General features: G+C 62.1%; 54 protein-coding genes and 1 other RNA gene (2 of these 55 running past the window's edge). 16 read left to right on the forward strand and 39 right to left on the reverse strand.

The window, feature by feature from the left end; genetic code table 11:
- Nucleotides 1–244, forward strand: partial view of a translocation/assembly module TamB domain-containing protein gene (locus tag VNS12_RS11855; protein WP_325488051.1) — the final stretch only. The gene continues 4,103 nt to the left of window position 1, outside the view; 244 of the gene's 4,347 nt are visible here — the last part of the coding sequence; the start codon falls outside the window, past its left edge; it ends in the stop codon at nt 242–244.
- Nucleotides 245–816: 572 nt separating this feature from the next.
- Nucleotides 817–1,695, forward strand: a complete 879-nt coding sequence (locus VNS12_RS11860) for a hypothetical protein (protein ID WP_325488052.1) — start codon at nt 817–819, stop codon at nt 1,693–1,695.
- 83 nt (nt 1,696–1,778) lie between these two features.
- Here VNS12_RS11860 and infC read toward each other — a convergent pair whose 3' ends face one another.
- Nucleotides 1,779–2,303, reverse strand: coding sequence for a translation initiation factor IF-3 (infC, locus tag VNS12_RS11865; protein WP_325488053.1), 525 nt, complete (start codon nt 2,301–2,303; stop codon nt 1,779–1,781).
- Between the two features lie 228 nt (nt 2,304–2,531).
- On the opposite strand from infC, the gene VNS12_RS11870 reads away from it, so the two are divergent.
- The gene (locus VNS12_RS11870) at nt 2,532–3,308 is read left to right on the forward strand and encodes an alpha/beta hydrolase (RefSeq protein ID WP_325488054.1); all 777 of its coding nucleotides are present in this window, start codon (nt 2,532–2,534) and stop codon (nt 3,306–3,308) included.
- Nucleotides 3,309–3,409: 101 nt separating this feature from the next.
- Here VNS12_RS11870 and trhO read toward each other — a convergent pair whose 3' ends face one another.
- The 7 genes from trhO to rpmI form a co-directional block, all read right to left on the reverse strand.
- Nucleotides 3,410–4,414 carry an oxygen-dependent tRNA uridine(34) hydroxylase TrhO gene (gene trhO, locus VNS12_RS11875; RefSeq protein WP_325488055.1) on the reverse strand — a complete coding sequence of 335 codons (1,005 nt, stop codon included), beginning with the start codon at nt 4,412–4,414 and terminating at the stop codon, nt 3,410–3,412.
- A gap of 55 nt (nt 4,415–4,469) precedes the next feature.
- On the reverse strand, nt 4,470–6,878 hold the full coding sequence (gene pheT / locus VNS12_RS11880; protein ID WP_325488056.1) for a phenylalanine--tRNA ligase subunit beta: 2,409 nt from the start codon (nt 6,876–6,878) through the stop codon (nt 4,470–4,472).
- Between the two features lie 21 nt (nt 6,879–6,899).
- Nucleotides 6,900–7,163, reverse strand: coding sequence for a DUF2442 domain-containing protein (locus VNS12_RS11885; protein WP_325488057.1), 264 nt, complete (start codon nt 7,161–7,163; stop codon nt 6,900–6,902).
- Nucleotides 7,144–7,380: a DUF4160 domain-containing protein gene (locus VNS12_RS11890; RefSeq protein ID WP_325488058.1), complete on the reverse strand. Its 237-nt coding sequence runs from the start codon at nt 7,378–7,380 to the stop codon at nt 7,144–7,146. Before VNS12_RS11890 ends, VNS12_RS11885 begins: the two co-directional genes overlap by 20 nt.
- Before the next feature lie 3 nt (nt 7,381–7,383).
- A complete protein-coding gene (gene pheS / locus VNS12_RS11895; protein ID WP_325488059.1) occupies nt 7,384–8,508 on the reverse strand; it encodes a phenylalanine--tRNA ligase subunit alpha in 1,125 nt (374 codons plus the stop codon).
- Between the two features lie 132 nt (nt 8,509–8,640).
- Nucleotides 8,641–9,042, reverse strand: a complete 402-nt coding sequence (gene rplT / locus VNS12_RS11900; protein ID WP_325488060.1) for a 50S ribosomal protein L20 — start codon at nt 9,040–9,042, stop codon at nt 8,641–8,643.
- 14 nt (nt 9,043–9,056) lie between these two features.
- On the reverse strand, nt 9,057–9,257 hold the full coding sequence (gene rpmI / locus VNS12_RS11905) for a 50S ribosomal protein L35 (protein WP_116652245.1): 201 nt from the start codon (nt 9,255–9,257) through the stop codon (nt 9,057–9,059).
- Between the two features lie 205 nt (nt 9,258–9,462).
- Between rpmI and VNS12_RS11910 the strand changes: the two genes are divergently transcribed.
- Nucleotides 9,463–9,999 (forward strand): CAP domain-containing protein, encoded by a 537-nt coding sequence (locus tag VNS12_RS11910; RefSeq protein ID WP_325488061.1) that lies wholly within the window; start codon nt 9,463–9,465, stop codon nt 9,997–9,999.
- Between the two features lie 146 nt (nt 10,000–10,145).
- Entirely contained in the window at nt 10,146–13,037 is a 2,892-nt protein-coding gene (gene polA / locus VNS12_RS11915; RefSeq protein WP_325488062.1) for a DNA polymerase I, read from the forward strand.
- A gap of 432 nt (nt 13,038–13,469) precedes the next feature.
- Here polA and recR read toward each other — a convergent pair whose 3' ends face one another.
- The 5 genes from recR to VNS12_RS11940 all read right to left on the reverse strand — a co-directional run bounded on the left by recR (nt 13,470) and on the right by VNS12_RS11940 (nt 17,268).
- Complete coding sequence (gene recR / locus VNS12_RS11920; RefSeq protein WP_325488063.1) at nt 13,470–14,072, reverse strand: recombination mediator RecR; 603 nt, start codon at nt 14,070–14,072, stop codon at nt 13,470–13,472.
- Nucleotides 14,073–14,162: 90 nt separating this feature from the next.
- Nucleotides 14,163–14,486 (reverse strand): YbaB/EbfC family nucleoid-associated protein, encoded by a 324-nt coding sequence (locus VNS12_RS11925; protein WP_325488064.1) that lies wholly within the window; start codon nt 14,484–14,486, stop codon nt 14,163–14,165.
- Nucleotides 14,483–16,228: a DNA polymerase III subunit gamma/tau gene (locus VNS12_RS11930; RefSeq protein ID WP_325488065.1), complete on the reverse strand. Its 1,746-nt coding sequence runs from the start codon at nt 16,226–16,228 to the stop codon at nt 14,483–14,485. Before VNS12_RS11930 ends, VNS12_RS11925 begins: the two co-directional genes overlap by 4 nt.
- A 57-nt stretch (nt 16,229–16,285) precedes the next feature.
- Nucleotides 16,286–16,380, reverse strand: an RNA gene (gene ffs, locus VNS12_RS11935) — signal recognition particle sRNA small type.
- Nucleotides 16,381–16,434: 54 nt separating this feature from the next.
- Complete coding sequence (locus VNS12_RS11940; RefSeq protein WP_325488066.1) at nt 16,435–17,268, reverse strand: prephenate dehydratase; 834 nt, start codon at nt 17,266–17,268, stop codon at nt 16,435–16,437.
- A gap of 419 nt (nt 17,269–17,687) precedes the next feature.
- On the opposite strand from VNS12_RS11940, the gene VNS12_RS11945 reads away from it, so the two are divergent.
- Both VNS12_RS11945 and VNS12_RS11950 read left to right on the forward strand, forming a co-directional pair.
- A complete protein-coding gene (locus VNS12_RS11945) occupies nt 17,688–19,133 on the forward strand; it encodes a c-type cytochrome (RefSeq protein WP_325488067.1) in 1,446 nt (481 codons plus the stop codon).
- Nucleotides 19,134–19,221: 88 nt separating this feature from the next.
- Complete coding sequence (locus tag VNS12_RS11950) at nt 19,222–20,163, forward strand: 2-hydroxyacid dehydrogenase (protein ID WP_325488068.1); 942 nt, start codon at nt 19,222–19,224, stop codon at nt 20,161–20,163.
- 282 nt (nt 20,164–20,445) lie between these two features.
- On the opposite strand, the gene VNS12_RS11955 is transcribed toward VNS12_RS11950, so the two are convergent.
- A complete protein-coding gene (locus tag VNS12_RS11955; RefSeq protein WP_325488069.1) occupies nt 20,446–21,798 on the reverse strand; it encodes a leucyl aminopeptidase family protein in 1,353 nt (450 codons plus the stop codon).
- A 193-nt stretch (nt 21,799–21,991) separates the two neighbouring features.
- On the opposite strand from VNS12_RS11955, the gene VNS12_RS11960 reads away from it, so the two are divergent.
- Nucleotides 21,992–22,753 carry a tetratricopeptide repeat protein gene (locus tag VNS12_RS11960; RefSeq protein WP_325488070.1) on the forward strand — a complete coding sequence of 254 codons (762 nt, stop codon included), beginning with the start codon at nt 21,992–21,994 and terminating at the stop codon, nt 22,751–22,753.
- Nucleotides 22,754–22,757: 4 nt separating this feature from the next.
- On the opposite strand, the gene VNS12_RS11965 is transcribed toward VNS12_RS11960, so the two are convergent.
- The 8 genes from VNS12_RS11965 to VNS12_RS12000 all read right to left on the reverse strand — a co-directional run bounded on the left by VNS12_RS11965 (nt 22,758) and on the right by VNS12_RS12000 (nt 31,475).
- Nucleotides 22,758–23,744, reverse strand: coding sequence for a type II secretion system F family protein (locus tag VNS12_RS11965; RefSeq protein ID WP_325488071.1), 987 nt, complete (start codon nt 23,742–23,744; stop codon nt 22,758–22,760).
- Between the two features lie 9 nt (nt 23,745–23,753).
- A complete protein-coding gene (locus VNS12_RS11970) occupies nt 23,754–24,731 on the reverse strand; it encodes a type II secretion system F family protein (protein ID WP_325488072.1) in 978 nt (325 codons plus the stop codon).
- A 2-nt stretch (nt 24,732–24,733) separates the two neighbouring features.
- Nucleotides 24,734–26,197, reverse strand: a complete 1,464-nt coding sequence (locus tag VNS12_RS11975) for a TadA family conjugal transfer-associated ATPase (RefSeq protein ID WP_325488073.1) — start codon at nt 26,195–26,197, stop codon at nt 24,734–24,736.
- 69 nt (nt 26,198–26,266) lie between these two features.
- Complete coding sequence (locus VNS12_RS11980) at nt 26,267–27,544, reverse strand: CpaE/TadZ family protein (protein ID WP_325488074.1); 1,278 nt, start codon at nt 27,542–27,544, stop codon at nt 26,267–26,269.
- Nucleotides 27,545–27,601: 57 nt separating this feature from the next.
- Nucleotides 27,602–28,990, reverse strand: a complete 1,389-nt coding sequence (locus tag VNS12_RS11985) for a type II and III secretion system protein family protein (protein ID WP_325488075.1) — start codon at nt 28,988–28,990, stop codon at nt 27,602–27,604.
- On the reverse strand, nt 28,991–29,896 hold the full coding sequence (gene cpaB / locus VNS12_RS11990; protein ID WP_325488076.1) for a Flp pilus assembly protein CpaB: 906 nt from the start codon (nt 29,894–29,896) through the stop codon (nt 28,991–28,993).
- Between the two features lie 700 nt (nt 29,897–30,596).
- Entirely contained in the window at nt 30,597–31,142 is a 546-nt protein-coding gene (locus VNS12_RS11995) for an A24 family peptidase (protein WP_325488077.1), read from the reverse strand.
- A 132-nt stretch (nt 31,143–31,274) separates the two neighbouring features.
- The gene (locus VNS12_RS12000; protein WP_325488078.1) at nt 31,275–31,475 is read right to left on the reverse strand and encodes a Flp family type IVb pilin; all 201 of its coding nucleotides are present in this window, start codon (nt 31,473–31,475) and stop codon (nt 31,275–31,277) included.
- 303 nt (nt 31,476–31,778) lie between these two features.
- On the opposite strand from VNS12_RS12000, the gene VNS12_RS12005 reads away from it, so the two are divergent.
- The 4 genes from VNS12_RS12005 to VNS12_RS12020 all read left to right on the forward strand — a co-directional run bounded on the left by VNS12_RS12005 (nt 31,779) and on the right by VNS12_RS12020 (nt 34,217).
- Nucleotides 31,779–32,243 (forward strand): pilus assembly protein N-terminal domain-containing protein, encoded by a 465-nt coding sequence (locus VNS12_RS12005; RefSeq protein ID WP_325488079.1) that lies wholly within the window; start codon nt 31,779–31,781, stop codon nt 32,241–32,243.
- Between the two features lie 149 nt (nt 32,244–32,392).
- Complete coding sequence (locus VNS12_RS12010; protein ID WP_325488080.1) at nt 32,393–32,971, forward strand: TadE/TadG family type IV pilus assembly protein; 579 nt, start codon at nt 32,393–32,395, stop codon at nt 32,969–32,971.
- A gap of 62 nt (nt 32,972–33,033) precedes the next feature.
- Nucleotides 33,034–33,513, forward strand: a complete 480-nt coding sequence (locus VNS12_RS12015; RefSeq protein WP_325488081.1) for a TadE/TadG family type IV pilus assembly protein — start codon at nt 33,034–33,036, stop codon at nt 33,511–33,513.
- A gap of 86 nt (nt 33,514–33,599) precedes the next feature.
- A complete protein-coding gene (locus tag VNS12_RS12020) occupies nt 33,600–34,217 on the forward strand; it encodes an HAD family hydrolase (protein ID WP_325488082.1) in 618 nt (205 codons plus the stop codon).
- 293 nt (nt 34,218–34,510) lie between these two features.
- Here VNS12_RS12020 and upp read toward each other — a convergent pair whose 3' ends face one another.
- The 13 genes from upp to VNS12_RS12085 form a co-directional block, all read right to left on the reverse strand.
- Complete coding sequence (upp, locus tag VNS12_RS12025; protein ID WP_325488083.1) at nt 34,511–35,140, reverse strand: uracil phosphoribosyltransferase; 630 nt, start codon at nt 35,138–35,140, stop codon at nt 34,511–34,513.
- A 21-nt stretch (nt 35,141–35,161) separates the two neighbouring features.
- A complete protein-coding gene (locus VNS12_RS12030; protein WP_325488084.1) occupies nt 35,162–36,379 on the reverse strand; it encodes a phosphopentomutase in 1,218 nt (405 codons plus the stop codon).
- Nucleotides 36,379–37,698: a thymidine phosphorylase gene (deoA, locus tag VNS12_RS12035; RefSeq protein WP_325488085.1), complete on the reverse strand. Its 1,320-nt coding sequence runs from the start codon at nt 37,696–37,698 to the stop codon at nt 36,379–36,381. The genes VNS12_RS12030 and deoA overlap by 1 nt, the downstream gene beginning before the upstream one ends.
- 13 nt (nt 37,699–37,711) lie before the next feature.
- Nucleotides 37,712–38,002: a DUF6958 family protein gene (locus VNS12_RS12040; protein WP_325488086.1), complete on the reverse strand. Its 291-nt coding sequence runs from the start codon at nt 38,000–38,002 to the stop codon at nt 37,712–37,714.
- 3 nt (nt 38,003–38,005) lie between these two features.
- Nucleotides 38,006–40,375, reverse strand: coding sequence for an aldehyde dehydrogenase family protein (locus tag VNS12_RS12045; RefSeq protein WP_325488087.1), 2,370 nt, complete (start codon nt 40,373–40,375; stop codon nt 38,006–38,008).
- 13 nt (nt 40,376–40,388) lie between these two features.
- Nucleotides 40,389–41,378: a deoxyribose-phosphate aldolase gene (deoC, locus tag VNS12_RS12050; RefSeq protein WP_325488088.1), complete on the reverse strand. Its 990-nt coding sequence runs from the start codon at nt 41,376–41,378 to the stop codon at nt 40,389–40,391.
- The gene (locus VNS12_RS12055; RefSeq protein WP_325488089.1) at nt 41,375–42,169 is read right to left on the reverse strand and encodes a purine-nucleoside phosphorylase; all 795 of its coding nucleotides are present in this window, start codon (nt 42,167–42,169) and stop codon (nt 41,375–41,377) included. Before VNS12_RS12055 ends, deoC begins: the two co-directional genes overlap by 4 nt.
- Nucleotides 42,170–42,203: 34 nt before the next feature.
- The gene (locus VNS12_RS12060) at nt 42,204–42,614 is read right to left on the reverse strand and encodes a cytidine deaminase (RefSeq protein ID WP_325488090.1); all 411 of its coding nucleotides are present in this window, start codon (nt 42,612–42,614) and stop codon (nt 42,204–42,206) included.
- 2 nt (nt 42,615–42,616) lie between these two features.
- Nucleotides 42,617–43,585, reverse strand: coding sequence for an ABC transporter permease (locus tag VNS12_RS12065; RefSeq protein WP_325488091.1), 969 nt, complete (start codon nt 43,583–43,585; stop codon nt 42,617–42,619).
- A 1-nt stretch (nt 43,586) separates the two neighbouring features.
- Entirely contained in the window at nt 43,587–44,717 is a 1,131-nt protein-coding gene (locus VNS12_RS12070) for an ABC transporter permease (RefSeq protein ID WP_325488092.1), read from the reverse strand.
- Entirely contained in the window at nt 44,714–46,306 is a 1,593-nt protein-coding gene (locus tag VNS12_RS12075) for an ABC transporter ATP-binding protein (RefSeq protein ID WP_325488093.1), read from the reverse strand. Before VNS12_RS12075 ends, VNS12_RS12070 begins: the two co-directional genes overlap by 4 nt.
- A 19-nt stretch (nt 46,307–46,325) precedes the next feature.
- Nucleotides 46,326–47,327: a BMP family lipoprotein gene (locus tag VNS12_RS12080; RefSeq protein WP_325488094.1), complete on the reverse strand. Its 1,002-nt coding sequence runs from the start codon at nt 47,325–47,327 to the stop codon at nt 46,326–46,328.
- 173 nt (nt 47,328–47,500) lie between these two features.
- On the reverse strand, nt 47,501–47,944 hold the full coding sequence (locus VNS12_RS12085; RefSeq protein WP_325488095.1) for an SRPBCC family protein: 444 nt from the start codon (nt 47,942–47,944) through the stop codon (nt 47,501–47,503).
- 173 nt (nt 47,945–48,117) lie between these two features.
- Between VNS12_RS12085 and VNS12_RS12090 the strand changes: the two genes are divergently transcribed.
- From VNS12_RS12090 to VNS12_RS12100, 3 genes are read left to right on the forward strand one after another with little or no spacing between them, the layout of a single operon-like run.
- Complete coding sequence (locus tag VNS12_RS12090; protein WP_325488096.1) at nt 48,118–49,323, forward strand: cell surface protein; 1,206 nt, start codon at nt 48,118–48,120, stop codon at nt 49,321–49,323.
- Between the two features lie 13 nt (nt 49,324–49,336).
- On the forward strand, nt 49,337–50,287 hold the full coding sequence (locus VNS12_RS12095; RefSeq protein WP_325488097.1) for a DUF6384 family protein: 951 nt from the start codon (nt 49,337–49,339) through the stop codon (nt 50,285–50,287).
- A gap of 7 nt (nt 50,288–50,294) precedes the next feature.
- Complete coding sequence (locus tag VNS12_RS12100) at nt 50,295–51,797, forward strand: coiled-coil domain-containing protein (RefSeq protein ID WP_325488098.1); 1,503 nt, start codon at nt 50,295–50,297, stop codon at nt 51,795–51,797.
- A gap of 165 nt (nt 51,798–51,962) precedes the next feature.
- Here VNS12_RS12100 and VNS12_RS12105 read toward each other — a convergent pair whose 3' ends face one another.
- A complete protein-coding gene (locus VNS12_RS12105) occupies nt 51,963–53,063 on the reverse strand; it encodes a saccharopine dehydrogenase family protein (protein ID WP_325488099.1) in 1,101 nt (366 codons plus the stop codon).
- 134 nt (nt 53,064–53,197) lie between these two features.
- On the opposite strand from VNS12_RS12105, the gene VNS12_RS12110 reads away from it, so the two are divergent.
- Nucleotides 53,198–53,629, forward strand: coding sequence for an Lrp/AsnC family transcriptional regulator (locus VNS12_RS12110; protein ID WP_325488100.1), 432 nt, complete (start codon nt 53,198–53,200; stop codon nt 53,627–53,629).
- A gap of 21 nt (nt 53,630–53,650) precedes the next feature.
- On the opposite strand, the gene VNS12_RS12115 is transcribed toward VNS12_RS12110, so the two are convergent.
- The 3 genes in view from VNS12_RS12115 to ugpE are tightly spaced (at most 58 nt apart) and all read right to left on the reverse strand, a layout consistent with a single transcriptional unit that may run on beyond the window.
- Complete coding sequence (locus VNS12_RS12115) at nt 53,651–54,268, reverse strand: DUF4893 domain-containing protein (protein WP_325488101.1); 618 nt, start codon at nt 54,266–54,268, stop codon at nt 53,651–53,653.
- Between the two features lie 58 nt (nt 54,269–54,326).
- Entirely contained in the window at nt 54,327–55,388 is a 1,062-nt protein-coding gene (locus VNS12_RS12120; RefSeq protein ID WP_325488102.1) for a sn-glycerol-3-phosphate import ATP-binding protein UgpC, read from the reverse strand.
- Between the two features lie 6 nt (nt 55,389–55,394).
- On the reverse strand, nt 55,395–56,121 hold the 3' portion of the coding sequence (gene ugpE / locus VNS12_RS12125) for a sn-glycerol-3-phosphate ABC transporter permease UgpE (RefSeq protein ID WP_325488103.1). It continues 122 nt past the right edge of the window; the window shows 727 of its 849 coding nt (coding positions 123–849); its start codon lies off the right edge, out of view; its stop codon occupies nt 55,395–55,397.

Here is a 56,121-nt window from a genome sequence, read left to right on the forward strand (position 1 = left end):
GATGGGATCGCTGCGTGAAGCAGCGGGGCTCGACGACCTCGATATCATCACCGATGCCGAAGGCAACGCCGCCGTCCGCGCCGGGGCCTATCTCGACGACAATATCTATCTGGGCGTCGAAGCGGGGGCTGGCGAAAGCCGGGTCACCATCGATCTCGACATCACCAACTCCCTGCGCGCCCGTGGCTCCACCGGCACCGACGGCAATTCCTCGGTCGGCGTCTTCTACGAGCAGGATTACTAGAGCAATTCCTGATCTGATTGAATCAGATCAGGTGCCCTAAGTCCTTGTTTTGGCGCGCTTGCGAACCGAACAGGTGGTATCCACCTGTTCTGGAAACGCTCTAACCGGCTCGCTCAAGGCGCGCTTCCCAAACGCGCGATCCATCCCCTTCGAAAAGGCCGGGCCATAAATGCCCGGCCTTTGCCGTTCAGTCCGTCTTGTCCCGGCCATCGGGAACTTTTGGACCGCGCCCGGACTTATCCCACCACTTCAGCAAACAACCGCGACTGCGGTGAAAGGTGGATCGATGTTCAGGGGCCTGTTGCTCTGGATGATTGGCATTCCCATTCCGATCATCATCCTGCTGCTCATCTTCGTTCGGTGACCGTAGTACCAGCACAAGAGCGCGCTTTCGCAGCGTAGCAGACATTTCTCCCAAACATGACGGCAACGCCCTTCGCCGTCGAAGGCCGGGGCAGATACGGAGAGTATCAATGAATGCGATTATCTATCTCGTCGGACTTGTCGTGGTCATCATGGCCATATTGTCGTTCATCGGCCTGAACTAGGCCGTAACACAGGGAGCCTGGACCATGAATGTGGAACCGGCCGTCCGCGCCAGTGCGGATACTTCTTCCTATGTCGATTGGCCGGCCATCCTGGCCGGTGCCGTGGCGGCAGCCGCAGTATCTCTGGTCATGCTGACCTTCGGCTCCGCCGTGGGTCTCTCCATGACCAACCCGTTCGGGCGCGAAGGCGTCTCGCTGATGTGGATCGGCATCATCCTCGCGCTGTGGGTGATCTGGGTGCAGGTCTCGGCGCTGATGCTGGGCGGTTACATCACCGGGCGGATGCGCCGTCGCCATCTCGATTCCACCGAGCATGAATCCGATGTCCGGGACGGGTTTCACGGGCTTTTGGTCTGGGCCACGGCTGTGGTCTTCAGCGGCCTGCTTGCCCTTGGCGGGCTGAGCGGACTGGCGCAAGGCGCGGCCTCGGCGGTGGGAACAGCGGCGGGCGCAGCAGGCCCGGCATTGGCGCAAGCCCTCCCCGATGATCCGTTTGCCTCCAGCATCGACATGCTGATGCGCGGCGGCGACCCGACGGCGAACGACCCGGACGCCACACGCGGCGAAGTCAGCCGCATCATCGTCTCCGGGGTGACCGGCGATGGCGTTACCGATGCGGATCGTGACTATCTCGCAGAATTGGTCGCGGCGCGCACCAATCTGAGCGCTGAAGAGGCGCGCAGCCGGGTCGATCAGGTGATCGCCACCGCCGAGGACGTTCAGCAAAACGTCGCCGACGCCGCCAAGCAGGCGTCCCGAGTGGGCGTTCTGGGTGCGTTCATCACGGCGGCGGCGCTGGCTGTGGGTGCGGCGGCGGCCTGGTTCTGCGCCATCGCGGGCGGCAATCACCGCGACACGCAGACGGTCATTCCGTTCCTGTCGTACCGGCGGCCAGTCCGCTAGCTAGAATCCGGCACGCACCGGCACAAAAATAAAAGCCCCGCTCCGGCGGGGCTTTTTCGTAACTTCAATGCTGCTGATGCAGGTCAGCGCGGGGCGAGCACCATGACCATCTGGCGGCCTTCGGCGCGCGGATTGGACTCGACCTTGGCCACGTCGTCAAACCGGTCCTTGACCTTGTTGAGCAGTTCCAGCCCGATGTCCTGGTGCGCCATTTCACGGCCGCGGAACCGCATGGTGACCTTCACCTTGTCGCCTTCCCCGATGAATTTTTCCACCGAGCGCATCTTCACGTCATAGTCGTGATCATCGATGTTGGGGCGGAGCTTGATCTCCTTGACCTCGATGACCTTCTGCTTCTTGCGCGCTTCAGCGGCTTTCTTCTGGGCGGAATACTTGTACTTGCCCAGATCAAGGATCTTGCACACGGGTGGCGTGGAGTTGGGAGCAATCTCGACAAGGTCCATGCCGGCGTCCATCGCCATGGCGATGGCCTCGCTGGTGCGCACCACGCCAATATTGTTGCCATCGGCGGTGATCAGCTGGACTTCGGGAACATTGATCTCGTTATTGGAGCGCGGCCCATCCTTTTGGGGCTGCACGGGTCTCATCGGACGACGAATGGTGTATTTCCTTTCACTTGTTTCACAAGGCTGCAAGCATCGGCGTTGGCAAAGCGATCCTGCGCTCGCCTAAAATCTTGGCAAACGGGCGTAAAGTCAACAGGCAAACCGGCAGAAACCGGGCCTTTTCGATCCATGGGGCCCTGGTCACCGCCTTGCAGTGCGCCAGTGCAGCCGTTACACCCATCCATATTGGTCTGCCGGATGGAAATTGCAATGAGTCAAACACCCCGTACCCTTACTGTCGGCACCGGGTCCGCTGCCCGCGAGATCGCCATTCTGCGCCGTTCCGGTGCAAATCCTGGCCTGTTCTGGCTCGGCGGCTTCCGCTCGGACATGGCCGGTTCGAAGGCCGAAGCCCTTGATGCGTTCGGGGCTGACAAAGGGCTCGCCGTCACACGGTTCGACTATTCCGGGCATGGGGTATCGGGCGGAGACTTTCTCGATGGCACCATTTCGCGCTGGCTCGAAGAGGCGCTGGCGGTGTTCGACACCACCGAAGGCGAACAGATCGTCATCGGCTCATCGATGGGCGGGTGGCTGGCCCTGCTGCTCAACCAGGCGCTGCGCCAGCGCGGCATCGATCGCGTTCGGGCTCTGGTGCTGATCGCTCCGGCCACCGACATGACACGCGACCTGATGGCCGACACCTTCACCGAGGCCGAACGGGCAGCGCTGCGCGAAACGGGCCGCGTCGAGCAGCCCTCCGACTATTCCCCCGAACCCTATGTGCTCACCCGCGCGCTCATCGAGGATGGAGAAAACCATCTGCTGTTTGGGGCGCCGATCCGCACCCATTGCCCGGCGGCGATCCTGCAAGGGGGCCAGGACACCGATGTGCCGCCGTCCCATGCCCTGAAACTGGTCAGCCATCTGTTGGCCGATCCGGTGACCTTCACGCTTATCCCCGATGGCGATCACCGGCTGTCGCGCGAGCCCGATCTGGACCTGATGCGCCAGACCATCCTCAAGCAGCTCCAGGGCAGTTCCTGATCTGATTGAATCAGATCAGGTGCCCTAAGTCCTTGTTTTATCGCGCTTCCGAACCGAACAGGTGGTGTCCACCTGTTCTGGAAACGCTCTAAGCCCTTGTTCTAACCTGCCGCCCGCTTGCGGTCGGCGTCGCGGCGGGCTTTTGCCGCCTTGCGCCGCTGCTCGGCGATGGAGCTGACCCCATCGCCCAGATGCACCTCGCCGCGCGCTGCCGCCAGGTCCATCTGGCGCTGGCGCTCCGCCGCCGCCTCCCGCCGCGCCGCGTTCTCGTCGCCTGCGCAATGGTGGCACTGGATGCCATCCACGAACTCCGCGCGCTGTCGGTCTTCCGCCGTCAGCGGCTGGCGGCAGGCCCGGCACAATTGCGCTTCGCCGATCTTGAGCCCGTGCCCGACCGCGACCCGCTCGTCGAAGACGAAGCACTCCCCCTGCCACAGGCTCTCGTCTTGCGGCACGTGTTCGAGATAGTTGAGAATCCCGCCCTTGAGGTGGAACACCTCTTCAAACCCCTGCGCCAGCATATAGGACGACGCCTTTTCGCAACGGATGCCGCCGGTGCAAAACATCGCCACCCGCTTGTTGCGCGCCGGGTCGAGGTTTTCGGCCACATAGTCCTTGAACTGGGTAAAAGTCTGCGTTTTGGGATCATCTGCCCCCGCAAACGTGCCCAGTGCCACCTCGTAATCATTGCGGGTGTCGATAACGACAACGTCATCCGCCGCGATCAGGCTGTTCCAGTCCTGCGGCTCCACATAGGTGCCCACCGCCACCCCCGGATTTGCCTCCGGCGCGCGCAGAGTGACGATCTCGGCCTTGAGCCGCACCTTCATGCGGTGGAACGGCTGGGTCTCGGCGTGGGAATATTTGATCTCGGCATTGCGGAACCGCCCGCCGAACAGATTGCCATCTTCCAGCCAGCCAATCAGCGCCCGGATATCCTCGGCGCTCCCGGCCACCGTCCCGTTGATCCCCTCCGCCGCCAGCAGCAGCGTCCCCTTGATCCCCCGCTCCCGACAAAACGCCTCGATCGGCGCGCGCAGGCTTTCGTAATCGGGCTGATCGACGAATTTATACAGTGCGGCAACGGTAAAGCGCGGATCGGTCATGGCAGTCTCCAGCGAAAGGCGGCGCAGCACGCAGGTCGTCCGCGCCGCCCTTTCATCATGTCCTCAGATGCCCGCCAGCGGATTTTTCCACCGCCGCGACGATTTTTTGCGATACCGCGTCGATCTCCTCGTCGGTGAGGGTCTTGTCGCGTGGCTGCAGCGTCACCTCGATGGCGACCGACTTCTTGCCCTCGCCCACATGGGCACCAGAGAACACGTCGAACACCGTCACATCGGTGATCAGCGCCTTGTCAGCGCCGCGTGCCGCCCGCAGCAGCACCGCCGCCTCGACCGACTGGTCGAGCACGAAGGCGAAGTCGCGCTTGACCGCCTGCAGCGAAGACAGCACCAGCGCCGGCTTGGCGCGGGTCGCCTTGCGGCGCGGTTCGGGCAGGGCATCGAGGTCGAGCTCGAACGCCGCCACCGGGCCATCGAGGTCGAACTCTTCGAGCAGTTTTGGGTGCAGTTCGCCAAACCAGCCCAGGATCACCTTGGGCCCCAGCTGGATGCGTCCGCCGCGTCCCGGATGGCTCCACGCCGCAGGCTCGGCCACCACCTGCACCTTGTCGACATCAACCCCCAGCGCGTCGAGCGCAGCGGACAGATCGGCCTTGGCGTCATAAACGCCAACCGGAGCCGCCTTGCCCTGCCAGTGCCGCCCGCCACCGCCAATCCCGGCGGTCGCCGTGCGAATCCCGGCGGCGTGGGTGTGCTGGCCCTCGGGCGCGTCGGAGAGGAAAATCTGTCCCACCTCGAACAGCGCCACATCGTCCAGCCCGCGATTGGCGTTGCGCGCCGCACCGGCCAGAAGTCCCGGCAGCAGCGAGGGCCGCATGTCGGTCATATCCGATGCGATGGCATTGGCGAGGCGCAGTTCCGGCGCACCGCCGCCAAACAGCGTCGCCAACGGGGTGGAGATGAACGACCAGGTGACCGCCTCATCCATGCCACGCGCCGCCAGCGCCCGCCGCGCGATGCGGCGGCGGTTCTGGATCGGGGTCAGCATGCGCGGCGCAACACCCGACAGCCGCTCCAGCGGCTCGACCGGCACCTTGTCCACGCCCACAATGCGCATCACCTCTTCGACCAGATCGGCCTTCAGCGTCACATCGGGCCGCCAGGACGGCACGGTCACCGAAAGGCGCTCGCCGCTGCCTTCAACAGCAAAGCCCAACCGCCCCAGAATTGCCGCCACCTCGTCCGGCGCGACGTCGAGCCCGGTCAGTCTGCGGATTTCCGAGAGCGGGAAATCGATCACCGTGCCCGGCGCTTCCACATGCCCGGCCACGACGGCCTCTGCCGGCTCGCCGCCGCACAGGTCCAGCACCAGCCGGGTGGCCAGTTCGAGACCATCGAGGACCCCCTCGGGATCGACGGTGCGCTCGAACCGGTAGCGGGCGTCCGACGTGATCCCCATCTTGCGGCCGGTCGACGCAATTGCGGTCGGCTCGAACCAGGCGCATTCGATGAACACGTTGACCGTCTCGTCCGAACTGCCGGTGTTCTCGCCACCGATGATCCCGGCAAGCCCGAGCACCTGCGCGTCATCGGCGATCACGCACATGGTTTCATCGACGCCATAAGTCTTGCCATCGAGCGCGAGGAAGCTTTCGCCCGCCCGGCCCATCCGTGCTGCAACCGTGCCGGAAAGCTTGTCAGCGTCATAGACGTGCAGCGGACGCGCGCGATCGAGCGAGACGTAATTGGTGATATCGACAAGCGCGTTTATCGGGCGCAGGCCCACGGCGCGCAACCGGTCCGCCAGCCATTGCGGCGAGGGACCGTTCCTCACGCCCTTGACCAGCCGCCCGGCAAACATCTTGCACACAGTGCCATCGACCGTCACCGCAATCGGCGAGGGTCCGGCGGTTGCTTCCACCTTTTCGATGGCGGGAGTTTTCAGCGTCCCCAGCCCCGCAGCAGCCAGATCGCGGGCAATGCCAAAAACCCCGGCGCAATCGCCGCGGTTGGGCGTCAGCCCGATCTCGATCACCACTTCGTCGAGCCCGGCATAATCGGGATAGGACACCCCGATCGGCGCGTCTTCGGGCAACTCGATGATGCCGTCGTGATCGTCCGACAGCCCCAGTTCGGCCCCCGAGCACAGCATGCCGTTCGAGACCTGCCCGCGGATATTGCCCTTGCCGATGGTCATGTCCTTGCCCGGGATATAGGTCCCCGGAGCGGCAAATACCGATTTCATGCCGGTGCGCGCATTGGGCGCCCCACACACGACATCGATGATTTCGCCGGTGCCCGCATCGACCTTGCACACCCGCAGCTTGTCGGCATTGGGGTGCTGGGTGGCCGACACCACATGGGCGGTGACAAACCCCTTGAGCGCCGCGCCGGTATCGGTGACGTCCTCGACCTCAAGCCCGATCATCGTCAGCTTCTCGATGATCTCGTCAGCCGAGGCCGTGGTTTCCAGATGCTCCTTGAGCCAGGACAGCGTGAATTTCATTTCAGGTCTTTCTCGTAGGCGTCAGGCCGGGATCGCGCCGGGCGCTTTTTCACCCCGGATCATCGAGGCGATTGAAATATCTTCATCAAGTTCGGGCCAGTGCAGACCCATCGGCATCAGCTCGATTGCGTTGCGCTGCACCGATGATGCGGCGAGCAATCGCGGATACCACCACAACGGCGTTGAAATCTCCCGCCCATCGGCCAAAGTGACATGCAGTTGCGCATCGTCACATCTGGCGGCAACGGGGCGGGCTTCATTTATCTCAAGCACCAAAGTAGTCATTCCAAGCCTCCACAAAGGCGGGTTTATGCTCACGGGTCACACGGACAAGTTCAGCAAGTTCGCGGGCATTATATCCCAGATTGATGGCAACGCTCAGATCGTGCAGCCAGATCTTGGTTTCCTTGCCATCCTTGACGATGTGCACGTGAGGCGGCTCCCAGCCGTCCGCCGAGTAGAAAAAGAAGCGGTATCCTTTCCATCTCAGCAGCGTCGGCATGGCTCAGCTCGACAGCCCCCCAAACAAGGTCGGCAGGTCCAGCGGGCGGAAGCCGTAGTGGTCGAGCCAGCGCTGGTCCGCGTCAAAGAAGGCCCGCAGGTCGGGCATGCCGTATTTGAGCATGGCCAGCCGGTCGATCCCCATGCCCCAGGCAAAGCCCTGATAGACATCGGGATCAAGCCCGGCATGGGCGATCACGTTGGGGTGCACCATGCCGCAACCGAGGATTTCCAGCCAGTCATTGCCCTCGCCGATCCTGACCTCATTGCCCGAGCGGTCGCACTGCACGTCCACTTCCATGGACGGCTCGGTGAAGGGGAAAAAGCTCGGACGGAACCGCGTGGTCACTGTCTCGACCTCAAAAAACGCCTTCAAGAATTCCTCAAGCACCCAGCGCAACTGCCCGATATGGGAACTCTTGTCGATCACCAGCCCCTCGACCTGATGGAACATCGGGGTGTGGGTCTGGTCGGAGTCGTTGCGATAGGTGCGCCCGGGGATCACCACGCGGATCGGGGGCTCCTGCGCCGGGCTCATCCATTTGGCCGGCACCTTTTCGCCGGTCTGCTTCATCACCCGCACCTGCACGGGCGAGGTATGGGTGCGCAGCAGCTTGCGGTTGCCGTCGGCGTCGGGCTCGAAAAAGAACGTGTCGTGCATTTCCCGCGCCGGATGGCCTTCGGGGAAATTGAGCGCGGTGAAATTGTAATAATCGGTCTCGATATCGGGCCCTTCGGCGATGGCAAAGCCCATATCGGAAAAGATCGCGGTGATTTCGTCGATCACCTGCGAGATCGGATGCACCCGGCCCATGGCAGTCGGCGCGGGACGCAGCGGCAGCGTCACATCGAGGGTTTCACTGGCCAGGCGGCGATCCAGCGCTTCGGCGGCAAGGGTTTCGCGCCGGGTCTCGATCAGGGCGGCCACTTCATTCTTGAGGCCGTTGATCGCCGGGCCCTGCTCCTTGCGCTCTTCGGGGGTCATCTTGCCCAGCGTGGCCAGAAGGGCCGAGATCGATCCCTTCTTGCCCAGCGCCGCAACGCGCACCGCGTCGAGGGCGGCTTCGTCTTGCGCCCCGGCGATGGCGGCTTGGATCGAACTGGAAAGGGCGGCGAGGTCGGTGGACATGATTTTCTCTGACTTCAAAGGTTTGGCGCTCGAAGCGGTAGCAAACGAAAAAGCCCTGCGCCACCCTTTGGGGCGGCGCAAGGCTTGCAACTGGCCTCAGCGAAAGGGCTGAAGAAACGCACTACGCCAGGATCAGGCGGAGATACGCTCTGCGGTGGTCGCTTCGATGTCGCCCAGATAGGCGAGGGCGTCCTTGGCCTTGACGACGAGCGCTTCGAAAGCAGCGGGCTCGTGCACAGCCAGATCGGCCAGAACCTTGCGGTCCACCGCGACCTCAGCCTTGCTGAGGCCGTCGATAAATCGGCCATAGGTCAGCCCGTGCGAGCGGACGGCGGCGTTGATACGCTGGATCCACAGAGCGCGGAAATTGCGCTTCTTGTTCTTGCGGTCGCGATACGCGTACTGACCGGCCTTCTCGACCGCCTGAACGGCAGCGCGGAAAGTCGTAGCGCGGCGGCCATAATAGCCCTTCGCAGCCTTGAGAACCTTCTTGTGACGAGCGTGGGCGGTTACGCCCCTTTTAACGCGTGACATGGTCTAGCTTCCTCTCAGCGATCGTACGGCATGTACTTCTTCACGATACGGGCATCCTGGTCCGAAAGGACCGAAGTGCCGCGATTCGAGCGGATGTACTTGGCGTTGTGGCTGATGAGGCGGTGGCGCTTACCGGCAGGACCGGCCAGCACCTTTCCGGTGGCAGTGACCTTGAAGCGCTTTTTGGCGCCGGACTTGGTCTTCATTTTGGGCATTTTGCGGTTTCCTTTAGTCGTCTTGCGATGGACCCCGTTTCCGGGGTTTCCCGCTTTCAAGAACCGCCTCGGCATGCCTTTCGGCCGGGCGGCCCGGTTGATGGGCGGTTTATAGGGAGCACGGACGCCCAAGGCAAGGTATTTGTGCCGGGCCTGTGCGCAAAAGACGCTTCCCATCCTTAAGCTTTGCGCTAAAGATGCGCCAATGCTTCATCTCTCCCGCCGTCGATTCCTCACCCTTTCCGCCCTTGGCGCCTCCGCCGCGATGCTCTCGGGTTGCGCTGGCGGTGCGGTGATCATGCCCACCGAGCGGTCGGCCCCGGTCTCATCACTCTCGATCGCCGAGGCCACGCAAAAGCTCAACGCCATGCGCGCCGAGCGCAAACTGCCGCTTCTATCGCATAACGCCACCTTGCAAAAGGTTGCAGAGGAGCAGGCGCGGCTGATGGCCGAGACCACCAAGGTCGCCCACACCGCCGCCCCCGAGCAGACGCTGCACACACGGCTGCGGCGCATGGGCTTTGGTGGCGGCGCGGGCGAAAACCTCGCGGGCGGCCCGCCCAATCTCGACACGGTGATCGCAGGCTGGCTCAAGTCGCCCTCGCACCACCGCACCATGGTCAATCCCGACTATGTGCAGTTCGGCATCGCCATCGAACGTGGCCCTTCGACCACCTACAATACCTATGGCACCTACTGGGCGCTGCTGATGGGGGTCAAATCTCCGCCGGGTCGCCCATAGTCGCTGTTCCCCGCCCTTGCTCCCCGGCAGCAATCGCGCCAGATTGCGCCTGACCGGAATCGGCGCAACCGTGCCTTTTGCGCGCTGACACGCGGCGCGCCCCAAAAAGATCAAGCCCAAGCAGATCAAGTCCAAGGATCAAGCCCATGCATCTGGTACTCGTCGACGGCTCGTCCTTCATCTTCCGCGCCTATCACGCGCTGCCGCCCCTGACGCGCAAATCCGACGGCTTGCCGGTGGGTGCCGTTGCCGGCTTTTGCAACATGCTGTTCAAGCTGTTCGAGGACCTCAAGGGCGACAACGCCCCCACCCATTTCGCGGTGATTTTCGATCATTCGGGCAAGAGCTTCCGCAATGACCTCTACGACCAGTACAAGGCCCATCGCCCCGAAGCGCCCGAAGATCTCGTCCCCCAGTTCCCGCTCACCCGCGCCGCCACCCGCGCCTTCTCGCTCCCCTCCATCGAGATCGAAAACTACGAGGCCGATGACATCATCGCCGCCTATGCCTGCCAGATGCGCGATCAGGGCGGCAAGGTCACCATCGTCTCGTCCGACAAGGACCTCATGCAACTGGTCGATGATCAGGTTTCGATGCTCGACACCATTCCGCGCCCCGGCCAGCCGCCGCTGCGCTGGATCGGTCCGGACGAGGTGTTCGAGCGCTTCGGCGTCACCCCCGACAAGGTGGTGGATGTGCAGGCCCTGTGCGGCGATCCGGTCGATAACGTCCCCGGCATTCCCGGCATCGGCGTCAAGACCGCCGCGCTGCTCATCAATGAGTATGGCGATCTGGAAACGCTGCTGGCCCGCGCCTCCGAGATCAAGCAGAACAAGCGTCGCGAATCGGTCATCGAACACGCCGACCTCGCCCGCATCTCGCGCCAGCTGGTCGAGCTCGATTGCGACACCCCGGTCGAGGTGCCCCTCGAAGACCTGATCGTCCAGCCGCTCGACGCCAAGGTGCTGCTGCCGTTCCTCAAGGCGATGGAGTTCACCGCCTTTACCCGGCGCGTCTCCACCCTGCTCGAAGCCGATCCCGACGCCTTCGACCCCGATCCCGAGCACGCCTCCAAAGGTGCGATCTCCGGGGCGAACGGCACCACGTCGGCCCAGACCGCCACCACCCATGTCACCGATCACGGCCCCGACGCCCACGCCGAGGCGGTTCTGGAAACCGTCCGCGCCATTCCCTGCCGCCACGAGGATTACGAGATCGTGCGCGACGCCGAGGCGCTGTCGGGCTGGATCGCCGACATCATCGCCACCGGCCATGTCGCCATCGATACCGAAACCACCGGTCTCGACAATCAGCAGGCCGATCTGGTCGGCATCTGCCTGGCTGTCCGTCCCGGCAAGGCCTGCTACATTCCGCTGGCCCATGTGAGCGGCAATGACGACATATTCGGCGGCGGGCTGGCCGAGGGCCAGATGGACATGCGCACCGCGCTCGACATGCTCAAGCCGGTTTTCGAAGACCCCGCCATTCTCAAGATCGGCCAGAACATCAAATATGATCTGGGCATCTGTGCGCGCTACGGCATCACGATGGCCCCCATCGATGACACGCTGCTCATGAGCTACGCACTCGATGGCGCGCGCAACAACGGCCTCGAAGCGCTGGCCGACCGCTGGCTCGGCCACACCGCCACCAAATTCACCGACATCGCCGGCACCGGCAAGAACCAGCTCACCTTCGACAAGCTCAGCATCGATGTGGCCGGGGCCTATGGCGCGGAAGACGCCGATATCACCTTGCGCCTGTGGCATGTGCTCAAGCCGCGCCTTGCCGCCAAAAGCGTCACCACGGTGTACGAAACGCTGGACCGCCCGCTCACCCCGGTTCTGGCGCGCATGGAAGCGCGGGGCATTTCCGTCGATCGCCAGATGCTGTCGCGCCTCTCGGGCGATTTCGCCCAGCGCGCCGCAGCGCTGGAAGAACAGGCCCATGAGCTGGCCGGCGAGCGCTTCAATCTGGGCTCGCCCAAACAGTTGGGCGATATCCTGTTTGGCCGGATGGGTCTTGAGGGTGGCACCAAAACCAAGACCGGGGCCTGGGCGACCGGCGCGTCCGTGCTCGACGATCTGGCCGCCCAGGGTGTTCCCCTGGCGCAGACGCTGCTCGACTGGCGCGGTGTCTCCAAGCTGCGCTCCACCTATACTGACGCCCTGCCCGGCTTCATCAACCCGCGCACCAACCGCGTCCACACCTCATACAATCAGGCATCGGTTGCCACCGGGCGGCTGTCGTCCAACGATCCCAACCTGCAAAACATTCCCGTGCGCACCGAGGATGGCCGCAAGATTCGCATGGCATTTGTCCCCGAGCCCGGCAAGCTGCTGATCTCCGCCGACTACAGCCAGATCGAGTTGCGTGTCCTCGCCCACATCGCCGATATCGAATCGCTCAAGGATGCGTTCGAGGAAGGGCTCGACATTCACGCCATGACGGCGTCGGAAATGTTCGGCGTTCCCATCGAGGGCATGGACCCGCTGGTTCGCCGCCGCGCCAAGGCGATCAATTTCGGCATCATCTACGGCATTTCCGCCTTTGGCCTTGCCAACCAGCTTGGCATTTCACGCACCGAGGCGGGCGATTACATCAAGACCTATTTCCAGCGCTTCCCCGGCATCCAGGATTACATGGAATTCCAGAAGCGGCAGGTGAAGGCGCAAGGGTACGTCTCGACCATTTTCGGCCGCCGCATTCCGTTCGAAAACGCCAACACCAAAAACCCCTCCGAGCGGGCCTTCATCGAGCGCGCCTCGATCAACGCCCCGATTCAGGGCTCGGCCGCCGACATCATCCGGCGCGCCATGATCCGCATGGAATCCGGCCTTGCTGCCCAACGGATCGAGGCCGACATGCTGTTGCAGGTTCATGACGAACTGATTTTCGAAGTACCCGAGTCCGGCGCCGACGCCGCCATCCCGGCGATCAGCGCCATCATGGAAGGCGCCCCCGAACCGGCCCTCCGCCTCTCGGTCCCCCTAAAAGTCGACGCCCGCGCCGCCCGCAACTGGGACGACGCCCACTGAGTCTGAAAGGCGGCGGGACGTCAGGCATCCCGCCCGCCCTCGCCTTTCCAGCCCCCCATTCCCCAAGGCCGCCCACCCGGTCATCCCGGACTTGATCCGGGATCCAGTAACCGGCAACGCCACTGTGTTCCTCAAGCGCCCCCCACACCAAAAGGAACCCCCTTCTCCCCCTGAGGGAGAAGGGCCGGGGATGAGGGGTGCGCTGAGCTTGCACCCAGCTTCCCGTCCGCGAACGAACGGCGAGGCCGAAGCCGATAATCAACTCTGCCGTGTACTGGATCCCGGGTCTTCGCCCGGGATGACAGCGCTGAGAGAGACATGCGATTCCCGGCGCTGCCGTGTTCATCAGCCGTTGCCCCCTCACGAGCCCGCTCCCGGCCAAGGGAAAGAGCAACGCAGCATGCGCAAAACTTCAATGCGACAGAAGAAAGCCTAAAACTTCGTCCGGGCCTTCAACGCCTGGCTCAGCGTGCCCTCGTCGAGGTAATCGAGCTCTCCGCCCACCGGCACGCCGTGGGCGAGACGGGTGATGGGGATGCCGGACGAGGCGAGGCGGTCGGTGATGTAGTGCGCGGTGGTCTGCCCCTCGACCGTGGCGTTCACGCCGATCACAATTTCCGCATAGTCAGGCGCGCGGCGCACCAGCGCGTCGATGGAAAGATCTTCCGGGCCGACCCCGTCGAGCGGCGAGAGCACCCCACCCAACACGTGATAGCGCACCGGGCCAATTCCGGCACGTTCGAGCGCCCACAGATCGGCCACATCCTCGACCACGATCAGCAATCCCGATTCGGCGCGGCGCGGATCGGAACAGATGGTGCAGGGCGATATCGTATCGATATTGCCGCAGGTCTCGCACACCCGCACCGCCTCGACCGCCCGCTCCAGCGCGGCGGCCAGCGGGATCATCAGCTGTTCCTTGCGCTTGATCAGGTGCAGCACGGCCCTCCGTCCCGAACGCGGCCCGAGGCCGGGCAAACGCGCCAGAAGCTGGATCAGCTGTTCGATTTCGGGACCACCCGAAGGATTGGACATTTTTTCTCTATCTCGATGCCAGGCCGAACGGACCCGCTGCAGGCAAGGACCCGCGCGAGGTCTCGCGCCCCGCCAGAGGTCATCGAAAGGCTAGAACGGAAACTTCATTCCCGGCGGGATCGGCAGTCCGGCGGTCATTTCGCTCATCTTTTTCTGCATGAACTCGTCGCCCTTGCGCCGCGCATCCGCATGGGCGGCGACGATCAGGTCCTCGACGATTTCCGCATCGTCGGGCTTGAACAGGCTTGGCTCGATCTTGAGACCCTGCAGATCGCCCTTGGCGGTCATGGTGACGGTCACCATCCCCGCACCCGCGCTGCCCTCAACGAGGTGAGACGCCGCCTCATCCTGCATTTCCTGCGCGCGCTGTTGCAATTCCTGGGCTTTTTTCATCATGCCCATAATGTCTTTCATAGGTCGTCCTCCGGATCGATGGGGGGCTCGAAATGCTCGGGTTCAGGCTCGAAATCGGCGCGGGTCTTGATGTTGACCAACCGCGCGCCCGGAAAGGTTTCCATCACCGCTTTCACCAGCGGATCGTCCAGCGCCTCGTTGCGGGCGTGGTCTTCGGCGGCCTGCCGCGCTTCGCGCAGGGTCGGCGTCGAAATTTCCTTGGTGGAAATGGTCACCAGCCAGGGCCGACCGGTCCATTCGCGCAGCCGTGCCGACAGCTTTTGCACAACCGTCGGGTCGGCCATCGGGGTCAGCGCCACCTCGATACGCCCGATTTCAAACGACACCGGCTTGATATGGGCTTCGAGCGCCAGCTTGAGACCGATATCGCGTTTTTCCCCGGTCAGCGCCACCAGTTCCTGGTAATTTTGCGGCAGGGGCAGCGCTTCGGCGCGTGGGGCAGAGGCGGGAGCCGGTTCCGGTGAGCCAACGGGCAGCGGGCGCGCCAGCGATGTCGCGCCATACGCCTGCGCGCCGCCACCGCCACCCCCACCACTTGGCGACGGTGCCCCCGGGGTCGGTCCCGAATCGCCGGGCTGGGCCGTCAGCCGTTCGATCAACTCGTCCGGGCTGGGCAGGTCGGCGGCGTAGGCCAGCCGGATCAGCACCATTTCGGCGGCCTGCAATCCATTGGTCGATTGGGCGATTTCGGTCAGCCCGCGCGAGAGAATCTGCCAGGTGCGGGTGAGCACCCGCAAGCCGAGCTTTTGCGCCATGTCCGCGCCGCGCACCCGCTCGTCGGGGGTCAGCACCGGATCGTCCGCCGCCGAGGGCACGATCTTGATGCGGGTGACCAGATGGGTCAGTTCGGCCAGATCGGCGATGATGGTGGTGGGATCGGCACCGGCATCATAGAGCGCGCGCGCGTCGTCGAGTGCTCCGGCAATATCCCCGCCCATCAGCTTTTCAAACAGATCGATGATCCGCGCGCGGTCGGCCAGCCCGAGCATGTCGCGCACCGATTGTACGGTGATCGCGCCGCCGCCATGGGCAATCGCCTGATCGGTGAGCGAGAGGCAATCGCGGGCCGAGCCTTCACCGGCGCGCACGACCATCGCCAGTGCTTCGGGTTCAGCGGCAATCGCCTCGCGTTCCAGCAGTCCGGAGAGGTATTCACCCATCACATCGGGCGCGATGCGGCGCAGGTCGAACCGCTGGCACCGCGACAGGATGGTCACCGGCACCTTGCGGATTTCGGTGGTTGCGAAGATGAATTTCACATAAGGGGGCGGCTCTTCAAGGGTTTTCAGCAACCCGTTGAAGGCCGAAGTCGAGAGCATGTGCACTTCGTCGATGATGAACACCTTGTACGGTGCGCTCATCGGCGGCGTGCGGGTCATCGCGTTGATTTCACGGATGGAATCGATGCCGGTGTTGGACGCGGCGTCCATTTCCATCACATCGACATGGGTGCCCGCGATGATCTCGGCGCAGTGGAGACCCTCTTTGGAGAGGTCCAGTGTCGGGTGTGCGCCGGTCTCGTCGGCATAGTTGAAGGCACGGGCCAGAATGCGGGCGGTCGTGGTCTTGCCCACCCCGCGCACCCCGGTGAGAATGAATGCGTGGTGGATGCGCCCGGTCGCAAAGGCATTGCCCAGCGTCTGCACCATGGCATCCTGCCCCACAAGGCTCTCAAAGCTCGATGGCCGGTATTTGCGGGCCAGAACCTGATAGGGCGTTGCTGGAGTCTGGGGGGTCACCATCGCGGGCCGCAGTTTGGGGAAAAGTGCCGCGCCACACGCAAGGGGACGCTTTGTTAAGCAGGAGGCTGACGACGACCCGTGCCGGACTCGTTAGGGCTGCTTCCTTCCGGACCTGACCCGGTTGGCGAGCGGTTCGTCCGCCACCAACCTCCCGACCCCTATGTGCTGCATCGGGGCCGGGTTTGCAAGTGCCTTCACGCACTCTTTCAGGGGGCTGAACTGGCCACCGGATAAATGCCGAGCAGTTTGAAGTGATCGGAGAAAAAGCCCAGTTCTTCAAGCGCCAGCTTGACGTTGTGATCGTCCGGGTGCCCCTCGATATCGGCATAGAACTGGGTCGCCGTGAACGAGCCGCCCACCATGTAGCTTTCGAGCTTGGTCATGTTGACGCCGTTGGTGGCAAATCCCCCCATCGCCTTATAGAGCGCGGCGGGCACGTTGCGCACGCGGAACACGAAGGTGGTCTTGATCTTGGTGCCGTTGGGCTTTGTGGTCGCCGGGTCGCGCGACATGATCAGAAAGCGCGTCGTATTGTGGGTGGCGTCCTCGATATTTTCCGCAATCACGTCGAGGCCATAAATCTCCCCGGCAAAGCGCGAGGCGATGGCAGCGATGGTGCGGTCGCCCTTCTCGGCCACTTCGCGGGCCGATCCGGCGGTATCGATGGCGTTGATGGTGCGCAATTTGTGCTTGGCGATGAACTTGCGGCACTGGCCCAGCGCCACCGAGAGCGACTGCACCGCCTCGACCTCGGACAGCGTCGTCCCCGGCAGGCCCAGCAGGTGCATGCGCACCGGCAAATAGTGCTCGCCAATGATATAGAGCCCGGATTCGGGCAGGATATGGTGAATATCGGTGATCCGCCCATAGAGCGAATTTTCCACCGGCACCACGGCATAATCGGCAGCGCCCGACTGCACCGCGCCGATCGTCTGCTCGAACGTCACGCAGGGCAGCGGCTCGTCATCGGGAAACACCGCCACCGCCGTGGCGTGGCTGAAGGCTCCCAATTCTCCCTGAAAGGCGATCTTGCGTGACATGACGAATAGCTCCCTGGCGCCACCTTGACGGGGGGCATCCCCGTTCATTTCCACAGGCGCGGCAAATTCGGTGCGCACCTAACCCCCGTGTCCGGCGAGTGTCAATCATACGCCACTGCCCGCCCGATCGCGCGCTGATCCCGCCTGTTTGTGCACTGCGACCAATGCCAGCGGCGGCAAAATGGCGCGGTCTGGGCAAGAATAAGACTTGCGGGAAGCGCCCAGCTTGCCTATGCCGGTTGCGCAGCCTGGCGCTTCCATATTATGGTCCGCGCGCGGGCATTGACGGGCAGATCCGTGGCTTTGGCGTTGGGATCGCATGACGCTCCCCTGCCCATGGATATGCTGGTCGAAAACCTGTATTTTGCGTTCCGGAGCCGGCGCTCGGGCGGGGATAACGGTACGGAGAGACCGAGATTATGAATTCTTTCGAACTCAACAAGATTTTCGGCGCCATTCTGGGCACGCTGGTCTTTGTCATGGGTGTGGGTTTCATCGCTGATGAGATTTACGCGCCCATCGAAGGACGCGGCGCCTCGTACGAGCTGCCAGAACCTGCGGCGGAAGGCGAAACCGCCGTTGCCGAAACACCGGGCGTGCCCTCGATTGCGGCGCGCATGCAGACCGCATCGGCTGAGGCAGGCGCTGCCCTGATGCCGCGCTGCCAGTCGTGCCACGACTATTCGCCCGACAACGCCAACCGCGTCGGCCCGGGCCTTTACGGCATCGTCGGCCACCCGATCGGCGGTCATGAGGGCTTTGCCTATTCCGACGTCCTCGCTCAGATGGGCGCAGACGGCGAAGTCTGGGATTACGAGCACCTCGACGGGTTCCTCGAAAACCCGCGCACCTGGGCCCCGGGCACCAAGATGAGCTTCGCTGGCCTGTCGAACCCCGACGACCGCGCCAATCTGATCGCTTTCCTGCGTGAAAATTCCGACGAGCCCTATCCGCTGCCGGAAGCACCCGCCGAAGAGGCCGCCCCCGCTGGCGACGCTGCCGCTGAGCCGGAAGCCGATGCCGGCGATGCCGAACTGGCCGCTGCCATTGCCGCCGCCACGCCGGAGCAGGGTCAGGCGCTGATCGCGCGCTGCCAGGCCTGCCACGACTATTCGGAAGCCAATGCCAACCGCGTCGGCCCGGGTCTCTATGGCATCATGGGCCACCCGATCGGCGGTCATGAAGGCTTTGCCTATTCCGACGCGCTGGCCTCCCTTGGCGCCGAAGGCGAAACCTGGACCCCCGAGCACATGTCGGCGTTCCTTGAAAAGCCGTCCGATTTCGCGCCGGGCACCAAGATGAGCTTCCCTGGCCTTGCCAAGATCGAAGACCGTGCCGCGCTGATCGTGTTCCTCAACACGCTGTCGGACACTCCGCTTGATCTGGGTGGCGCTGCCACCGAGGACGCCGCCCCGGCCGCGGAAGAAGCCGCTCCGGCAGAAGAAGCCGCTCCCGCCGAGGAAGCTGCCGCCCCTGCCGAAGACGCAGCCGATGCCGAGCTGGTCGCCGCCCTCGCCACCGCCACGCCCGAGCAGGGTCAGTCGGTGATGGCGCGCTGCCAGGCCTGCCACGACTATTCGGAAGCCAATGCCAACCGCGTTGGTCCGGGCCTCTATGGCATCGTCGGTCATCCGATCGCGGGCCATGATGGCTACGCCTATTCACCTGCGCTCGTCGCCATGGGTGAAGCTGGCGAAACCTGGACCCCGGCCAATCTCTCGGCCTTCATCGAAAAGCCCGCCGATTTCGCGCCGGGCACCAAGATGAGCTTCCCGGGTCTGGCCAAAGTTGAAGACCGCGCAGCGCTGATCGTGTTCCTCAACACGCTCTCCGCCGATCCAATGGATCTGGGCGCGGTCCACTAAGGACGGGTTTTCGTCCCGACCTATCGCTTTAAGGCCGCGCCCTCTGGTGCGGCCTTTTTGTTTTTCTCTCTCTAATCGGAGGCTTTCTATGGCATTGCTGCTGCATCTGACCGGCATCGACGAGACAGGCTGGGCAAAAGGGTTCCGCGAGGCTCTGCCCGGCACCAGGGTGTTCATGCACACCGAGGCGTATGACCCTTCCGAGATCGAATACGTCTTTGCCTGGAGGCCTGCCGCCGACGCCTTTGCGGGGCTGGTCAATCTCAAGGCCATCCTCTCGCTTGGCGCGGGCGTCGATGCGCTGGTCAGCCATCCGGCCCTGCCCGACGTGCCCATCGTGCGCTTCATCGATGAGGAAATGACCCATTGCATGAGCGATTACGTCATTTCCCAGGTGACCATGCACCAGCGGCTGTTCAACCGTTATGCGGCCCACCAGAAAGCCAAAATCTGGAGCCAGCTCTATCCGCCCGCCAGCCACGAGATCGCCGTCGGCGTCATGGGGCTTGGGGTTTTGGGGGCCGATGCCGCCAAAAAGCTCAAGGCCATCGGCTTTTCCGTCAATGGCTGGAGCCGCTCGCCCAAGAACCTCGACGGCATCGACGTCTATGCCGGCGACGAGCGTTTCGATGCGTTTCTTGCCGCCACCGATATTCTCGTGTGCCTGCTGCCGCTGACCGACGAGACCGCCGGCATCCTCAACATGGACACCTTCAAAAAGCTCCGCCGCGACCGTCTGATCGGTGGCCCGGCGCTGGTCAACGCCGCCCGCGGCGGGCACCAGAAGGAAGCCGACATCGTCGCCGCCCTGCGCGACGGCACTTTGGGCGCGGCCAGCCTCGACGTGTTTGAGGTCGAGCCCCTGCCGCGCACCAGCCCCCTTTGGGAGCTCGAAACCTGCTTCATCACCCCCCATGTTGCCGCCATTTCCAACGAGCGCAGCGGCGTCGCCTACTTCGCCAAAATCATCCGCGACCACGCCGCCGGCGCCCCCCTCCCCAACCTCGTCGACCGCAGCCGCGGCTACTGACCGGCATCCACCAAGGCTTTGAGAGCACCTCTCCCCCGCGTGTCCTGTCTTCCCTTCTCCCCTTGAGGGAGAAGGTGGTGGGGTGTCGTTGAGGATTACAGTGGCGCTGCCGGTTACTGGGTCCCGGCTCAAGTCCGGGATGACCGGGTGGGGAGGCGGCGGCGCTGAGGATCGCATGTCTCTCTCAGCGCTGTCATCCCGGGCGAAGACCCGGGATCCAGTACACGGCAGAGGTGGCTATCGGCTTCGGCTAAGCTGAACCCACCGAATCCACCGACGCCGTTACCCAAACCGCGTCTTTAACGCCCCGTACACCGCCCGCAATCCCTGATCTGTGCCACCGAACGGACGGCCGGGCCGCGCCTCGGGGGCCCAGGCGAAGATGTCGAGATGCAGCCATTCGGTCTCAGGATCAAGGAACCGATTGAGGAACAAGGCCGCCGTGATCGACCCGGCCATGCCACCGGTAGAGATGTGATTGACGTCGGCGATCTTGGACGACAGCATCGTGTCGTAACCGGGCCACAGCGGCAAAATCCACAACGGATCGTCCACCGCCATGCCCGCCTCCACCACCGATTGGGCAAATCCGGCCTCACGTGCATAGAGCGGGGGCAACTCCGCGCCCAGTGCCACGCGCGCCGCGCCGGTCAGGGTCGCCATATCGATCACCAGATCGGGTTTGTCCTCGTCGGCCAGTGCCAGTGCATCGGCCAGGATCAACCGCCCCTCGGCATCGGTATTGCCGATCTCCACCGTCAGCCCCTTGCGCGACGCCAGCACGTCGCCCGGACGGAAGGAACTCCCGGAAATGGCATTTTCGACCACCGGGATCAGCACCCGCAGCCGCACCTTCAAGCCCGCATCGGCAATGGCATGGGCCAGCCCCAGAATGTTGGCCGCGCCGCCCATGTCCTTTTTCATCAGCGCCATGGAATTGCCGGGTTTGATGTTGAGCCCGCCGGTATCAAACGTCACGCCCTTGCCCACCAGCGTCACCTTGGGGTGGGCCGGATCGCCCCAGCTCAGATCGAGAAGGCGCGGGGCCTGGGCGCTGGCCCGTCCCACCGCGTGGATCATCGGCAGGTTCTCATCGAGCAAGGCGTCGCCCTTGATGACCCGGCTGGTAAACCCGCGCTCGCTGGCAAACTTCACGATCGCCGCTTCCAGCGCATCGGGGCCTAGATCATTGGCGGGGGTGTTGATCAGGTCGCGGGCGAGCGAGGCCGCAGCGGTCAGCCGCTCCACCTCAGCGCCATCCGCGCCCTCGGGCAATTCAAGCTCGGGCCGCTCCTTGGCCTTGGTGTAGCGATCAAAGCGATAGGCTCCCAGCCGGAACCCCAGTGCCGCCAGCGTCGGGTCACCGATCTCCCCCTCCAGCCGATAGCGTCCCGCCGGCAACGCCGCTGCCGCCAGCCCGGTGACCAGCGCCGAGCGGTTTTGCGCCGCGCCCAGCCCGAACGCATAGCCCGCGAGCCCGCCCTCGCCATCTGGCAGGGCCAGCAGCTTGCCCGACTGGCCGGAAAATCCATTGGCGCTTGCCCACGCACGATGGGCGTCGGACAGGGGCGCTGCGGCCAGTTCATTTTCGGCGATACAGGTGACGGGCAGGAGCTTGGATAGGGGCTTGGACATGGGGCTAATCCGATCTTTTTGAACTTGCGGTCAATCTCACGCTTGACTGTGCACAAGTCCATGCATTTTACACCCAATGTTTGCAAGGAAATCGCCCGTTTCAGGGGCTTCCCGAACCCGCTCTTAACCCGACGTTAGGGTTAATGAATTACTTCTTTCCCAACATCGCCATCTCAGAAATCGGGTCATTGTGATGGGCAGGACAGTCGCATCGTTTTTGCTGGTCGGGGTCGCGGCCATCGCGCTGTCGGGCTGCGCGACCAACCGCACGACGGCCCTTCATGCCGACTATTCCAACCTCTCGGGACCGCAGATTCAGCAAAGCGTCGCCGACCTCTCCCACCGCTATGCCCAGGACCCGCGTAATCGCGATCTGGGCATCCATTATGCGGCGGCGCTGCGAGCAGCCGGCCAGGTCGAACCCTCTGTAACCGTTATGGAAAACGTGATCGGCTCGCATCCGGCTGACCCGTCGGCGGGGCTTGCCTATGCCAAGGCGTTGTCTGCGGCGGGGCGGTTCGAACAGGCGTTGCGGGTGGTCGAAAACGCCACAAATCCGGTCACGCCGGACTGGGATTCGCTGGCGACACGCGGCGCGATCCTCGACCAGATGGGCCGCCATGCCGAAGCGCGGCAGAGCTACACCCAGGCCCTGCTGCTCGCCCCGCATCAGGCGCGGCTCCACGCCAATCTGGGACTTTCCTATTCCATGACCGGCGAATTGCGCGAGGCCGAAGCCCATTTGCGCCAGGCCGTTGCCCTCCCCGGCGCGTCCTCCAAGATCCGCCAGAACCTCGCCCTCGTCCTCGGCCTGCAAGGCCGGTTCGACGAGGCGCGCGCGCTTTATTCCGCCGAGCTTCCCGGAGAGGAAGTTGAGGCTAACATGGCGTATATACGAGCACTTTTGACCCAGCAGGACCGCTGGCAGGCCATCCGCAACGACACCTCTGCCTGAGGTTTTACAGCGACATCGCGGTGATGATGGCCGGGGCCATGATCACGATAAACAGCACCGGCAAGAAGAAAACGATCAGCGGCACGGTCATTTTCGGCGGTAGGGCCGCGGCCTTTTTCTCCGCCTCCATCATCCGCGCCTCGCGCCCCTCTTCGGCCATCACCCGCAGGGCCTGCCCCACCGAAGTGCCGTAGCGCTCGGCCTGGATCAGCGCCGTCATCACCGAGCGCACACCGTCGAGCCCGGTACGGCGCGCGAGATTGTCGTAAGCGCGGGTGCGGTCTTCAAGGAATGACAGCTCCGCCGTGGTCAGCGTCAATTCTTCAGCAAGCTCAACGCTTTGCAGGCCGATATCCTTGGCAACCCGCTTGATGGCGTGTTCGATCGACATACCCGATTCAACGCACAGTAACACCAGATCGAGGGCATCGGGCCAGGCGCGGCGCAGCGATTGCTGGCGCTTCTGGATGCGGTTGCGCAACAGCAGCACCGGCAGATAGGCCCCCAACAGCCCCACCCCGATGGCATAGACCAGATTGAGGAACAGCGGTCTGCCGCCGGGCGCGAGCACCACCAGATACAGCACCCCGAGCCCGAACAGCAGGAAGGGCGTGACGAAGCGCACGAACAGGTGCTTGGTCAACTCCCCCTGCCCGCGCAAGCCCCCCTGTGCCAGCCGCTCGACGGTATTGTCGTCCATAAAAGCCTTTTGCAGCGAGAACCGCTGCACCGTCGATTTCATGTAGGAGCGCGCATCCGTTCCCCTTATATTGCCTCGCGGATTGTCCCGCCCCTGGGCCTGGCTGCGCAGGCGGGCCATCTCGCGGGCGCGCATCTGCTCGCGCTCGATGGCGACCTTTTTCATGCGGTCCTTGCGCTCGATCCGCTCGAAAATATGGGTGCCCAGGGTGAAGACGATTGCCGCCGCCGAGATGGCAGCAAACAGCGCGATCATGAAATCGGGACTTGCGATCCTGTCGACCAGTGTCACGCGCGTCTCCTAATAGTCGAACTGAATCATACGGTTCATGACGAAAGCCCCCGCCGCCATCATGGTCACCGCAATCCCCAGGCAGATCAGCCCCCCGCTGGTGGTGAACAGCGGTGAGAGATAGGTGGGGCTGATCACGGAGACCGCGACGATAACGAATACCGGCAGCGCGCCGATGATCAGGGCCGAGGCCTTTGCCTCCGAACTCATCGCCTTGACCTTGGCCTTCATCTTCTTGCGGTTGCGCAGCACGGTCGCCAGATTCGACAGCGCCTCGGACAGGTTGCCGCCCGATTGCTGCTGCACGGTGATGACCACGATAAAGAAATTGACCTCCGGCAGCGGCACGCGCTCGAACAGCACTTCGACCGCCTCCGCCATGCTTTTGCCGATCGATTGCTGATCAAGCACCCGCATGAATTCCGAGCGCACCGGTTCCTTGACCTCGCGGGCGACCAGCCGGATGGAATCGTTGAGCGGCATGCCGGCCCTCACCCCGCGCACGATCGCCTCGACCGCGTTGGGCAGTTCGTCGAGATAGGCGTTCTGATACTTCTTGCGCTGCCAGCCCAGATACATGTTGGGCAAGACGTAAGCGCAGCCCAGCGCCAGAACCGCAGCAAACAGCAAGGGCACCTGAACGACGACCAGGACCACCAGCATCGCAACGCCGAGTATGATGCAATTGCGGATCCAGACCTTGGGGGTGGTCTTGATACCCGCCTGAAAGATCCGGTGCTTGAGGGTCTTCTTGGCGCGGCGGGCGTTGAGGGCGTCCGACTGCTGCTTGAGGGCATCCTGAACGGTGCGGCGGCGTGTTTCGCGGATCTGGTCGGCGCTCACCGTCTGGCGGCGCACCTGCACATCGGCCCGCAGCGCCTTCATGCGCTTGCTGGCCCGGCTCGATCCGGCCAGCGACGGAATGAACGCAAACCCCAGCGCGCCCACGCATACCATGACCAGAATTGCAAGAAGGATCGGGCTCATGGTCAGCGCATCATGTCGTGATGTTCGACATTGGAGCGCTCCAGCGCTTCGACCAGGGCCATCTCCTCGTTGTAATAGCGCGCTTTTTCCGTGAAATTGGGCTTGGTGATACCGGTGGAGCGATGGCGGCCCAACAAGTCGCCGTTCGCGTCCTCGCCCATGATGTCGTAGAGAAACACATCCTGAGTGACGATAACGTCGCCCTCCATGCCGAGCACTTCGGTGATGTGCGTGATCCGGCGCGAGCCGTCGCGCAGCCGCGCCGCCTGGACGATGACGTCGATGGACGAGACGATCATCTCGCGAATGGTCCGCGAAGGCAGGGCAAAGCCGCCCATGGTGATCATGGATTCCAGCCGCGACAGCGCCTCGCGCGGCGAGTTGGCGTGCAGGGTCCCCATCGACCCGTCATGACCGGTGTTCATAGCCTGCAGCAGGTCGAACGCTTCGGGGCCGCGCACTTCACCGACGATAATGCGTTCAGGCCGCATGCGCAGGCAGTTGCGCACCAGTTCGCGCATGGTGATTTCGCCCTCACCCTCAAGGTTGGGCGGGCGGGTTTCCAGCCGCACCACGTGCGGTTGCTGGAGCTGGAGTTCTGCCGAGTCCTCGCAGGTAATCACGCGCTCATCGCGATCGATAAAGGCCGTGAGGCAATTGAGCAGCGTCGTCTTGCCCGAACCTGTACCGCCGGAAATCAGCACGTTGGCCCGCACCCGGCCCAGAATGCGCAGCACCTCGGCGCCTTCCGACGAAATCGACCCAAACCGCACCAGTTGCGGCAGAGTGAGCTTGTCCTTTTTGAACTTGCGGATGGTCAGCGCTGGGCCGTCGATGGAGAGCGGGGGCGCAATGACGTTGACGCGGGAGCCATCGGGCAGGCGGGCGTCGCAGATGGGGGAGCTTTCATCCACCCGGCGTCCGACCTGGCTGACAATACGCTGGCACACATTCATCAGATGCGCATCGTCGCGAAAGCGCACATTGGTGAGTTTGACGCGGCCCCCCACCTCGATATAGCAGCGCTGGGAGCCGTTGATCATGATATCGGCAATGTCATCGCGGGCCAGAAGCGGCTCCAGCGGCCCATAGCCGAGCACGTCGTTACAGATGTCGTCGAGCAGGTCTTCCTGTTCGGAAATCGACATGACGAAATTCTTGAGCGCAATGATTTCAGCGACGATGTCGCGGATTTCCTCACGCGCCGAATCCTGATCCATGGCAGCGAGCTGCGAAAGGTCGATCGAGTCGATCAGCGCTGAAAAGATCGACGATTTTGTCTGGAAATAATTCTGGTCCCGCCCGGCCAGCTCTGCCGTGTCGGCGGCGTCCTCAGTGTTCGTTTTGGGAGAGGTCTCGAAGGTCGGCGCGGGCTGGGTCCGCTCGGCCTCGGGCACGGATGGCGGTGTCGGCGTCAAGGGAGCCGATTGGGTATTGCCGCCGAAACTCGTACGCTTACCGAACATCGTTCAATCCTTTTTCGAGCTTGCGCCCGCTTGCCTTTTTCGGGCCTGCGCCCGCTTGCCTTTTCCTGCCTATGCCCGCTTGCGAAGACGGAACAGGTCCGGGAGCCGCAGACTGGTGCTCCGCCCAGCCGCCTCGACAGCAGCGCGCCCGGTGACGTCCAGGCCGATCGTGCGGAACGCCTCATTGACCTTATGACTGGCCGACACCTCGGCAATCATCTGACCATTGTTGGCAGCGGTGCCGAACAGAGCCGGATCGAACCCGATCTGCGCGACAAGCCGACATTCGATCGACGTGGCAAACTCGGTGGGCGAGATTTCAGGGCGCTTGGCGATCCCGGTCTTGTTGACGACGACGATCGGCTCGCTCTCGGAGGGGCGCATCGCCTTGATCGCATCGGCGAGAGATTTGGCGTTGCGCAGATTGGCGAGATCGGGCTCGGCGACGATCACCACCTCATCCAAGGCAGCGAGCGTGTGGCGCACCCAGGCGGTCCACAGATGCGGAATATCAAGAATGACCACCGGCACATGCTGCTGGCTCAGCTCGATGATCTGCTCAAAACTGCGCTCTGCCATGTCATAGGTGCGGTCCAGCGTCGCCGGTGCCGCCAGCAGGCTGACATGATTGGCCGCCTTGCTCATCAGCCGGTCGAGCATCACCGCGTCCATCTTGTCCTTGGCAAACACCGCATCGGCGACGCCCTGCGGCGGATCCTGATTGAAATCGAGCCCGGCGGTGCCAAAGGGCAGGTCGAGATCGACCACCAGCACGTCCTGTCGGATCGTCCGTGCGATGGCCCAGGCGACATTATGGGAAATGGTCGAGGCCCCCGCCCCGCCCTTGGCGGCGATGAACCCGATCGACCGCCCGATGGGCGCCGACCCTTCGGACACGAACAGATCGGAAATCGCATTGATGATCGTCGCGCTGCCGGCCGGCATCACCAGATATTCGGAAACGCCGGCGCGGATCAGGCTGCGATAGAGCATCACGTCATTGACATGCCCGATGACCACAACCCGGGTCGAGGCGTCGCAAACCTCGGCCAGCCGGGCTAGTTCCGCTTCGATGCGGTCGGCAGGCAGCGTCGTTTCGACGATGATCAGGTTGGGCGTGGGATTGGTGCGATAGGTTTCGACCGCGCCATCGAGCCCGCCATTATGCGTGGTGAGTGCCACTTTCGACATGCGCCGGTCGTGGGTGGTGTCCTCGATGATCTGCGCCGTCTGCGAGTGCTCGCAGAACGCCTGAATGGTGATGCGCGGGATCAGGCGCGCGCCCGACACGGTCTCGCCGGGGGCTTCGGGCGCAATGGCGTTATCGTCATTTTCGAAAAAATTCATCGCTTACCGTCCCGAACCAAACCCATGTCCTTGCCCCGGCCCAACCGGCAGGCGGCATCAATCGAGTACAAAGCCAACCGACCCACGGATCTGCGCCCCGTGTCCGCCTGCCCCGACCCCATAGAGGCTTTCCATGCGTCCCAGAAACATCGCCTCGGCGTCCGAAGACGGCTGATAAAAATCGATGGGCGTGGCGACCGGCGCCGCGCTCGGCTGGGCGATCATCGGGGTCACGAGGATCACCAGTTCGGTCTGGGCCGTGCTGTATTCATAGGAGCGGAACAGCGCCCCCAGGATTGGGATGTTGCCCAATCCGGGCAGTTCGTTGATCTGGCGGCGCGTGCGTTCCTCCAGAAGCCCGGCAATGGCCAGCGTCTGGTAGGCGGGCAACTCCACCGACGTCGATGCCTTGCGCGTGTTGAGCGCGCCCGAAATCGTATCGGAAATCTCGGAGACCTCGGTATCGATCTCCACCGAGATCAGCCCGTTCGAGCGCACGGTGGGTGTGAAATTGAGCTTGATGCCGTATTCCTTGTAATCATAGCTCGTGTCGCCATCGCGCGTGACCCGGATCGGCAGTTCGCCGCCAACGTGGAAATTGGCCTGCTGCCCCGACATGGCCGTCAGCACGGGTTCGGCGAGCAGCCGCAGCGCGTTCTGGCTCTGAAGCGCCTGCAGCGAGGCGTTGATCGAGAAATTACCCTGACTGAAATTGCCAGAATAGCCGCCCGCCGTATTGCCGACCGGTGGCGTGGAATTGAGCCCCAGATTGAGCGCGCCCACCGACAGCGAGCCGGAAAGATTGATCCCCAGCGCCCGGGCCGCATCGCGCTTGACCTCGGCAACGACGACCTTGAGGGCCACCTGCTGGCCCCCGGCGACGTTGATCACCGAGGTAACGTTCTGCTCGCCGCCCACATATTGCGCCGCGATGGCCACGGCCTTTTCCATGTCATCGCCGGACTGGACATCGCCTGACAGGATCACCGAATTGGCAAAGGATTGCACCTGCACGCGCGATCCGGGCAGCAACCGGTTGATGGTCGCGGCAAGCCCGGACGAATCCTGGGCGACCGAGATTTCGATGATCGCGATACCCGCCCCGGAGGGGTCGAGGAAAAAAATGTTGGTCTCACCGGCCGCCATGCCCTGGATCACGGCGCGGGTCTTGGTGCGCATGATGGCGTTGGCGACCCCCGGCTGGGAGACGATCACCTCACCGGCATCGACGGGCAGGTCGATGATGATCGACTTGTTGACGCCGATTTCGACATATTGGGTGCGGCCCAACTCGCCATGAGCGATGCGCAGATGCGGCGACGTCGCTGCGAACGCTGGCACAGCGCCAAAAGCTACAAGCGCGAGAATGCCGATAAACGAGGCGCGAAGCAGGGCGGTGCGGCGGGCTGGACGATGGGTCGGGCAGCGGTGTGGAGCAGCGGACATCTATCTGACCTCGATAACGGGCGATGACGGCAGGGCCTGCGCCAGCGGTGCGGCAGGATTTTCCAGAGCGGAGATTGCGGTGCCCGGCAGCGGCGTGCTCCGGGGCGCGCTTGCGGTCACCGCTTCGGAATGCCCATGACGGATCAGAGTGACGGTCTGGCTCGCGCCATGGGACGGATCGACTGTTTGCGCGAAATCGATGACGGAGCGGAGCACCAGCGCCAATCGCCCGACCGAGCCGGCCTGCAGCAGGGTTTCGGCCTGGGCAGGGCTCACCTCAAGGGTTGCCACTTCCGCCGATTCAAACACCTGCGACGAAGGATTGTTGGGGTCGGCTCCACCGCCGGTGGTCCCCACTTCGCCAAGTCGGGTTCCGATGGCGAGAACGCGCACATTGGCCAGCAGGGTTTCCGAATGCTGCCCGCCAGAGCGGGTCAGCACCACATCCACTCTGTCATTGGGCACGATATAGCCACCGGACGCCGAGTCTGGATTGACGGAAATCGATACTGCGCGCATGCCCTGGCTGATAATGGCGGAAAGATAGCCCTGGTTGGAATTGACCAGCTTGGCCTCGCGGATGGGCTCGCCGGGGAAAAACTCGAACCGCGCCACCGCGCCCGCCACCTGCTGGGGCGCATCGGGCACAGTTGTGGCCGTGATGAATTCGGCGCGCAGAGCGCCTTCGGGCCAGTCCTGCCAACTCACATCGTCCGACGTCAGCCGCTGGCCGAGCCCGATGGCCCGGTTGGCAACGAGAACACGCGCCCGCGCCTCCATCTGCACCGGTGCGGCTTCGGCGATCTCGGACGGGCTGGCCGGACCGCCGCCGCGCGTGGCCAGAAACGCAGCTAGGCCGCCTGCCACGAGAGCGACAACAATAAGCAGAATACGCGCCGGTTTCATCTGAACCCAAAACCCCCATTGGCCGCGCCAAAGCGCCTGGCACCAAAACAGGGGCTGGGTCATCCAGCGATATCCGAGCCCCCGGACTCCTGCTCCAGCGTCGCCAATCGTCGGGCGCACCTTGGGCAAGGTCCGTGAACTATCGCGGAGAAACCGTCAAAACTTGGTTAATCCTTGCTTGTTTGAAAAGGTTAACCAATGGTTTAGAGGCTTGAGTTGATTTGGGTTCTATTCTGGAGAGGATGCCCGCAGACGCTGGATGAAGCCGATGGCTGCGCCCCCTCATCCCCGTTCCTTCTCCCACCAGGGGAGAAGGGGGCTCTGGGGGAGGCGTTTGCGTATTTTCACAAACTCTGAATCTGTGCGTGCCCCTTCTGCCCTTCTCCCCTGGTGGGAGAAGGTGGGCTTTCGCGAAAGCGAAAGGTCGGATGAGGGGGGGCGCGGCATTAGCAAAAACCGCTGGGGCTACAGAATGACCGACAGACCGCGCACCCCATCCCCTCTCCCTTAGGGCGAGGGGGCTTTCCTGGCACCTCCCGCTCCCCACCCCGGTCATCCCGGGCGAAGACCCGGGATCCGGTAATCGGCAGAGTTGCGGCTCCATCTCCACCGCCGCCGCGTACTGCATCCCGGATCAGGTCCGGAATGACGCGCTAAGGAAAGATCGCATGACGAGCACTGAGGGTGCGGATTTCCGCTGCTAGAACGTGCTCAAGCCATCGAGCAGAGTCTGCTGCACCGCAGGGTTGGTGACCAGCGCGGTATAGGCAAAGGTTTGCGGATAGACGAGCATGGCGGCCAGCGCCAGGGCGATGCCATAGGGTACACCGGTCTTGGGATGATGCAGCCGCACCAGCCACCCGGCTTTCAGAAATGGAGCCGGCAGCGCATAGCGGCGACCGACCACAAGCAGCAGCGTCAGCACGCCACCGAAAACAGAAGCATACAGCAGATAGGGTAGAAGCAGCTCAAACCCCATCCACAGGGCAATGGCAGCAGTCAGCTTGGCATCGCCGCCGCCGATCCAGCCCAATGCAAACATGGTGAAAGTCACGGCCAGCACCAGCGCCCCGGCGGCCAGATGCATCCCGATCACCGGCAGCGGCAAACCGACCATGATGGCGACAACGGCGAACCCAGCGACAACGGCCAACACCAGCGTATTGGAAATGCGCATGGTGAGCAGGTCAGAACTGGCCGCAAAGGCCATCAGGAGGGGGAAGATGATCAACATAAATTGGAGCATTTTCGCCACGTTCGCTGGATTCTACGTTCGGCTGCAGCAGTCCGCACGCAAGGTATATATCGCAATACTTTTAATACTACGTGTATAAAAAAAGGGGGCAGATGCCCCCTTTCAACATCAACCTGCAATAATTTAAGGCGTAATAATTGACTCTGTTTGCGGGGCTGATTGAGTGGTGAGCGTTGTACCGATATTACTAAAAGTGTTCTTCAGTGGATCACCAATCATCGCGATAGCAGCGATAACCACCACAGCCATCAGTGCTGCGATCAGGCCATATTCAATTGCAGTAGCGCCGGATTCGTCGGCAACAAATTTCTTGAAGAGGTTCATTTCTAGCTCCTTGTTCGTGCGTCCCATTGTGACTGCATCTGTTCGACGCGTCACACATCGAACATGTGATTGAAGCTAGACCTGCCCAGTTGAAATTGAGTTAATCGCAAGGCGCAAAACACGTGGTTCCTCGCCAATACTTAATATGACTAGCAAATGGTTGCCAAGAATTCTAAAATTGCAACTATCTCTTCACCCTAAGCTTGGAACCCTATAACAGAGTGGGCGATGAACCGTTTGCCAAATGGTAACCATTGGGCCCCATGATCGGGTAACCATATCATTCGGGCGGGAAATGCAATCATGCCGGGTCGTCTTTGCAGGATAGTGATCGCTGCGCTCATATGCTGGGGCGGGTCCGCCCTCACGCCCGCCGTCGCGCAGGATCAGGACACGATCACGGTGACCGTCAATGCCAACATGGCGCGCGTCCTGCGGATCAATGCTCCGGCGGCCACGGTTATCATCGGCAATCCTGCAGTCGCCGATGTCACCATTCAGGACCCGCAGACCCTGATCCTGACCGGCAAGAGCTTTGGCCGCACCAATATGATCATCCTCGATGCCAATGGCGATCCGATTGCCGATACTGTCGTTGAGGTCGCCCAGCTCAAATCCGATACGGTGACTGTTTTTATGGGGGCCCAGCGCACCTCGGTGGCCTGCGCGCCCAGTTGCCAGCCAGTCATCATGCTCGGCGACGATCCGAACTATACCTCCGGCGTCATCACGTCCAGCACGCTGGTCGAGGGTGCCGCAAGCAACTAGGCTTGCATTTGCTGGGTTGGCGCAGGCCGTTAACCAGAGATTTACCATCCTCTAATTTGCATGCTCTTGCACCTCTTCCCTAACGATGAGTTAGGGCCATTCTGCGTAAAGTACCCCCGTATTGATTATTGGGGACCGGAGCGAACGGCATGGGGACGATCGCCAGAGGTGAGCGAAAAACAGGTCATCGCCGCGTGCGGCTGATCGGGCGCTTCCTGCGCGCCGATCGCGGCGTGACTGCGGTGGAATTCGCTGTGGTCGGGCCGCTGTTTTTTGCCATGATCGGCGCGACCATCGAAACGGCGCTGGCGTTCTTTGCCGGTTACGCGCTCGACACCGCGGTGATCGACTCCTCGCGCCTGATCCGCACCGGTCAACCGGACTATATTTCAACCGCTTCCGCAGACAATTATCGCGCTGCCCTGTGCGGTCGGCTGTATGGAATTTTCGACTGCGAACAATTGCGAATTTCCGTGCAAGGTATCGAAACCTTCCGCGATTTTACCACCACGTTTCCGCTCGAAAATGACACCGGGGCGTGGAATTTTACGCAGCACTACCGAGGACTTCGCAGCGGCGAGAACATCGAAGGCGGCAAGTACGTCATGATCGAGGCGTATTATAAATGGCCAACCTTTTTCAACATTCCTGGCCTCAACATCGCTCAGACCGCCGATGGCAAACGCCTGCTGGCCTCCGCCCATGTCCTGCGCACGGAGCCGTTCTAGCCATGAGGCATTTTTGCTCCCGGACAGGCAGGGTTGGGCGGTTCCTGAGCCATCAAAAGGGCATGGCGGCGGTTGAATTCGCCCTGATCGCACCAGTATTGCTGTTCCTCTATCTGGGGGCCACCGACCTCACCCAGGCCCTCGCCATCGACCGGAAGCTGGGCCTATTTGCCTCGACAGTCAGCGACCTCGTGGCGCAGGAAAAGCATATTTCCGGCAATGATATCAGGGGACTGGTCGATGCAGGCACCGCCATCATGCGCCCGTTTCCGACGGACGACACCGAATTGCGGCTGACCGTGTTCGACCTCACCGACGGCCCCCCAAACGTCACCTGCAACTGGGCGACCGCAGCGGCTCCCGCCTCCGGCGCCCTGCCCCCAGAAATGCTGACGCTCGCCGCCGGGCACTATGTGGTTCTCGCAACCGCCTGGTATGAGTATCAGCCGATGTTCGGGACGATCTTCAATGCCAGCATGCCGCTCGAACAGCGCAGCCTGCACATTGTCCGGCAGGACATAACCGGCACTTTCGGGTGCTGATCCCACCCTGCCCCACTTCAGTTGCCAAGCCGATGGCGACCTGACATGACAGGGCAACCGTTCACTTGTCTTTCCGGAGGCCGCACGTGTCAGAACCCCTCATCCCCGTTTTCGATCTGGGCGGCGTCTTCGTCGACTGGAACCCGATGTATCTGTTTCGCAAACTGTTCGATACGGAAGAAGAAGCGCGGTGGTTCGCAGATAACATCTGCACCAATGCGTGGAACCTCGAATTTGATGCGGGGGACATCTACTCCGAGGGCGTGGCCCGGCTGATCACGCGTTTCCCCCGCTATTGGCGGGAAATTTCGGCGTTCGATGCCCGCTGGCGCGAGACGATCGGCGGCGTGTTTGAGGGCACCATCGCCATTCATGACGAGTTGGTCGAAGCCGAAATCCCGACCTTTGCCATTACCAATTTCTCCTGGGAGAAATGGGTTTCGATGCTCGATGAATGGACATTTCTGGAAAAGTTCGATGGCGTAGTGGTGTCGGGCCTTGAAAAACTGGTGAAGCCCGACCCGCGCATCTTCCGGCTGTTCTGCGAACGGTATGGACTGGCGCCGGAAGCCTGCGTGTTCATCGATGACAACGAGGCCAATATCGTTGCCGCCAGCGCCATGGGCATGGAAACCGTCCACTTCACCTCGCCGGAAGCCTTGCGGGCGGAGCTGATCAGCTATGGATTGCCGCTGAAGGGGTAGAGATTCCGTCAGGCGTCAACGCTTGCCCAAGCTCAGCACACCCCTCATCCGACCGCTTCGCGGCTTGCCATTCGAGCGTAGCTCTCATGGCCTTCTCGCCTCCAATCATGCCACCGGCACGATTGGCCAGAGGATGGCTCGAAGTCTCCCTCAAGGGGAGAAGGGGAGAAGGGGAGAACAACTCAAGCGCTTGCCAAAGAGCCTCCCTCTCCCCCTGAGGGAGAGGGCAGGGGTGAGGGGTGCGCAGCGGTAGCGCCGATCCCCTCGTTGGGGCATTCTTCTGCTCAGCCGCCCTACCGCGTCCCGTACATGCGGTCCCCGGCATCGCCGAGGCCGGGGACGATATAGCCGTGTTCATCGATCCGTTCGTCGAGCGCGGCGGTAAAGATCGGCACATCGGGATGGGCGGCAATAAAGCGCTCGACACCTTCCGGCGCGGCCAGGAGGCACAGGAACCTGATATTGTTGGCGCCCCGTTCTTTGAGCTTTTCGATCGCCGCGACAGCGGAATTGGCGGTGGCCAGCATCGGATCGACAACGATCACCAACCGGTCTTCGATATCGGTCGGTGCCTTGAAGTAATACTCCACTGGCTGAAGCGTTTCCGGGTCGCGGTAGAGGCCGATGTGAGCAACGCGCGCCGACGGCACCAGATCGAGCATACCCGAAAGCAAGCCGTTCCCGGCGCGCAGGATGGAGGCGAACACCAGCTTCTTGCCTTTGAGACTGGGCGCCATGGTGGGGCCCATCGGGGTGTCGACCTCGATCATGTCCACCTCAAGATCGCGGGTCACCTCATAGCACAACAGGTGGGCAATCTCCTCAAGCAGGCGGCGGAAGCTGGCTGTCGACGTATCCTTGCAGCGCATGATGGTGAGCTTGTGCTGGACAAGCGGATGGTCGATCACGGTCAGGTTTTGCATCGGGCCGGGCCTTTATTGTTGTTACAGCGCACTCGTCCCGTGCCGGCCGGGCGCAAGCCCGAGCCAATGGGCGATCGTTTCGCCAATATCGGACAGAACCGGACGCAAGCCAATGGTTCCTGATGACAATGCCCGGCTGAATAACAGGATCGGCACCTGCTCGCGGGTGTGGTCGGTGCCGCGCCAGGTCGGGTCATTGCCGTGATCGGCAGTGATCACCAGCAGGTCGTCATCGCGGAGACGGGAAATCAGTTCAGGCAGCCGCCGGTCGAACTGTTCGAGGGCGTGGGCATAGCCGGCGACATCGCGCCGATGGCCGAACTCGGTATCGAAATCGACAAAATTGGTAAAAATCAACCCGCCATCAGCCGTCATGTCGAGCGCCTCAAGGGTGCGGTCGAACAGCACCATATTGCCTGAGGCCTTGATCTTATGAGTCACGCCACGGCCCGCATAAATGTCTGACACCTTGCCGATTGCAAACACCTGCCGACCGGCCTTGTTCAGCCGGTCCAGCAGCGTTTCTTCCGGCGGCTCGATGGCGAAATCGCGCCGGTTGCCGGTGCGTCGGAAACTCGCCGCGTCCTCGCCGACAAACGGGCGGGCGATGACCCGACCGATCTTCATTGGCGCTGTGAATTCAAACACCGTCTGGCAAAGTTCATACAGGCGATCCAGGCCGAAATGGGTCTCATGAGCGGCGATCTGGAACACAGAATCCACCGAGGTGTAAAATATCGGCCTGCCCGTTGCGACCGATTGTTCGCCGAACTCCTCGATCACCTGTGTGCCCGATGCGTGGGTGTTGGCCAGCGAGCCATCAATCCCGGCGGCCGCATAAATCTTGTCGAGCATATCCCTGGGGAAGGCGGGATCGGTTTGCGGGAAGTAGCCCCAGGCAAAGGGCACCGGCACACCGGCGATCTCCCAATGACCCGAGGGGGTATCCTTGCCGATGGACACTTCCCGCCCCACGCCCCAGCGCCCGCCGAGCGGGGTATCGGTCAAGCCGGGCGGCACCGTACCGGTGGACAGCTTTGCGGCTGCGCCCAGTCCAAGGCCATCGAGGTTGGGCAGGTAGAGCGGTCCCGAGCGGACACCTTCCATGTCGCCTCCGCCCGCAGCGCAGGCCTTGGCGATATGGCCGAGCGTATCGGCGCCTTCATCGCCGAAATCGGCAGCATCAGGAGCGCCGCCAATGCCGACGCTATCAAGTACGCAAAGGATGGCGCGGGGCATTACCGATCTCCTCGGGGCGGAATATAATCATAGATGGCGGGATCGGGGGATACAGCCTCGCCGATGGTGTAGGCATTGCGAAGCCGCCCCTCCGCTTCCGCGGCAGTGGCTTCGTCGCGCGCGTGAATACGGGCAATGGGTGTCTGGGTATCGACGCTCGTCCCCAAGGGCGCGAGCCGATCGAAGCCAACCTGATAATCAATCTTCTGGCCCGGATCGATGCGCCCTCCTCCCAAAACCACCACAGAAAGCCCCACGCCTCTTGTGTCGATCGCCCGCACCGTGCCGGCTTGTTCCGGATAGACGTCCCTCACGACTGGCACCGGATCGGGCGCATAGCTGGCAAGGTCGTGCCAGGATCCCAATGCGTTGGCCATTGCAAAGAACCGCTCCGCCGCACCGCCACTGTTGAGCGCCACCCGGGCCCGCAAGAGCCCATCTTCATAATCGAGCGCCATTCCGCCCAGCATCAACCCATAGGCACAAAGGGCCAGCGTAACCTCTTCAAGCCGGGGGTCACGATGCGCGCCGGTGAGGAAATCGATAGCGTTTTTCACTTCCAGCCAGTTGCCGGCTGCCGAGGCGAGCGGCTGGTTCATGTCGGTGATCAGCGCACCAGTGCGCAGCCCGGCACCATTGCCGACCGCGACAAGGCTTTCGGCCAAGCCGGCAGATTCCGCCTGCGTCTTCATGAATGCGCCGGAGCCGGTCTTGACGTCGAGGATCAGGGCGTCGAGCCCGGCTGCGAGTTTCTTCGACAGAATCGAAGCGGTGATCAGAGAAATGTTCTCCACCGTCGCGCTGACGTCGCGGATCGCATAGAGACGCCGATCTGCGGGGGCGAGATCATCGGTCTGACCAATGATGGCGCAGCCCACATCACGCACCACCCGCCGCAGCGTCTCGATATCGGGATTGGTCATGTAACCGGGAATCGCATCGAACTTGTCGAGCGTCCCCCCGGTGTGGCCGAGCCCGCGTCCCGAAATCATCGGAACATAAGCGCCGCAGGCCGCTAGAATGGGGGCCAGCATCAGCGAAACGTTGTCGCCCACCCCGCCCGTGGAGTGCTTGTCGATCACCGGGCCATCGAGATCGGACCAATCGAGGACCCGCCCGGAATCGCGCATCGCAAGGGTCAGGGCAACCCGCTCATCAAGGCTCATATCGCGGAAAAAGACAGCCATGGCAAAGGCGGCGGCCTGTGCATCATTCACCGAGCCGGACGTGAGCCCTGCAACAAAGCTGCCGATGTCGGCAGCGTCCAGTGCGTTACCATCGCGTTTGGCGGCGATTATTTCCTGAGGGAGGCGTGTCATGCGAAGCCGCTCATCAAACCTTGTGGAGCCGCACTGGCGGCTTTGACGCTCGCACTAGAACGCCCTTGGCTTCGAGATCGAGCTGCACGCATTTGAACCACCACCCCGCCTTTTCACCACCGGGGAACAGGTCTTGCGGCAAGTCTGGCCTGATCGCTGCAATCAGTTCCGCAGGCGTAGCGCCCGGGTCCTTTTGCGGAACATGGCGCATTACGGCCTCCCGCACGGCCATGTATTTTGCCTTATCGACACGCTGAACCCGGCCTGGCGAGGTGAAATTTTCGACTTCGATCTTCTCGCTCATCGCTCACGCCCCATACGGAACCCAGACATTCTTGATCTGCGTCGCTCTTTCCAGCAGGTAGGTTCCCTCCATTGCCGGATCGGCCCAGTCATAGGCCAGCCCGCGTGTCGTCCAGCTCTGTTTGACATTGCCGGCTGAGAGGCGTTCGATTTCCGCGCTGTCCTCACGCGAACCGGCAAACCAGATGGCGTCCACGCCATCGTGCTCGGCCATCACTTTGGCGAGCCCCGTGGCCGGGCCGGTAACGATATTGACCACGCCCGATGGGACATCCGAGGTTTCGAGGATCTGATAGAAATCCGTCATCGCCAGCGGATGGGGTTCGGAGGGGATCAACACCGCCGTGTTGCCCATGGCGATGGCTGGCGCCAGCAGCGCGATGGACCCAAGGAGCGGATTTACCGCTGGGGCCGCGATGCCCAGCACACCCACTGGCTCGACCATCGCCACCGCCATCATGCGAACTGGCGGATTGTGTACCGCGCCATCGAATTTATCGGCCCAGCCACCGAAGGCGAACAAGCGCTCGATCGACAGCTCGACCTCACGCTTGGCTGCATTGGCCGGAACCCCGGTCATCGCTCGCAACCGATCGGCAAACTCGGCCTTGCGATAGTCGAGGTTCTCGCCGAGGTAATAGAGGATTTGGCTGCGGTTATGCGCCGTTGCGCCCGCCCAGCCCAGAGCGCCGCGCGCCGCCTCGACGGCGTTGCGGATATCCTTGCGATTGCCCTCACCCACTTCGCCAAGATGGCGGCCATCCGCATCCAGAACCGCACGAGCATAGGCGGAATCGGGCCGCGCTTGCTTGCCGCCAATATAGAGTTTGGCCGTCCTGTCGATGCCGCTGCCCTCGTGCCCTTCGGCGGGGGCGGGCAGTTTCAAAGCGGGCGCAATTTTAAGCTTTTTCTCCCAGGCAGGCTTGAGATAGGCCGCCATACCCTCGCGTCCCCCCTCGCGCCCGAACCCGGATTCGCGATAGCCGCCAAAACCCACCGCCGCGTCGAACTGGTTGGTCGAATTGATCCACACCACACCCGCCTTGATCTTCGGCGCGATATCGAGGGCGAGGTTGATGTTTTCGGTCCACACCGACGCGGCCAGGCCGTAACGGGTGTTGTTGGCCAGCGCCACCGCCTCCTCAGGCGTGCGGAAGCTCATGGCGACCAGCACCGGCCCGAAGATTTCTTCCGACGCCAGCGTATGGGCGGGGGAAATACCTGTCACCAAAGTGGGGCGCATATAGCAGCCATCGCCGGGGATTTCGGTGTCGGGCGAATAGAAATCACCGCCTTCCATCCGCCCGGTCTTCAAGAGATCGAGCACCCGTTCCACCTGCACCGGCGCGACCAGCGCCCCGATGTCGATGGATTTATCAAGCGGATCGCCGACCCGCAGCGTCGTCATCCGCGCCTTGATCTTGGCGATGACCTTGTCTTCCACCGATTCCTGGATCAAAAGCCGCGACCCCGCGCAGCACACCTGCCCCTGGTTGAACCAGATGGCATCGACCAGGCCCTCGACGGCGCTATCAAGATCAGCGTCCTCGAAGACGATAAACGGCGATTTTCCACCCAGTTCGAGGCTCAGTCCCTTGCCCGTTCCCGCCGTCGCCCGGCGGATGATTTTTCCGACTTCGGTGGAGCCGGTAAATGCGATCTTGTCGATATCGGAATGGTTGACGATCGCTTCGCCCGTTTCCCCCGCCCCGGTCACGATATTGACCACGCCCTTGGGCAGTCCCACCCGCGCGCAGATTTCCGCGAACAACAGCGCCGTGAGCGAGGTGAACTCGGCGGGTTTGAGCACCACCGTATTGCCCGCAGCCAGCGCCGGCGCGATCTTCCAGGACAGCATCAGCAGCGGAAAATTCCACGGGATGATCTGCCCACACACGCCATATGGCACGTGCTCGGGAAAGCTCGTTTGGATATGCTGCGCCCAGCCCGCGTGGTGATAGAAATGCCGCGCCACCAGCGGGATATCGATATCGCGCGTCTCGCGGATCGGCTTGCCATTATCGAGCGTTTCGAGCACCGAAAACAGTCGGCTTTCCTTCTGGATCTGCCGCGCGATGGCGTAGAGATATTTGGCGCGCTCATAGCCCGACAGCGCCGACCAAGCAGGAAACGCGGCCCGCGCGGCCTTTACGGCCCTGTCTACATCGTCCGCCGTGCCTTCGGTCACCTCGGCAAGCGTTTCACTGCTGGCCGGATTGAGGGTGGCAAAGGTCTTGCCCGGCTTGGTGAACGCGCCATCAATGAAATGCCCGAACCTGCGTTCGTGTCCGTCCAGCCAGTCCAATGCCGGGCCCGCAGCCTCGGGAGCCGGTCCGTAGTCGAGGGTTTCGAAGATTTCAGCCACCTTGCTCATGAATCAAAATCCCTCAGGCCATCGCAAAGCGATAATCGGCGGCGTAATGGCCGGTGACGCCGTGTTCGATCTGGCGCTCGATATCGGTCAGCAGCGAAGACGCGCCAAAGCGGAACAGGTGCGGCTGCAGCCACTGCGTGCCCAGTTCCTCTTTCATCAACGCCAGATAGGTCAGCGCTTCCTTGGCCTTGGAGATGCCACCGGCGGGCTTGTAGCCAATCTCGATGCCGGTTTCCTCATGAAACCAGCGGATCATGCGGATCATCGCCAGGGAAGTTGCCAGCGTGGCGTTGGTCTTTTCCTTGCCGGTCGACGTCTTGATGAAATCAGCGCCCGCCAGCATGCAGACCAACGAGGCTTTCGCAACATTGGTAAGTGTCGCCAGCTCCCCGGTGCCGAGGATGGTCTTGATATGAGCGTCACCGCAGGCGGCGCGCATGGCTTTGACAGAATCGTAAAGCCCCTGCCAATCGCCCCGCAGCACCATGCCGCGCTCGATGACGATGTCGATTTCCTTCGCCCCGTCCTCGACCGAAGCTTCAATCTCGGCAAGCCGGATTTTCAACGGCGTCAGCCCGTGCGGGAAGGCCGTCGATACAGCAGCGACGGGGATATTTGTCCCCTCCAGCGCCCGAACCGCCGTCGCGACGAAATTGTGATAAACGCAGACGGCTGCGGGGGTGATGCCGAGATGTTTTACACCCATCGCCTCGATGAGATCCGCACGAATGGGATTGCGCGCCTTGGCGCACAGCCGCTCGACGCGGCCGGGCGTATCGTCGGAATTGAGCGTCGTAAGGTCGATCAGCGACACGGCCTTGAGGAGCCACGCCAACTGATAGTCTTTTTTCACCGACCGCCTTGCACCAATCGTACCGGCGCGCCGTTCCAGCGCGGAGCGGTTCATCCGGACGCGCCCTACCCAATCGAGATCGAGCGGATAGCCCGGATTTCGCTTATGGCTCACAGCCTGGGTGGGCGTATCGACAACTTTGAGGTTCATATTTCCTCCATCAGCGCCGGGATCAGCCGTTTGAGCTTTTCAGCGCCATATTTCGCCACCTCCTTGGTCTGGGTATGCGAAATGGTCTCCTGCGCCATTCCTGCCCCCATATTGGTGATCGAAGAGCAGGCCCAAACCCTCAGGCCCAGAAAACGCCCCAGTATCACTTCAGGCACTGTCGACATGCCGACCGCATCACACCCCAGTGTCCGGGCCATGCGGATTTCAGCCGGCGTCTCGAAGCTGGGGCCAGAATACCACATATAAACGCCCTCCTTGAGGGCGATTTCGAGGCGGGACGCCACCGCATGGGTTGTGGCGCGCAGTTCGGGATCATAGGCATCGACCATGTTGACGAAGCGCGCATCGGTGGGCTCCCCGATCAGCGGATTGGCTCCGGCGTAATTGAGATGGTCGGAGATCAGCATCAGATTGCCGGGGCGCACATCGGTGTCCAGCGAACCAGCGGAATTGGTGAGCATCAGGGTACCTGCCCCCAACTCGGACATGGTTTCGAGGGCCGGACGCATCGCGGCCGCATCGCCGTGCTCGTAATAGTGCTGGCGCCCGGTGAGAATGGCGATCCGTTTGCTACCCATCTGGCCGATCACAAGATCTTTGCCATGGCCGGAAACCCCACCCTGCGGGAACCCTTCGAGATCGGCAAAAGGAATGACCACTTGCTCGGCAAGCAGATCTGCCACCGCCGAAAGGCCCGATCCCAGAATGAGTGTGGCCTCTATGGGCGCGGAGCCGGCCTGGTTGCGGATGGTGTTCAAAGCTTTGGACATGGTCTGAGCCTCGTATTGAACCTGAGCCAGTGTCTCAGCGCTCCAAAAATTGGGGACCGAACGAATGCGGCAGCAGTTCGCCCAGCGTGGTAAACATCGGGTCGCCCTCGACGCCGAGGCAGATGATGGGAGTCGGATCGCTGGCGAATTCACGGATACGCTGGCGACAGCCGCCGCACGGCGTGACGGGAACCGAGCCTGGGCCGGTCACCAAAATCTTTTCGATGCGTCGCGCCCCGCCAGCCACCATGGCGGCGATCGCTGAGGCTTCGGCGCAATTGCCCTGAGGATAGGCGGCGTTTTCGACATTGCAACCGGCATAGACCTTGCCGTCATCGGCGAGGATCGCCGCGCCCACGGCAAATCCCGAGTATGGCGCATGCGCCCTGGCCCGCACCGCTTCGGCGGCCTCAAACAGCACTCGATCCTCTTGGGCGAACTCCACGGTTAACGCTCCTTAACGTAAGGCACACCACCCGCCCTTGGTCCGACCGCCTTGCCGATGAAGCCTGCCAGAAGCACCACGGTCAAAATATAGGGCAGCGCCTGTACCGCCTGCACCGGCACATCGCCGATCAGCGGCAGCGTCACGTTCTGCATGCGGATTTGCAACGCATCGAGGAAGCCGAACAGCAGGCACGTGAACATCACCGGAACCGGCCGCCATTTGGAAAAGATCAGGGCGGCCAGCGCGACATATCCTTTGCCCGCCGTCATCTCGTTGCCGAACCCGGCCCCTTGAGCGACCGAGAAATAGGCCCCGGACAGCCCGGCCAGAATACCGGTGATGAAAATGGCCTGATAGCGCTGCAGCGTGACCGAAATGCCTGCCGTGTCCACTGCCGTGGGATTGTCCCCCACGGCCCGCAGGCGCAGCCCAAAGCGCGTCCGATAGAGCACAAAGGCGGTGATCGGCACAGCTAGGAAGGCGATATAGACCAGAATATAGTGTCCCGAGAGCACCTGCGAATAGATGGGGCCGACGATCGGAACCCCCTCCAGTTCGCGCGCAAATGGCAACTGGATCTGGGAGAAGCGCGCGTCGCCGCGCAATTGCGGCGTGCGCCCACCCTGGCGGAACCATGTCTGCCCCAGAAACGTGGTAAGCCCCGCCGCCAGCATGGTCACCGCAACGCCGGCAATCATCTGGTTGCCCTTGAGGGTGATCGCAGCAAAGCCCTGCAACATGGTGGTGAGGATGGAAATGGCGATGCCCGCCAGCAGCCCCAGCCACACATTGCCGGTCACCGCTGCGACCGAAGCCGCAGCAAAGGCCGATGCCAGCATCTTGCCTTCGAGCCCGATATCAAAAATGCCGGACCGCTCGGAATAGAGCCCGGCCAGCGCCGCCAGTAGCAGAGGCGTGGCGAGCCGCAGTGTTGCGTTGGCCATGGAGAGGATCAGGTCGATATCCATGTCAGCTCTCCGAATCCACTGTGGACCGGGCCATGGCCTCGGCCCGTTGCTCGACCGACAGCAGCGCAAAGCCCCGTTCGAGCGCCGGACGGAACAGTCCTTCCATTGCGCCGGTGAACAGAATGATCAGCGCCTGGATCACCTCGATCATTTCCCGGGTTACGGAAGGCATCACAAATTGCAGTTCCTGCCCGCCCTGATAGAGCGCGCCAAACAGAATTGCCGCAAGCCCGATGCCAATGGGATGATTGCGCCCGATCAGCGCCACAGCGATGCCCACGAACCCGGCATCGGCTACGAAATCGAGCACCAGACGGTTCTGCACACCGAGCACTTCGTTGATGGCGATCATGCCAGCACAGGCGCCCGAAAGCGTCATGGCGATCATGATGAGGCGCGAGTTGGACATACCGGCATATTGCGATGCCACCGGGTTTTGTCCCAGCGTGCGCAATTGGTAGCCAAGCTTGGTGTGCCAGATCAAAATATAGGTCAGCACCAGCAAGGCGATGGCGACGACAATCGTGAGATTGACCGGGGAATAGCCGAAATAGGGGATGAACTGGCGCAGTTGAGGCACCCGCCCCATGGTGGCGATGGTTGCCGATTCCGGCGCCATGGTGGTTGTTGGCTTGAGCACCCTGTTGACCATGTACACCATCAGCGCCGCGGCAATGAAGTTGAACATGATGGTGGTGATCACAACATGGCTGCCGCGCTTGGCCTGCAGATAGCCCGGGATCAGCCCCCAAACGCCTCCACATATGGCCGCCGCGACCATGGCGGCGGGCATGGCGATCAGCCAATGGGTTTGATCGAGAGCCAGCGCGACAACGATCGCCCCGAGACCCGCGACATAGGCCTGCCCGTTGCCACCGATATTGAACAGGCCGGCATGGGCCGCGATGGCAAACGCCAGGCCGGCAAAGACGAAATTGGTCGCATAATAAAGGGTATAGCCGACGCCATCGCCATAGCCGAACGCGCCGTAAAGGATGATCTGAACCGCCCTTAACGGATTTTCGCCGATCATCAGAACCACGAGACCGGAAATCAGGAACGCCATGGCGAGATTGACAGCGGGCAGAACAATGATGTCGGCCCAACGGGGCAAAGGACGGCGCGCACTCATCGCGCTGTCTCCGTCTTTTCGTATGCTCCGGCCATCATCATCCCCAATTCGCTTTCACTCGCGGTTTCGGGATCCGCCTCCGCCACGATCCGGCCATCGAACATCACAAGGATGCGATCGGACAGCGAACGGATTTCATCGAGTTCCACCGAGACCAGCAGCACCGCCTTGCCCGCGTCGCGCATCTTAATGATCTGGCTGTGGATGAATTCGATTGCGCCGATATCGACGCCGCGGGTCGGCTGCCCGACCACCAGGACATCCAGTTGGCGATCCATCTCACGGGCGAGAACGATCTTCTGCTGATTACCGCCGGAAAAATTGGCGGTTTTCAGCCGAATGTTGTTTGGCCTGATATCGAACATTTCGATACGTTTTTGGGCTTCTGCCCGCGCCGCTGCGATGTCCAGAAGCTGGCCCTTGCCGTATTCCGAATAGGTTTCGTATCCAAGGATCGAGTTTTCCCACTCCTCGAATGTCATCACCAGGCCCATCCGATGGCGGTCCTCGGGGACATGCGCCATGCCTGCGCGCCGGGCGCGGGCTGCGCCGTCGTCGCCCTTGATATCGAGCGCATTGCCCTTGATGCGGACAACACCCGAACGCGGGTCTGCGATGCCGGTCACCGCTTCGAGCAATTCCGATTGCCCGTTGCCTGCCACGCCCGCAATGCCGACGATTTCGCCGGCCCTGACCGAAAAGCTGACATCCTTGACCCGCTGGACGCCCAAGCGGTCAACGACCGAGAGATTTTCCACATCGAGGACGATTTCGCCGGGGCTGGCCGGGCCTTTTTCCACGCGCAGCAACACCCTGCGCCCCACCATCAATTCGGCCAGATGCTCAGGCGAGGTCGCGCTGGTTTGCAGCGTTTCGATCAACTCCCCATTGCGCATGACCGAAACCGAATCGGTGATCGCCATGATTTCGCGCAGCTTGTGGGTAATCAGGATCACCGTCTTACCCTCGGCCCGCAAGGTTTCGAGAACGCGGAACAGGTGATCGGCTTCGGCCGGTGTCAAAACACCGGTCGGTTCATCGAGGATCAGGGTGTCAGCCCCCCGGAACAGGGCCTTGAGGATTTCCACCCGCTGTTGCTGCCCGACCGAAATATTTTCGATCAGCGCGTCGGGATCGACGTCCAGACCATATTCGCGACCGAGTTCAACCAGTTGCGAGCGGGCCCGGGCGAATGTCTTGTTGAGCAGCTGGCTCCCTTCGGCGCCGAGCACCACATTTTCGAGCACGGTCATGTTATCGACCAGCATGAAATGCTGATGCACCATGCCGATGCCCAGCGCCAGGGCATGACGGCTGTCGGTGATGGCATGGGCCACGCCGTTGACGCGGATCGTGCCGCTGTCGGCAGTGTAAAAGCCATACAGGATCGACATCAGCGTGGACTTGCCGGCACCGTTCTCCCCCACAATCCCGTGGATCGTGCCGCGCCGCACCCGCAGATCGATGTCCTTATTGGCGTGTACCGCTCCGAACCGCTTGTTGATCTTTTCAAGCTCAATCGCCCAGACGCTGCGGTCCTCGGGCAAGGCAGCGGCCGAATTCGGCCGCTGCGGGTTCGTATCGCCCATATGAGTCATGGAACGACTATTACAGCGGACAAGCGTTGTCGGTGTAGTAGTCGTGCACTTCGATCTGGCCGTCGATGATCCCCTGCTTGTATTCGGCGACCTTGGTCTGCATGTCGTCGGTGATCAGATCCGCGTTGTACTCATCCAGCGCAAAGTCAACGCCCCCATCGGCCAGTCCGAGATCGATACGGCCAGGCTGGAAAGTATCGTCCGTTTCCGCTTCGATGAACGCGTTGTGCACGGCGCGATCGACACGCTTGACCATCGAAGTCAATACCGACCCGGGATGCATGTAGTTCTGGTTGGAGTCGACGCCGATCGAATAGACACCCGCGTCGTCCGCAACCTGAAGCACACCCATGCCCGAGCCGCCGGCTGCGGCAAAGATCACATCGGCGCCCGAATCAATTGCCGCCTGGGTCAGTTCGCCCGCTGTCACGGGATCATTCCAGGCCGCCGGGGTCGTGCCGGTATAGTTTTCGATCAACCCGATATCTGGGGTGACATGCCGCGCGCCATACGCATAACCGCAATAGAAGCGGTGAATGAGCGGGACGTCCATACCGCCCACAAATGCCACGGTGCCGGTTTCGCTCTTGAGCGCCGCGAGAGCGCCGACGAGGAACGACCCGGTGTGTTCGTCAAACATGATCGACTGAATATTGGGCAGATCGACAACGGTATCGATCACCACAAAATTGGTGTCCGGGAACTCCGGCGCAACAGCCTCAAGCGCAGAGGCCCAGCTGAAACCAGCCATCACGATGGGCTGGGCGCCCTGCTGTGCAAACCGGCGCAGGGATTGCTCGCGCTGGGCATCGTTCTGGAGTTCGAAATCCAGATAATCCTCACCCGTCTCTGCCGCCCAGGCTTCGGCGCCGTTATAGGCCGCTTCGTTGAACGATTTGTCGAACTTGCCGCCCAGGTCATAGATGATCGCGGGTGCGGCCAGGGCCGTTCCCGCCATGAGCGCTGAAAAAGCGAAAGCGGCAGCACCGATGGATTTTGTTGTTTTGGACATGGTTGTTCCTCCCAGTTCTCGGGCAGTCGAACCATCCGACAATCGCCGGTGCGGTTCCACGCACGATGAGGTCAGATAGAACCGCGCAAAATCAACGGACGCAATAGTCAATTTGGATTTTTTGACCAATTGGGCAAAAAATCCCCGGATTGCGGTGAAACTCGCTTTTCAGCTCAACTGACGGGGGCAAGCGGCACCACGTCCGCACCCATCGCCGTCCCGAAACGCTCGAAAAAGCCGTCGATGATCCGCTGAGCGGAATTGCCGATCAGCGCGCGGCCCATCTTCATGATCTGGCCGGATGCGCCTCCCGTTGCGTCAAAATGCAAGAGGGTGTCCCCATCGATTTCGGACAGGGCGATGTCAGCAGAAGCCTGGGCCCGGCCAAGCAGCCCTCCCCGCCCCTGCCCGGTCAAGGTGTAGCGACTGGCTGGTTCGACGTTGGAGAGCATCAGATCGCCCTTGAATGTCGGCCGGACCACGCCGAGGTTGACGGCGACTTCAATCTCCAGCGCAGAATCGGTAATCCAATCTATGCGCTGGCAGCCTGGAATGCAGGCTTTGAGGATTTCAGTGTCGTTGAGCGCGGCCCAGACGGCCTGACGGTCTGCCGTCAACCGGTATCGTCCACCGAAATCCACTCCAGAACCCCTTCCGGCCTGCGTCCAATGCGGCTTTTTAGCACCATTGGCGAGAAAACAAACGCCTGTGGCCGTTGCACAATTGTCTTATGCCTTGCCAGGCGGAATCATGTCACCACATCTGCCACAGTTGCAACAGGGATGTGGATATGACGACCGAAATTGCCGAGACTTCCGCCGCTCAATTCGCCGACAAGCCGCTGCAGTATCTGGACAAGGCGGTGGCCGCCATCAAGGGCCTCGGGCTGTGGCCAGAGGGCGAACCGCAGGAAGCGCCGATCACTGGGCTGCTTTCGGAAATCACCCACCTCGACGACACCAAGGTGGTCCTGATCGGGCGGGTGCTCACCCAAGCCAGCGCTTTCAATGAAGTCGTCCGCTCGCAAGTCGCAGCCATGACCGTCGGCGAGCGCTACGAAGACATCACAAAATCGTTCAATTCGATCCGCGACGACGCCAAATCCATGGTCGACCAGCTCGACGATGGCAAGCTCGACATTTTCGAGCGCGCCTCCAACGTGTGGATGAAGGTTTCGCGTGGCGACATCGCTACACGGTTCGACAAAATCCGCGATACCTACCTCTCTGTTTCGCGTGACACCAAAGACCAGATCGACCGCGAGCATACAATCCTTGAAGCCTATCGGGATTTTCGCGGTGCGCTCAAGCAGGCCGAAGTGATGGCACTCGAAGTGCTCGAAATCGCCCAGGCCCAGCTCGAACAGCGCAAGGTCGATCTGCAGGGTGCAGCCGATGCGCTGACTGCTTTCACCGATGGCACTCCCGCTGACCGGGCGCGCCTGGAAATGGCACGCGACGAGCGGCTGCGCGATCTCCAGAATGAAGAGCGCCGCTACCAGATCGCAAAGGATCTTTCCGACAATCTGACCATCGCCTATTCCACCTCCGAGGTGATCATGGCGCGGTTGATGCAGACCACCAATGCCAAAGAGCGGGTGTATCAGCAGTCGATCTCGTTCTTTTCCACCAATGAGACGGTGCTGACTGCGCTTTCCGCTTCTTTTACCGGGCTGTTTGGGCTCCATGAATCAACCGAAACACTCAATGCGATGAAGGAAGGCATGAGCCAGAGCCTCGAAACCCTTTCCGAAATTGGCGGCAAAGTTCAGGAAGAAGCGCTCAAGGCGGGTTATGGCCCCACCATACGGGCCGACGCGGTGAAAATGCTCGTCGACAGCGTGGTGAGTTTCCAGGAAAAATCCTATTCTATCATCGCCGACATGCGTGAGCAGGCGACGAAGAACTCCGCCGAAATCCGGGATGCCGTCGAGGATGGCAAGAAGCGTCTCGCGACGCTCGCGGCTGACGGCAACGCACTCGTGGTATCCCGCTAGAGCATAGAGGCCGATGAACAGCGGTGGGGCGATGACGGGGCAGGCTGGCAAGGCGCCGCTCGATGACGTGATGCTTGCCATGGACGTGGTGGATACACTGCGCCATGAGGACACGCTCATTGCGCGCGAAATCGGTGCCTCAGCCCGAGAGGCTGAACTCATCGCCCGGCTGCGCAAAATCTATCGGGATCAGGGGATCGAGGTTCCCGATCATATCCTCAAGGAGGGCGTCGAGGCCCTCGCCGAAAGCCGCTTCACCTATGTTGCGCCAGCCGACAGCTTCCAGCTGCGGCTAGCGCGGCTTTACGTCAGCCGGACGCGCTGGGGCCGCCCGGTCCTCATCGTCCTGGCCCTGCTAGCGCTGGTCTTGGGCGGATATTTCCTCGCCTATCGCCCCTATCAGGCAGGAGTTACCGAGGCGGCCCGGATTGAACTTGCCGAAACGCTGCCGGCACGCATGGACGCGCTGTATCAGAACATTTTCAATGAAACCAAGGTCCAATCGGCGCTGGAGATTGCGGAGCCCTGGGTGGAACGCGGCAAGGCAGCCGCTGCGCGCGGCGATCGCGCTGGCGCGCAGCGGTCGATCGACGAACTGGAGCAAATTCATGCGACGCTGCTCGCCGAATATTCGATCCGCATCGTCAACCGTCCCGGGGAATCGACCGGCATCTGGCGTTTCCCGGAAGCCAATACCGACGCCACCAACTACTATCTCGTCGTCGAAGCGATTGGTCCCGATGGTGATCTGGTTTCTATTCCGGTCGAAAACGAAGAGACCGGCCAGACCGAAACCGTCCGGACCTGGGCCATTCGTGTGCCCGAGGTGACCTATGAATCGGTACGGCTCGACCGGCAGGATGACGGGATCATCCAGCGCAATATTCTGGGCATAAAGCAATACGGGTTCCTCGACACCGACTATGCCATGCCGGTGCTCGATGGGGCGATTACCCAATGGTGAGGCGGCGATGAGTGTCAGCGGCCCTCAGGCCATGCGCGCGCTGGACGATGCTCTGCGCGATATCAGACGTGAGGAAGACGAGATCACCCGCCGCATCGCGCGGGCCAATGAACGCGTTGGCAAGTTGCGGGAAACCGAGTTGGGGCAATTGCGCGCTCTCGCGGCGGTCCGGCTGTCACCCGATGTCCAGAACGAGCTGGCTGGCCCGCTGAGCCAGGCTGAATCCCGGGCTCGTGACATGCTCAAGGAACACGCTACCGAAATGGCGGGCATGGAAAAGGCGCTGGCCGAACAGGAAGCCCAACTCACCCGCCTGGCGAGTGAACGCCATGCCCTGCTTGAAGAGGCGTCGGAGCACCAGGCTCGAATCGATGCTCTAGGCGGAGCGGTCAGTGCTGCTCTGAGTGCGGATGCCGCCTATGGCGCCTTGCTCTCTCGCCGCACAGAAGCCCAGGGAGTGGCCGACGAGGCTGCGCGCAAGGCGGAACAGGCCGAAGCCGACCGCGAAGAAAAAGGCCGCCCGTATCGGGACGACACGCTGTTCATGTATCTCTGGCAGCGCGGCTATGGCACCAGCGCCTATAAGGCGGGCAATATCGTGCGCTTGCTCGATCAATGGGTGGCAAGGCTGATCCGATTTGCCGATATGCGCCCCAATTATTCCATGCTCACCGCAATCCCCGATCGGCTGCGTGAACATGCCGAACGCCTCGCTGCCGAGCTAATCGACCTCGATGACGCCACCGCCGAACGGGAAAATGCCGCGCTCGATGCGGCAGGGGGAGCGGACGCGCGCGCGGCGTTGGCAGCAGCACAAGAGCGTGTTGACGCCATCGATGCGGACATGCTGGCCGCCGAAGATGCCCGCGAAGAATTGACCGAACGGCAGAAACTCCTTGCCGATGGCGGTGATCCGGCAATGGGCAAGGCTGTCGATCTGCTGGCCGGGGCGATCAGCGACACCCGAATTGAAAAACTGCTGGAAGAAGCGCGGGCCACGCGCACCGAGGAAGACGATGCAATCGTGTTGCGGATCGAGGAGACCCGCCGCCGAATCTCAGAGGAACGCGCGGAACTGGAAGATGAGCGCGCCCGTCTCAAGACGCTGGAATTGCGACGGCGTGAACTTGAAGACATCGAGTTCGAGTTCAAGACATCGCACTATGACGACCCGCGCTCCCGCTTTGACGAAAAGCAATTGGTCGGCGATCTGCTTACCGATTTTCTCAAGGGCGGTATGACAGCCGCGGCCTATTGGGCGATGTGGCGCAATTCGCAGGGCTGGAGCGGAAGTTCAGGCCCCATCGTGCCCTCTGCCCCGCCGCGCACGCGGTCATCCAGCAAGACAGGCAAGGGAGGGAAATTTCCCCCGATGCCCGGTGGATTTTCTCCGCGCCCGCCCTCTGGCGGTGGCTTTTCGCGCCCGCGTGGCGGGGGATTTGGCGGCGGCGGCTTCAAGACCGGCGGTGGATTCAAGGGTGGTGGCTTCAAGACGGGCGGCGGTTTCTGACCGAAGCGTGACCGATACCCCGGCCACATCCAAAACGCCTTGCTTGAAAAAACAAATGAGGGAGGCCGGGTTGCCCCCTCGGCGCTTGGCACCGATGCCCGGCACTCCCTCACCCGCCCCTCTTTCCGGCAGGTCTGAGGGGAGGAGGAGCTCTAAATTCGTTTATCAGGCGACCTTGGTCATCGCCTGATGCTGTGCGAACGCCTTGCCGAAGCGATTGGCTAGGAAAGCGTCGAGATCGATTTCGTCCTGCGCAACGAACCCCTGCTGGGGCAGGTCGCCGCTGGCGAGCATATCGAGGACCGTCGCGATCCCCGAGGCTGTGGTGATCTGAATTGCCGAGCGCTCCTTGTCACCCACGCGACCCGAAAGGATGGTGCGCGCGAAACGCTCGGTGGCCGGATGCCCATCCTTCATGCCGGTAACTTCTACGAGGATCACCACCATGTCCTGACGGGTCGTTGTTAACGCATGACGGAAGATGTCGAGCGCCAAATCCCGCCGATCCTTGAGATTGAGGTCGTTAAGCAACAACTTCATGATCCGGGCGTGCCCCGGATAGCGGATGGTGCGGTAATTGAGATTTCTCACCTTTCCCAACAGCTTATGCGGGGTTGAACCCAAACCGCCGGACGTGTTGAACGCCTCGAAATCGATGCCATCGAGCGTGAATTCCTCGATATCGTCCAGCGGGGGCACCTCGGTGAGTTTACCGTCGACGATCGCTTCGCACGGCTCACAATATTCGTTGATCACCCCTTCTGGCGACCAGGTCAGGGCATAATTGAGGACGGTGGTGGGAAATTGCGGCAGCGCACCCACTCGCATCCGCACGTCCTCAAGCGTGTCGAACTGCTTGGCCAAACTCATGGCGGCGATGGCAATAAAACCGGGGGCGAGGCCGCATTGGGGGATGAACGCCGTTCGGGCCGTTTCGGCGATTTTGCGCACCTGACGCGTCGATTTCACGTCCTCGGTAAGATCGAGATAATGCACGCCAGCAGTCGCCGCAGCCCCCGCAATCCGGGTGGTTAGCGAGTAAGGGGCGGCGGAGAGGACGGCGAATTTTCCGGTGAGGATGGCTTCGAGGGCGCCGGGGGCAGAGACTTCGCATTGCTCGGTTCGGACCGAGGGGCCTGCGTCCAGTGCCGCCAGGGCTTCGGCGGAACGGTCGACCACGGTGACCGCGTAAGCCCCGCTCTGGCTTAGCAAATCTGCGATGGTGGCGCCGATGCGGCCTGCACCGACCACGACGATCTGTTTCATGCCTACCCTCCCATCACGACCAAATTGGCCTCGCTGTGATTGCCAAGCGTGGCATCGTTTTACGTTGATTTGCAGCCAATTTTTGGACAACATTGCCAATAAGATTGTGCGAAATCACGAAAGTGCAGTGCAAAATGACGAAAATTAACGCGGATCGTTTGCTGCTGAGCCTGTTGCGCGAGAATGCGCGGATGCCGGTTGCCGAGATCGCGCGGCGGCTGGGGGTGTCGCGGTCGACGGCGCAAAGTCGGCTCGAACGGCTCGAACGCAACGGCACGATCACCGGCTATGCGGTCAAACTCTCCGGGGACTACCTCGCCAGCCATATCCGCGCGCACCTGATGGTGACCGTGTCACCCAAACTGATCACTCAAGTGGTCAAGGCGCTGGAAGCGGTGATGGAGGTGCGCACGGTGCATTCGATCTCGGGCAGCTTCGATATGATCGTGATTGTAGAAGCGCCTTCGGTCGCGGAGCTCGACGCGGTCATCGACCGGATCGGGGCGCTGGAGGGTGTCGAGCGGACCATGAGCTCGATCGTGCTGTCGACCCGCATTGAGCGGTGATGGGTCGGGCGTGTCCAGCCGCTATTTGCGGATCTCGTAGAAGCGGAACCGTCCGCCCTCGGGGGCGAAGGCCATGAGGAAGGTCTGGTCGCCGGTCTTGTAGATTTCCGCGACCGCATCAAATTCGCGCTGTTCGGGGGTCACCTCTGAGTCTGATGCGGTCAGGGCCGAATAGGCGCGGGGAGCTTCGTAGCCGTAATAGAGGGCGCCGACAAAGAACACCATCTCGTCATCGCGCTGCGCCAGGACGCCGAGATGGCGCTGACTGCCCGAGGCCTTGTCAAAGACAATCCGCTCGCCGTCACGATAGATGCGCGCGGGGAAATAGGTATAGGGAAAGGCCCCCAGATCGCTCGCCTGCAAGGAGCGCATCTGCCAGTCGCCCAGAAGCTCATCGATGGAATAAGGCAATGGCCGGGCAGCAATCAGCTCCCTGAACTGGGGAAGCGCAGCCCTTGTTTCCGGATCGTCCGAGGTGGCCTCAAGTTGATCGAGCAGGGCCGACAATTGCTCGCGCCAGCCAGAGGCAAGGACCTGATCTTCGGGATAGAGTTTGCCAAACAGCGCCTTGGCCTCATTCTGGGCCGCCGCTGGCAGGGCCAGCGCCAACAGCGCAATAGCAACAACAAGCGGACGCATGACCGGGCTCCCTGGGTTGGCAGTGCCAGAACGAAAGCCCGGTGCGATTGACCGGCGTTCAGGCAGCGCTGACCTCGATCTTGCGCCCGCTTTCTCCATCAAAGCAATGCATTCGTGCGTGGGGCACAAACAGGGTCAACCGATCGCCGGTCTCGCCAAGGTGGATGCCGGCGGTGCGCAGGACAAGATTTTTGCCGAGGTCCTGGGCATGAACGTAAACAAGGCTTTCAGACCCGACCAGTTCGATCGCATCGAGCACCACATCGATGGCAAGATGCGGTTCCTGGGGCGCGGTGAGCGAGATATCCTCGGGACGGATTCCGATGGTGCCGGTCGTGGCCGGGACCCGCTCGGGCAGCCCGCCCGGTATCGCGGAAAAACCCGCGACCGGAATAAGGTTCATTCCCGGCGAGCCCATGAATTCAGCCACGAACAGAGAGGCGGGATTGGAATAGACCTCCAGTGGCGCTCCGACCTGCTCAATCACCCCGCCATTCATCACCACAAGCTTGTCGGCCAGGGTCATGGCTTCGAGCTGATCGTGGGTGACGTAAACCGACGTGGTGCCCAGCGTGCGTTGCAGGCGGCGGATTTCCACCCGCATCTGGCCGCGCAGCTTGGCGTCGAGATTGGAGAGCGGCTCATCGAACAGGAACGCCTTGGGCTGGCGAACTATCGCCCGGCCCATGGCGACGCGCTGGCGCTGGCCACCCGACAGCTGGCGCGGCTTGCGATCCAGAAACTGCTCGATTTCGAGGATACGCGCGGCTTCGGCCACCCGGCGGTCAATTTCAGCTCGCGGGGTGCGGCGGTTTTTCAGCCCGTATTCGAGATTGCCCCGCACGCTCATATGCGGATACAGCGCGTAGTTCTGGAACACCATGGCAATATCGCGTTCGACAGGCTCAAGCTTGTTGACCACCTTGCCGCCGATGGAAATTTCACCCGAGGTGATCGTTTCCAGCCCTGCGATCATGCGCAGCAGCGTCGACTTCCCGCAGCCCGAAGGGCCGACCAGAACCACAAGTTCGCCATCGCCTATAGAGAGCGAAATCCCCTTGATCGCTTCGACAGTGCCGCCATAGAGCTTGCGGACATCATTGATTTCTATTGCGGCCATGGAAACCTATTTCTCCGTTTCGACCAGGCCCTTGATGAAAAGGCGCTGCATGAAGAGGACGACGAGCACCGGGGGAACCATAGCGAGGATCACCGTCGCCATGACGAGGTTCCATTCAGGTTCGCGGTCGGTCAGGGCGAGCATGCGCTTGATGCCCATGACGATGGTGTAGAACTGCTCTTGCGTGGTGATGAGCAGCGGCCAGAGGTACTGAACCCAGCCGAAGATGAACATGATCACAAACAGCGCGGCGATATTGGTGATCGAGATGGGAATGAGGATGTCCTTGAAGAACTTCAGCGGCCCTGCCCCATCAACGCGCGCCGCTTCCATCAATTCCTCTGGCACGGTCAGGAAAAACTGCCGGAAGAGGAATGTTGCGGTTGCCGAAGCGATCAGCGGCAGGGTCAGCCCCGCGTAGGAATTGAGCATCCCCAGATTGGCGACCACGGCATAGGTGGGGATGATCCTCACCTCGACCGGCAGCATCAGGGTGACAAAGATGATCCAGAAGGCCAGCGTCCGGAAGGGGAAGCGAAAATAGACGATGGCAAAGGCAGAGGTGATGGAAATGGCGATCTTGCCCACGGCGATGATCATGGCCATCCAGAACGAATTGGCCAGCATCAGCCACACCGGAGGCGTACCGGCGACCCTGTGGCCGCTGCCCAGCATTGACGAATAGGACTGCACGAGATTGTCGCCCGGCAGCAGCGGGATCACTCCGCGCACA

This window comes from Pelagibacterium sp., from assembly GCF_035555455.1.
In the GTDB taxonomy this organism is placed as follows: Bacteria; Pseudomonadota; Alphaproteobacteria; order Rhizobiales; family Devosiaceae; genus Pelagibacterium.

What these genes read in the sequence shown, in the direction of transcription:
- infC (WP_325488053.1), bottom strand. Translation starts at nt 2,303, where the DNA reads ATGAGACCCGTGCAGCCCCAAAAGGATGGGCCGCGCTCCAATAACGAG.
- VNS12_RS11930 (WP_325488065.1), bottom strand. Translation starts at nt 16,228, where the DNA reads ATGGTGACCCCCCAGACTCCAGCAACGCCCTATCAGGTTCTGGCCCGC.
- deoC (WP_325488088.1), bottom strand. Translation starts at nt 41,378, where the DNA reads ATGAACCTCAAAGTTGTCGATACGCCCACCCAGGCTGTGAGCCATAAG.
- VNS12_RS11945 (WP_325488067.1), top strand. Translation starts at nt 17,688, where the DNA reads ATGAATTCTTTCGAACTCAACAAGATTTTCGGCGCCATTCTGGGCACG.
- VNS12_RS11925 (WP_325488064.1), bottom strand. Translation starts at nt 14,486, where the DNA reads ATGAAAGACATTATGGGCATGATGAAAAAAGCCCAGGAATTGCAACAG.
- cpaB (WP_325488076.1), bottom strand. Translation starts at nt 29,896, where the DNA reads ATGAAACCGGCGCGTATTCTGCTTATTGTTGTCGCTCTCGTGGCAGGC.
- VNS12_RS12070 (WP_325488092.1), bottom strand. Translation starts at nt 44,717, where the DNA reads ATGAGTGCGCGCCGTCCTTTGCCCCGTTGGGCCGACATCATTGTTCTG.
- VNS12_RS11860 (WP_325488052.1), top strand. Translation starts at nt 817, where the DNA reads ATGAATGTGGAACCGGCCGTCCGCGCCAGTGCGGATACTTCTTCCTAT.
- rplT (WP_325488060.1), bottom strand. Translation starts at nt 9,042, where the DNA reads ATGTCACGCGTTAAAAGGGGCGTAACCGCCCACGCTCGTCACAAGAAG.
- trhO (WP_325488055.1), bottom strand. Translation starts at nt 4,414, where the DNA reads ATGACCGATCCGCGCTTTACCGTTGCCGCACTGTATAAATTCGTCGAT.
- VNS12_RS11960 (WP_325488070.1), top strand. Translation starts at nt 21,992, where the DNA reads ATGGGCAGGACAGTCGCATCGTTTTTGCTGGTCGGGGTCGCGGCCATC.
- VNS12_RS12015 (WP_325488081.1), top strand. Translation starts at nt 33,034, where the DNA reads ATGGCGGCGGTTGAATTCGCCCTGATCGCACCAGTATTGCTGTTCCTC.
- VNS12_RS12115 (WP_325488101.1), bottom strand. Translation starts at nt 54,268, where the DNA reads ATGCGTCCGCTTGTTGTTGCTATTGCGCTGTTGGCGCTGGCCCTGCCA.
- VNS12_RS12000 (WP_325488078.1), bottom strand. Translation starts at nt 31,475, where the DNA reads ATGAACCTCTTCAAGAAATTTGTTGCCGACGAATCCGGCGCTACTGCA.
- recR (WP_325488063.1), bottom strand. Translation starts at nt 14,072, where the DNA reads ATGTCCAATCCTTCGGGTGGTCCCGAAATCGAACAGCTGATCCAGCTT.
- VNS12_RS11995 (WP_325488077.1), bottom strand. Translation starts at nt 31,142, where the DNA reads ATGCTCCAATTTATGTTGATCATCTTCCCCCTCCTGATGGCCTTTGCG.
- VNS12_RS11975 (WP_325488073.1), bottom strand. Translation starts at nt 26,197, where the DNA reads ATGTTCGGTAAGCGTACGAGTTTCGGCGGCAATACCCAATCGGCTCCC.
- upp (WP_325488083.1), bottom strand. Translation starts at nt 35,140, where the DNA reads ATGCAAAACCTGACCGTGATCGACCATCCGCTTGTCCAGCACAAGCTC.
- VNS12_RS12075 (WP_325488093.1), bottom strand. Translation starts at nt 46,306, where the DNA reads ATGGGCGATACGAACCCGCAGCGGCCGAATTCGGCCGCTGCCTTGCCC.
- VNS12_RS12120 (WP_325488102.1), bottom strand. Translation starts at nt 55,388, where the DNA reads ATGGCCGCAATAGAAATCAATGATGTCCGCAAGCTCTATGGCGGCACT.
- VNS12_RS11980 (WP_325488074.1), bottom strand. Translation starts at nt 27,544, where the DNA reads ATGAATTTTTTCGAAAATGACGATAACGCCATTGCGCCCGAAGCCCCC.
- VNS12_RS11955 (WP_325488069.1), bottom strand. Translation starts at nt 21,798, where the DNA reads ATGTCCAAGCCCCTATCCAAGCTCCTGCCCGTCACCTGTATCGCCGAA.
- VNS12_RS12100 (WP_325488098.1), top strand. Translation starts at nt 50,295, where the DNA reads ATGAGTGTCAGCGGCCCTCAGGCCATGCGCGCGCTGGACGATGCTCTG.
- VNS12_RS11970 (WP_325488072.1), bottom strand. Translation starts at nt 24,731, where the DNA reads ATGAGCCCGATCCTTCTTGCAATTCTGGTCATGGTATGCGTGGGCGCG.
- VNS12_RS12045 (WP_325488087.1), bottom strand. Translation starts at nt 40,375, where the DNA reads ATGAGCAAGGTGGCTGAAATCTTCGAAACCCTCGACTACGGACCGGCT.
- VNS12_RS11940 (WP_325488066.1), bottom strand. Translation starts at nt 17,268, where the DNA reads ATGTCACGCAAGATCGCCTTTCAGGGAGAATTGGGAGCCTTCAGCCAC.
- VNS12_RS12090 (WP_325488096.1), top strand. Translation starts at nt 48,118, where the DNA reads ATGACGACCGAAATTGCCGAGACTTCCGCCGCTCAATTCGCCGACAAG.
- VNS12_RS11890 (WP_325488058.1), bottom strand. Translation starts at nt 7,380, where the DNA reads ATGCCGACGCTGCTGAGATGGAAAGGATACCGCTTCTTTTTCTACTCG.
- deoA (WP_325488085.1), bottom strand. Translation starts at nt 37,698, where the DNA reads ATGACACGCCTCCCTCAGGAAATAATCGCCGCCAAACGCGATGGTAAC.
- VNS12_RS12080 (WP_325488094.1), bottom strand. Translation starts at nt 47,327, where the DNA reads ATGTCCAAAACAACAAAATCCATCGGTGCTGCCGCTTTCGCTTTTTCA.
- VNS12_RS11985 (WP_325488075.1), bottom strand. Translation starts at nt 28,990, where the DNA reads ATGTCCGCTGCTCCACACCGCTGCCCGACCCATCGTCCAGCCCGCCGC.
- rpmI (WP_116652245.1), bottom strand. Translation starts at nt 9,257, where the DNA reads ATGCCCAAAATGAAGACCAAGTCCGGCGCCAAAAAGCGCTTCAAGGTC.
- VNS12_RS12105 (WP_325488099.1), bottom strand. Translation starts at nt 53,063, where the DNA reads ATGAAACAGATCGTCGTGGTCGGTGCAGGCCGCATCGGCGCCACCATC.
- VNS12_RS12095 (WP_325488097.1), top strand. Translation starts at nt 49,337, where the DNA reads ATGAACAGCGGTGGGGCGATGACGGGGCAGGCTGGCAAGGCGCCGCTC.
- VNS12_RS12110 (WP_325488100.1), top strand. Translation starts at nt 53,198, where the DNA reads ATGACGAAAATTAACGCGGATCGTTTGCTGCTGAGCCTGTTGCGCGAG.
- VNS12_RS11885 (WP_325488057.1), bottom strand. Translation starts at nt 7,163, where the DNA reads ATGACTACTTTGGTGCTTGAGATAAATGAAGCCCGCCCCGTTGCCGCC.
- VNS12_RS11910 (WP_325488061.1), top strand. Translation starts at nt 9,463, where the DNA reads ATGCTTCATCTCTCCCGCCGTCGATTCCTCACCCTTTCCGCCCTTGGC.
- VNS12_RS12055 (WP_325488089.1), bottom strand. Translation starts at nt 42,169, where the DNA reads ATGTCCAAAGCTTTGAACACCATCCGCAACCAGGCCGGCTCCGCGCCC.
- VNS12_RS12010 (WP_325488080.1), top strand. Translation starts at nt 32,393, where the DNA reads ATGGGGACGATCGCCAGAGGTGAGCGAAAAACAGGTCATCGCCGCGTG.
- VNS12_RS12005 (WP_325488079.1), top strand. Translation starts at nt 31,779, where the DNA reads ATGCCGGGTCGTCTTTGCAGGATAGTGATCGCTGCGCTCATATGCTGG.
- VNS12_RS12030 (WP_325488084.1), bottom strand. Translation starts at nt 36,379, where the DNA reads ATGCCCCGCGCCATCCTTTGCGTACTTGATAGCGTCGGCATTGGCGGC.
- pheT (WP_325488056.1), bottom strand. Translation starts at nt 6,878, where the DNA reads ATGAAATTCACGCTGTCCTGGCTCAAGGAGCATCTGGAAACCACGGCC.
- pheS (WP_325488059.1), bottom strand. Translation starts at nt 8,508, where the DNA reads ATGTCCACCGACCTCGCCGCCCTTTCCAGTTCGATCCAAGCCGCCATC.
- VNS12_RS12040 (WP_325488086.1), bottom strand. Translation starts at nt 38,002, where the DNA reads ATGAGCGAGAAGATCGAAGTCGAAAATTTCACCTCGCCAGGCCGGGTT.
- VNS12_RS12065 (WP_325488091.1), bottom strand. Translation starts at nt 43,585, where the DNA reads ATGGATATCGACCTGATCCTCTCCATGGCCAACGCAACACTGCGGCTC.
- polA (WP_325488062.1), top strand. Translation starts at nt 10,146, where the DNA reads ATGCATCTGGTACTCGTCGACGGCTCGTCCTTCATCTTCCGCGCCTAT.
- VNS12_RS11950 (WP_325488068.1), top strand. Translation starts at nt 19,222, where the DNA reads ATGGCATTGCTGCTGCATCTGACCGGCATCGACGAGACAGGCTGGGCA.
- VNS12_RS11870 (WP_325488054.1), top strand. Translation starts at nt 2,532, where the DNA reads ATGAGTCAAACACCCCGTACCCTTACTGTCGGCACCGGGTCCGCTGCC.